This window comes from Ornithinimicrobium carbonis, from assembly GCF_050703245.1.
Lineage (GTDB): Bacteria > Actinomycetota > Actinomycetes > Actinomycetales > Dermatophilaceae > Ornithinicoccus.
This window is the reverse complement of the sequence record NZ_CP192647.1, coordinates 1,920,351-1,974,034: the sequence shown is the minus strand read 5'-3', so window position 1 is coordinate 1,974,034 and position 53,684 is coordinate 1,920,351. Positions and strand designations below refer to the sequence as shown.

The following is a 53,684-nucleotide window of genomic DNA, read 5'->3' as shown; positions in this document are numbered from 1 at the left end:
CGGTGCACCAGCGGGTCAAGCGGCTCGAGGAGCGGGGGATCATCAAGGGCTACCGCGCCGTGGTCGACTACACCGCCGTGGGGCTGCCGCTGACCGCGCTCATGTCGGTGACCCCCTTCGACCCGGCCGCCGACGACGACATCCCCGAGCGGCTCGCGGACATCGACGAGATCGTCGCCTGCTGGTCGGTGGCGGGCGACGAGAACTACATCCTGCTGATCCGGGTCCAGCGTCCCCAAGAGCTCGAGGAGCTGCTGGCACGCATCCGCCAGCAGGGATCCTGCTCCACCAACACCACGATCGTCCTCTCCACGCCGTGGGAGGACCGCCTGGGACGGCTGCCGACGAACCCGGTCGTCTGAACCCGCCCCGGATGGACCACGCCCCGCCCGCCGCCCGCCCCCGATCCCTGTCCACCGCCTGGACCGTGGCCCTGGCGCTGGGCCTGCTCGCCCTGGGCGCGACCTTCCTGGGGAACCTGCTGATCACCACGAGGTTCGCCGACGCGGTGCGCCCCGACGACCTGCTCTTCGAGCTGTTGCCCCACGTCCGCCCGGCCCGGTGGCTGACCCTGGCCGCCCTGGTCGTGGGGTTCGGGGTCTTCCTGGGCGACCTGGTGCGCTCCGGCCGGACCGCCCTGCTGCCCGCGGTCGGGGCGGTGTTCGCGGTGATGTACCTCCTGCGGGCCGGGATCATGGTGCTGACCCCGCTGGCGCCGGCGCAGGGGGACGGCCCGTTCCTGTTCTCCCTCCAGCAGTACGGCATGTTCCCCTCCGGGCACGTGGCCGCGGTGACGCTGCTGGCCATGCTCACCGCGGCCGACCGGCCACGCCTGCGGATGCTGCAGCGCACGCTGGTGGTCGTCATGGCGGCCGCGCTCGTCCTGGCCCACGGCCACTACTCCATCGACGTCGTCGGTGGACTGCTGCTGGCCTTCTTCGTCGTCCGGTCCTGGGGGCCGGAGGGGATGTTCGCGCCCCTCGCGCGGGTCACCGGCCCCGGGCCGCCCACGCGCCGTAGGCTCGGACCGGGCCAGGCACCGTGCGGGTGCGACGGCCCCTAGGAGGCACCATGTTCCTGCGCGGGCACCGGCCGGTCCGCGGCCGTCGGGACGCCCGACCGGTCGCCGACCTCCCGGCCCTGCGGCGGGTCGTGCCCCACCTGATGCCGACCCGGCTGGAGTCCACCGTCTACTACCGCCAGCACCTCGAGGTGGAGCGCCTGACGGCCTGGTTGGAGGAGGTCAACCAGGGACGGGCGGAGGAGGACCGGATCCGCTTCTTCCACGTCTTCCTGACCGCCTGGGCCCGGCTGTTCCGGCTCCGTCCAGAGCTCAACCGCTTCGTCTCCGCCAGGCGGACCTGGGAGCACCGGGACATCACCTTCGCCTTCACGGTCAAGCAGGCGATGACCGACGAGGCCGAGGAGGCGCAGGCACTGGTCCCGTTCACCGGCACCGAGACGGTCGAGCAGGTGCGGGCGCGGGTGGACCAGGTCCTCGACCGTGCCCGGCGCGGCGGGCACACCGGCAACGACCGCCTCGTCGAGACCCTTGTCCGCCTGCCCCGGCCGGTGGTCGCCGGGGTGGCCAGGGCAATCTGGGCCCTGGACGCGGTCGACCTGCTGCCGCGCGCCCTCGAGGACGCGATCCCGGTCTATGCCAGCTCCTACCTGGTCAACCTCGGGTCGCTGCACGCGGAGGCGCCCTTCCACCACCTGTACCAGCGGGGCACCGCCAGCACGTTCGTCTCGATCGGCACCATCCGGCCCGAACCGGTCGTCGACGACGCGGGAGCCGTCGTCGCGCGCCGCCGGGTCGACGTGGTCTACACCATCGACGAGCGGGCCACCGACGGGTTCTACCTGGTCCGCAGCTCCCAGGTCCTGCAGCAGCTCATCGACGACCCGGCCTCCCTGATGCTCCCGCCGGTCGACGGACCACCGGGCGCGCCCGGCCCGGTCACCGGCACCCCCTGAGCGCCGCGGAACCCCCTGACCCACGGCATACCCTGGGCGTGTGGGACGCAGGAGGACGGGAGCGGGCACCCCCGCGACGGTGATGCTGGACCGGGCGGGCGTGGACTACGAGGTGCGCCGCTACGAGCACGACCCGGCGGCCGACAGCTACGGCCTGGAGGCCGCCGTCGCCCTGGGGGTGGAACCGGCGCGGGTGTTCAAGACGCTCCTCGTCGAGGCCGACGGCGCGCTCGCCGTCGGGATCGTGCCGGTCGACACGCTGCTCGACCTGAAGGCGGTGGCCGCCGCGCTGGGGGCCAAGAAGGCGGTCATGGCGCAACCGGCCGACGCCGAGCGGGTCACGGGCTACGTGGTCGGCGGCATCAGCCCCGTGGGTCAGCGCCGCCGGCTGCCGACGGTCCTGGACGCCTCCGCCCTGGACCACCCCACCATCCTCGTCAGCGGCGGCCGGCGCGGTCTGGACCTGGAGCTGGCGCCCCACGACCTGCTGGCCGTCGTCGCCGGCAGCACCGCCCAGGTCGCCCGCCGCGCCTGAGCGGACGCGCCCGGGGACGGTGCCCGGGGCCGGTGCCGGGGAGCAGCGGCCTCAGACCAGCTGGTCCACCGACGCCCGACGGGACGCGGCCGCCTGCTGCGCGGCCGCCTCGGCGTCGACCTCGGCCGTCGGGGCGGCGTGCTGGCGCCACCACTCCTGGCCGCTGGGCGGCAGGGTGTCGATCGGGTCGTAATAGACGTACTCGGTGCTGGTGACGTCGACGTCCTCGGCCTCGATCGAGGTCCGGTAGTTCTTGCGCCAGTAGGAGATGCCGCGCTCGGTGTCGTAGGTGTCGACCTGGTGCACCCAGCGCTTGCCGACGAACGGCACGTCGCAGACGATCCGAGGCGTGGCGAAGCCGGGCAGGTAGCCCAGGATCGCGTGCTGCAGGTGCTGGGCGTGGGCGAGGGAGACCCGCCAGTGCTCGGCGTGCGGGATCATGTCGCACATGTAGAAGTAGTAGGGCGTGATCATGGCGTCGTCGGAGAGGGCGAAGCACAGGTCGAGCAGCTGCTGGCTGGTGTCGTTGACCCCGCGCATGAGCACGCCCTGGTTGCGCACGTCGCGCACCCCCGCGTCCAGCATCGCCCGGGAGGCCTGCGCCACCGCCGGGGTGACCGACTGGGCGGCGTTGACGTGGGTGTGGATCGCCAGGCCGACGCCGCGCTCGCGGGCCTTGCCCGCCACCCGGGCCACCCCCTCGACGGTGTCGGGGGCAAGCCAGTGCTGCGGCATGCCCATCAGCGCCTTGGTCGCCAGCCGCACGTCCCGGATGCTCTCGATCTCCAGCAGCTGGTCCAGCCACGCCTCGAGGTTCTTCCACGGCATGTTGGCCACGTCGCCGCCGGAGACGACCACGTCGCGCACCCCGGGGTTGGCCCGCAGGTAGTCCAGCATCTCCGCGTGCCGGTCCACCGGCTTGCCGGCGAGCTTGATCTTGGTGATCGTCGGGGTGGAGTTGCCGACCAGGTCCATCCGGGTGCAGTGCCCGCAGTACTGCGGGCAGGTGGGCAGCATCTCGGCCAGCACCTTGGTGGGGTAGCGGTGGGTCAGCCCCTCGGCCACCCACATGTCGTGCTCGTGCAGCGAGTCGCGCGCGGCGTGCGGGTGGGAGGGCCAGTCGGTGCGGCGGTCGGAGAAGACCGGCAGCATGTAGCGGCGCACGGAGTCGGCGTAGAACGCCGCAGTGTACTCCTCGCCGGCCGCCGGCATCCGCCCGTCCGCCCAGGTCTGCTCGCTGACGATGGTGTTGAGCATCTGCGGCGTGAGGAGCATGGACATCGTGGCGCGCTCGGTCTGGTCGCGCTCGAGGTCGGCGTAGAAGTCGTCGGTGAGCAGGTCGCCCATGACCGTCCGCAGCTGACGCACGTTCTTGACGCAGCTCACCCGCTGCCACTGCACGTCGGCCCACTGCTCGGCGGTGACGTGCTTCCAGCCCGGCAGGCGGGTCCAGTCCGGCTCGACCAGCTCACGGCGCCGGTAGGAGTAGGGCTGCTCGATCTGAGTGCTCATGACGTGGCATGCTACGGGACAACGTCCTGTGTGCGGAAGAACACACCGGAAGATTTCTTGTCAGATTGCGATTTGGGAGGACAGATGACGGTCTCGACCGGGCATTCACCGTTCGGGCTGCACAGGGTCGTCGATCCCTCGGGCGAGGCGGTGACCCTGCCGCAGGCCGCCCGCCGGCTGGACACCTCCCCGGAGCTCGCGCCGGACGAGGTGCGGATCGACGTCGAGGTGCTCAACCTGGACGCCGCCTCCTACCGCCAGCTGCGCGAGAAGCACACCGGCCCCACCGGCCACGTGCACGGGCACGGCATCCGCAGCGACGTCCTGGAGATCGTCGAGGACCGCGGCAAGATGCAGAACCCGGTCACCGGGTCCGGAGGCATGCTCATCGGCACCGTGGCCGAGGTCGGGCCGCACAGCCCGCTGGGCCTGGTGGTCGGCGACCGGGTCGCCACCCTCGTGTCCCTGTCCCTGACCCCGTTGCACATCAGCGACCGGCTGGCGCGCTGGGACGGGATGTCCGAGCGCGTGCCGACGGCCGGCCACGCCATCCTCTTCGGCCGGTCGGTCGCGGCGCGGCTGCCCGAGGACCTCCACCCCGACCTCGCCCTGATGGTCATGGACGTCTGCGGCGCCCCCGCCCTGGTCACCAAGGTGGTGCAGGGGTATGCCGCCCGCGGGCCGGCCCCCACCGTCGCCGTGCTCGGCGGCGCGGGCAAGTCGGGCAGCCTGTCCCTGGCCGCCGCCCGGGAGGCCGGCGCGGGCCGCCGGATCGCCGTGGTCCCCGTGGAGGCCGAGGCCGCGATGCTGCGCGGCACCGACCTCGTCGACGAGGTCGTCGTCGCCGACGCCCGGTCGCCGATCGCCCTGGAGTGGTCCGTGCGCGAGGCGGGCGGACCGGCCGACGTCACCGTCGTCTGCGTGGACGTCCCGGGCTGCGAGCAGCCGGCGATCATGGCCACCGCCCAGGGCGGCACGGTCGTGTACTTCTCGATGGCGACCAGCTTCGCCGCGGCCGCCCTCGGGGCCGAGGGGCTGGCGGCCGACGTGACCATGCTGGTGGGCAACGGCTACAGCCCGGGCCACGCGGACCTGGCCCTGTCCCTGGTCCGCGGGGACGACACGGTGCGCCGCCTGTTCGAGTCCAGGCTGCACACCCACCACACTGGGCAGACGTGAGCACCCTTCAGCCCCAGCCCCAGCCCGAACGGGCCCGGTCCTCCTCCGCCCCTGGCGGGCGCGTCCTGCTGCACGGCGGCGTCCTCGCGGGCGCGACGTCCGACGACGACGTGTCCGGCGCCGCCCCCACCGCGCTCGTGCTCGACGGGTCCACCGTCGCCTGGGTCGGGGACGAGGCCGGGGCCTCCGCGTGGCACGACCGTGTCGACCGCGTCGTGGACCTGGACGGCGCCCTGGTCACGCCCGGGTTCGCGGACGCCCACGTCCACCTGACCATGACCGGCCAGGGGCTCGACGGGGTCGACCTGTCGCGGACCCGCTCTGTCCGCGAGGCGCTCGACCTGGTCGAGCAGGCGGTCCGCCGCCGCCGGGGCCGTCCCGTCTACGCGCACTCGTGGGACGAGACCCGCTGGGCGGAGGGACGGCCAGTGACCTCGGCCGAGCTGGACCGCGCGTCCTACGGCGGGGTGGTGTACATGCCCCGCGTGGACGCCCACTCGGCCAGCCTGTCCACCGCGATGGCCACGATCGCCCGGGTCCGGGAGATCGACGGCTGGGACGGCACCGGCGTGGTGCGACGGGACGCCTTCGCGGCCGCGACCAACGCCTTCACCACCACCCTCACGCCCGCCGACCGGGAGCACCACGTCTCCCTGGCGCTGCGGGCGGCGGCCGCGGCGGGGATCACCCTCCTGCACGAGATGGGCGCGGCGCACCTGACCGGTCACGACGACATCCGCGCGGTGCTGGCCCACGGCGAGGCGCCGGGCGTGCCGGACGTGGTCACGTACTGGGGCGAGCTCGTGGACGACGCCGACGCGGCCGCCGAGCTGGCCGGGTTCCTCGGCGTGCTCGGCCTGGCGGGCGACCTGTGCGCGGACGGGTCGTTCGGGTCCTTCACCGCCCACGTGGAGCAGCCCTACCTCGGTGCCCCGTCGGGGGCGGGGGAGGAGGGCCACCACGTCGGTTTCGGCTACCTCGGCGTGGACGAGGTCCGCGACCACGTCCTGGCGTGCACCCGCGCCGGGCTGCAGGCCGGCGGGCACGTCATCGGCGACGCCGCCCTGCGCACGATGGCCACCGGCTTCCGGGCCGCCGCGGAGGAGCTGGGGGTCGAGGCGGTGCGTGCCGCCCGGCACCGCTGGGAGCACGTGGAGCTGCCCTCGCCCCAGGTGCTGGCCACCATGGCCGAGCTGGGCGTCTGGGCCAGCGTGCAACCCGTCTTCGACGCCCTCTGGGGCGGGTCCGAGGGCATGTATGCCGCCCGGCTGGGTCCGGAGCGCGCCCTCTCGGCGCTGCCGCTGCGGGACATGGTCGACGCCGGGATCCGCGTGGCGCTGGGGTCCGACAGCCCGGTCACCCCGCGGGACCGTGGGCGGCGGTGCGTGCGGCCGTCCTGCACCACAACCCCGGGCAGCGGCTCACGCCCGCCGAGGCCTTCACCGCCCACACGGTCGCCGGCCACGAGCTGGCCGGGCGGGCCGGAGGCCACCTGCGCGCCGGCGCCCCCGCCACCTACGTCGTCTGGGACGACGGTGCCGGGACGCCCGTCCCCACCGACCCGGGCACGGGCCTGCCCGTCCTCGACGACCCCGACCAGTCCCTGCCCGTCGCGCGGATCACCGTCGTGTCCGGCCAGGTCGCCCACGACCGTGAAGGAGCCTGAGTGAGCCCCCGCACCGGGACGAAGACCCCGCCCCGCACGCCGGTCCGCGCCGTCGCGCCGCCGCCCCCCCCTCGACCTGGACCCGAAGGTGGTGCGCCGGGCCCGCACCCTGGCGCGCCGGCTCGGCGAGCCCGTCGTGGAGATGACCCGCACCCGCACGACCGTGTCCGTGGAGCGGGCGACGCTCCGGCTCGCCGGCCTGGCCGGGGCCGACCACGAGCGCGTGCCGTGGGTCAACCACCTCGTCGACGCGGTCCGGGACCAGGTGGGCCTCGAGCACGGCGTGACCACCCCGGTCTGGGACGCCCTGCGCCGGGAGGAGGCGCCCGACCTGCTCACCCTCGCCCAGAAGGCGTCCGCAGGGGCGGTGGCCTTCCGGCTGCCCGACCGGCGTCGCGAGCTCACGGCGGCCCGCCGGGCCGCCCGCGCGGCCGTCCGCCCGGGCCTGCGCCGCATCGACCGGCAGCGGGCCACCAGGGAACGCCTGGTCTCCCGGCTGGGCGACCCGCCGCAGCGACCGTGGGTCTACCTCATCGTGGCCACCGGCGACATCTACGAGGACATCCCGCAGGCGCAGTCGGCGGCCCGGGCGGGGGCCGACGTCATCGCGGTCATCCGCTCCACCGGCCAGTCGCTGCTGGACTACGTCCCCGAGGGTGCCACCCGCGAGGGCTTCGCCGGCACCTACGCCACCCAGGAGAACTTCCGGCTCATGCGGGAGGCGCTGGACGAGGTGGGCGCCGAGCTGGGCCGCTACGTGCGCCTGACCAACTACGCCTCCGGGCTGTGCATGCCCGAGATCGCCACCCTGGCCGGCCTGGAGCGGCTGGACATGATGCTCAACGACTCGATGTACGGCATCCTCTTCCGCGACATCAACCCGGTCCGCACCTTCGTCGACCAGCGCTTCTCCCGGCAGATCCACGCCCGGGCCGGCATCATCATCAACACCGGCGAGGACAACTACCTCACCACCGCCGACGCCGTCGAGGCCGCCCACACCGTCACCGTGTCGCAGCTGCTGAACGAGTACTTCGGCACCGAGGCGGGCCTGCAGGACTGGCAGCTGGGCCTGGGCCACGCCTTCGAGATCGACCCCGACCTGCCGGAGTCGTTCCGGATGGAGCTGGCGCACGCCCTGCTGGCCCGCCAGCTCTTCCCGGACGCGCCGCTGAAGTGGATGCCGCCGACCAAGCACATGACCGGCGACGTCTTCAAGGGTCACCTGCTCGACGGGTTCTTCAACCTCGCGGGGGTGCTGACCGGCCAGTCCATCCTGCTCGTGGGGATGATGACCGAGGCCGTGGTGACGCCGTGGCTGTCCGACCGGGACCTGGCCCTGCAGAACGTGCGCTACGTGCTGGGGGCGGCCGGCGGACTGACCGAGGACTTCCGACCGCCGCCGGAGGGGTTCATCCAGACCCGGGCGCGCCAGGTCCTCACCGAGGCCGTGGACCTGCTGGAGCGGATCACCCGGGACGAGGGCGCGAGCGGCACCGCATCGATCCCCCTGCTGGAGGCCATCGGCGACGGCACCTTCGGCCTGATGAAGCGGCCGGCGGACCGCGGCAAGGGCCTGGACGGAGTGGTCGTGCGGGCCGACGACTACGACAACCCGGCCATCACGATGCTCGAGGAGGGGTCGCAGTGACCGCGACGACCGGGACGACCGGGACGACCACGGAGACGCAGGTGGACGCGACGACGCAGGTGGACGCGAGCACGCAGCCGACCGTGGTCCGCCCCTACGGCGACACCACCGGCGACGGCATGGTGCAGGTCTCCTTCACCCTGCCCGTGCCGCACGACAAGCGGGCCGAGGGCGCAGCCTTGCAGCTCGCCGGGAAGATGGGCCTGGCCCCGGCTCTCCTCGTGCACGCCAAGGCCGTGGGACCACGCCACACCTTCTTCATCGTCTACGGCAGCGTGAGCCACCTCGTGGACCTCTCCCAGGTGCAGGTCGTCGAGCGCGACCACCCGCTGCTGACCCCCAAGGAGGTCAACGCCGCCATCCGGGAGCGCCTGCGCCGGCCCCTCGTCGTCGTCGGCGCCTGCATCGGGACCGACGCGCACACGGTGGGCATCGACGCGATCCTCAACATCAAGGGGTTCGCGGGGGAGAAGGGGCTGGAGTACTACTCCGAGATCACCGTCGTCAACCTCGGCGCGCAGGTGCTCGTCCCGGAGCTGGTGGAGAGCGCCCGGGAGGCGGGGGCCGACGCGGTCCTGGTCTCCCAGGTCGTCACCCAGCGCGACGCGCACATCTCCAACACCACCCAGATGGCGGCCGCCTTCAGGGAGGCCTACCCGGCCGGGGAGGTGCCGCTGCTCGTCGTCGGCGGCCCCCGGTTCGAGGAGGGCTCAGCCGGCCAGCTGGGCGTGGACCGGATCTTCGGCCGGGGGACCACCCCCGGCGAGGTCGCGTCATACCTTGTCCATGCCCTCGTCGAGAACGGAAGGTCACGCCCATGACCACGCACGAGCCCGCCGCCAGCCCCGCCACCGTCGGGATGGGCGTGACCCATGCCCGCTACGTCCCCTACTCCCACGCCCACTACGCGGGGAACCTCGTGGACGGTGCCTACAGCCTCGCCCTGTTCGGGGACGTGGCCACCGAGCTGTGCATCCGCACCGACGGCGACGAGGGGCTCTTCGCCTCCTACAGCGACGTGCAGTTCCTGGCCCCGGTGCGGGCCGGCGACTGCCTGGAGGTCAGCGCCACCCTGGTGCGGGTGGGCAGCCGCAGCCGGGAGATGGACCTCGAGGTCCGCGTCGTCGCCCGGGGCGAGGCCTCCCGGGGGGTCTCGGCCGCCGCGGTGCTGGAGCCGGCCCTGGTGGCCACCCGGGCCCGCGGCACCGTCGTGGTCCCTCCTCAGGCCTGAAGCAGCCCGCGGAGAGCACCGTGCGGCGTGTCCAGCGCGACACGCCGGGGACAGGTGGTCGGAGGCCAGGATCACTCCGTCGGCCGGGGTGCTCGTGACCTGCGAGTATGCGCCATCGTCGCAGGTCAGCGCCCTGTTGACAGCCGTGCGGCAGGCGACCTACGTTCATCTGGTCCCCACGAACGCGACGCAAGTCGTCGGGGAGCCACGGCCCCGTGCACCGAGTAGACAACGGTTGCGGGACGGTCACCAGCCGTCCCGTGGTCGGCCCCAAAGGTGCCGGGGCCGGGCCGCGTCCTGAGGGGCTTTTCCGACGGCGGCGAGGGGCACCTACCCTGGGGGGGTGCTGCCCGTCCGCCTCCTGCTCGCCGTCCTGGGCGGGGTGGCCGTCTGGCTGGCCTTCCCCGGGTTCGACGTCTGGCCGCTGGCCTTCCTCGGGACCGGTGCCCTCGCGCTGGCCACCGCCGGCACGCGGTGGTGGGTCGGTGCGCTGGCCGGCCTCGGCCTGGGGCTGACCTGGTTCGCCCCGATGTTCACCTGGGCGAGCACCTACGCCGGGACCGCGCCGTGGGCGGCCATGAGCGTGGCGTCGGCGCTGTACCCCGCCGCGCTGGGAGCTGTCCTGGCCCTCCTCCAGCGCGACGGCCGCGTCCGCCCGTTCGTCGGGGCCGCCGCGTGGGTCGTCATGGAGCAGGCCCGCGCCGTCACGCCGTTCGGCGGCTTCCCGTGGGCGCGCCTGGGCTTCAGCCAGGCCGACTCGCCCCTGCTGGGTGCGGTGGCCCTCGTCGGGGTCCCGGGCCTGGGTCTGCTCGTCGCCCTCGTCGGCGGGCTGCTGGCGCTGGGGGTGCAGCGCCTGGCCCGCGCGCGACCTGCCCCGCGCCGGAGCACGGCCTGGGTGCCGGTCCTGGCCGCCGCCGGCCTCGTCCTGGTGCCGCTGCTGGTGCCCCGGCCCACGGCCGGGGACCCCGTCACGGTCGCCGCCGTCCAGGGAGACATCCCGGAGGGCTTCACCCGCACCCTGACCGCCGAGCGCGGCACGATGCTGCAGCGCTACACCGAGCAGACCACCGGGCTGGCCGAGGACGTGGCCGCGGGGCGACAGGAGGCGCCGGACCTGGTCCTGTGGCCCGAGGGGGCGAGCGACCTCGACCCGCTGCACCCCGTGCGGGGCGCGGAGACGACCGGGCGGATCATGGAGGCGGTGGACGCCGTGGACGCCCCGGTCGTGCTCGGGGGCATCTCCCGGCAGGGTGGCGAGGACCCCTACAACACGATGTTCAGCTACCTGCCGGGCGAGGGCCTGGACCAGGTGTACAGCAAGGTCTACCTCGCACCTTTCGGCGAGTTCGTGCCGCTGCGTCCCCTCCTGCGCCACCTGAGCCCGTGGGTCGACCGGATCTCCGACCTGTCGGCCGGGACCGAGCCGGGCACCATGCCGGTGCCGCTGCCCGACGGCCGCACGGTCGACCTGGGCCTGGGGATCTGCTTTGAGGTGGTCGTGGACCCGGCCGTCCGGGACGTGGTGCGTGAGGGGGCCGACCTGCTCGTCGTCCCGACCAGCAACGCCTGGTTCGGGGAGGGGCACCAGTCGGTGCAGCACATCGCCGCCTCCCGCGTCCGGGCGGTCGAGCACGGCCGCTCGGTCGTGCACATCAGCAACGTCGGGGTCTCCGGGCTGATCACCCCCGACGGTCGGGTGCACGAGCCGACGGACCTGTACACCCGCGCGACCCTCGTGGGGGACCTGCCCCTGCGCTCGGCCACCACGCCCGCCCTCCACGTCGGCCCCTGGGTGGCCCCCGTCGCCGCCGTCGTGCTCGCCGGCGCCCTGCTCCGGACCTTGCTGCAGGCCGCCCGCGCGTCCGCGTCGGCTCGGGGTGACCGTACGCCCGCGGTTAGGCTGCCCCGGTGACGACGAGCCCTCGGCCGGTGATCCGGCGCGTCTGCGTGTGCGTGCCCACCTACGACGAGGCCGGCAACGTCGAGATGATCGTGCGGCGGATCCGGGCGGCGGTGCCGCAGGCGGACGTGCTGGTGCTCGACGACGCCAGCCCCGACGGGACCGGGGAGATCGCCGACCGGCTCGCCGCCGAGGACGGGCGTGTGCACGTGCTGCACCGACCCGGCAAGCAGGGCCTGGGCCCGGCGTACCTGGCCGGTTTCGCCTGGGCCCTGGAGCGGGACCACGACGCCGTCGTGCAGATCGACGCCGACGGGTCCCACCAGCCCGAGCAGCTCCCCGACCTGCTGGCGGCGGCCGCGGACGCCGACGTGGTCGTGGGGTCGCGCTACGTCCCCGGCGGTACGGTGCACAACTGGCCCGCGCACCGGCGGGCACTGTCGGTGGGCGCCAACACCTACGCCCGGCTGCTGCTGGGCATCCCGGTGCACGACGCGACGGCCGGCTTCCGGGTCTACCGCGCGTCGGCCCTGCGGGCGATGGACACCGCGGCCGTGGCCTCCCAGGGCTACTGCTTCCAGGTCGACCTCACGCTGCGGGCCCTGGACGAGGGGCTGCGCGTGGTGGAGGTCCCCGTCGCGTTCGTGGAGCGGGAGGTCGGCACCTCCAAGATGGACGACGCGATCGTGCGCGAGGCCGCCCTCCGCGTGGGGGTATGGGGTGCCCGTCGCCGCTGGCGTCAGGTCCGCGGCCACCTGGCGCGGGGGACGGGGGCCCGGGAACGCGCCGGCGCCGCGGGGCGTTCTCCCCGGTGGCACCACCTCGAGGAGGACGTCCCGTGACCGCACACCCCACCCCGCCGCCCCGTCGGCGCTCCGGCCTGCGCTGGCTGCTGGCGGGCCTGGTCGCCCTGCCGCTCCTGGAGCTGGTCGTCCTCGTCCTCGTGGGCCAGCAGATCGGGTTCTGGTGGACCCTGGCCCTCGTCGTCGGGGTCGGCCTGGTCGGAGCCTGGCTGGGCCGCCGTGAGTCGGGCCGCACCTACCGCGCCATGCAGGACGCCGTCCGCTCGGGCAGGGCTCCCACCGACGAGGTCACCGACGCCATCCTCGTCATGGTCGGTGCCTTCCTGCTCGTGCTCCCGGGCTTCGTCAGCGACCTGCTCGGGCTGGTGGCCGTGCTGCCGTTCACCCGGCCGTGGGCCCGGCGGCTGTTCCAGCTGCTCGTCGCCCGCCAGGCGGTCAGGGCCTCCGCCGGGGTGGTCGGGGGACCCGGGTGGCCGCAGACGTCGTGGCGCCCCGGGTCGGGACCCGGGTCCCGGCGGGGCGGGGGAGAGGTCATCGAGGGCGAGGTCGTGGAGGAGACCCCGCCCCCGGGGAGCACCGCCCCCGGTCGGCCACGGCTGGAGGAGTAGGTCTCGCCGCCGCGGTGGGCCAGCCACCGCGCTGTGCCAACCGGGGCCTGACCAGCACGACTGGCCCGGCGCACCAGCCTCCGCTACGATGGAACGTCCCCCTGCAAGCGTGCCGGTGCCTCCGGGTGCACCGCCGTGCGGCAGCGGCGGGGAACACGGTGACCGTGGCGGGCGTTGTCCCCTCAGGAGTCACACGACCGACCCGATCCTAATCACGTGTCCTGGACACGAGGGGAGTGCACATGGCTGAGAGGTCCCTGCGCGGAACCAACCTGAGCTGGTTGTCGTTCGAGAGCGACGAGGGCGTCACGTTCAGTGAGCGCCAGATCACGCGGTACGTCTGCCCCGACGGGCACATCAGCGAGCTGCCGTTCTCGGTGGAGGCCGAGATCCCGTCGCTGTGGGAGTGCCGCTGCGGGCTGGACGCCAAGCTCGTCGACGGCCCCGAGCCGGAGGCCAAGACGACCAAGCACCAGCGCACCCACTGGGACATGCTGCTCGAGCGCCGGTCCATCCCCGAGCTGGAGGAGCTGCTGGAGGAGCGTCTGGACCTGCTGCGCACGCAGCGTGGCGAGAAGCCCCGGCGCCGCAGCGCCTGAGGCGCCCCGACCTCATACCCCTCGACGGCCCCGGACCCCACGGTCCGGGGTCGTCGTGCGTGCGGGCGAGGGCTCAGACGATGCGCGGCTGCTCGTTGCCGGCCATCGCGATGCCCTCGCGCACCCGCACCCTCGTGAGGATCAGGCCTCCGACGACGAAGAAGGCGATGGTCACCAGGATCGCCGGTCGGTAGGACCCGGTGAGCTGGTAGGTCAGGCCGAACGCCAGGGTCCCGAACCAGCTCGTCCCGCGCTCCATGGCCTGGTAGAAGCTGAAGAACTCCGACTCCCGCCCCTGCGGGACCAGCTGGGAGTACAGCGACCGGGAGAGGGCCTGGGTGCCGCCCATCACCGTGCCGATCAGCACGGCGCAGACCATCCACACCCCGAAGGCGCCGGCCGGACGAAGTAGGCGAAGGCCACGACGAGGGTCCACATGAGGATGCCGCCCAGGACCGTCCGTTTCGCCCCTGCCCGGCCGGCGACGACCCCGAAGGCCAGGGCCCCGCCGAAGGCGACGAACTGCACGACGAGGATGGTGATGATCATCTGGCTGGTGTCGAACCCCAGCGCCTCGGTGCCGTAGAGGCTGGCCGACGTGATGACCGTCTGGATGCCGTCGTTGAAGAACAGGTAGGCCAGCAGGAAGGTGAGGGTGTGCGGGTAGGAGCGCAGCTCACCGAAGGTGTGCCGCAGCTGGGTGAACGTGCCGCCCAGCACGCCGGCGGCGCGGTCGACCGGGGGAGCGGTGGTCCCGCGGATGCGGCGCAGGCCGACCACCGGGATGAGGGTGAAGACCGCCCACCACAGTCCGGCGGAGAGCAGGGAGATCCGGATCGCCATCTCGTAGCTCAGCCCCAGGCTCTCGTGCACCTGCATCAGGCCCAGGTTGAGCGCGAGGAGCAGACCTCCGCCGAGGTAGCCCAGGGCCCAGGCCCGGGAGGACACCTTGTCGCGGTCGTCCGGATGGGCCACCCGGTTGAGCAGGGCGTCGTAGACGACCGTGGAGGCCCCCAGGCACAGGTTGGCCACCACGACGAGCAGCACGCCGAGCTGCCAGCTGCTGCCCTGCAGGAAGAACATCGCCGAGGCGGCCGCGGCGCCCGACCAGGCCAGACCGCCCAGCAGGTGGGTCGGCCGGGGGTGGCGGTCGGCGACGGCGCCGACGAAGAGGAGCACGACGGCCGAGACGAGGGTGGCGACCGTGATCGTGTACGGCGCGAGCGACCCGACCGCCACGGGCAGACCCAGGATCGAGAGCCGCTCGTCGCAGACCTGCCCCGCCACGAGGTCCGGGCACGCGTCCGCGCGGGCCAGCGCGGTCAGGTAGGGACTGATCAGGACCGTGCCGGTGGTGGTGACGTAGGCCGAGTTGGCCCAGTCGTACCAGCCCCAGGCGCGCTGGTGGGCCCGGGTCCGCTCGAGCTCGGGATCGGCGCGCAGCAATCCGGTGGCTGAGGTCATGGGGCGAGCGTGCCACACGGGCGCGACGGGAAGAGCGCAGGCACGGCTCGAGTTGCGCCGTGCCCGGGATGAGGCAGGGTAGGCAGCGTACGTTCCGTCCAACGAAAGGAGTCGTCATGGGACTGGGTGACAAGATCTCGAACGCGGCCGAGGATGCCAAGGGCAAGGCCAAGGAGGGCGTCGGCGACGCCACCGACAACGAGCAGATGCAGGCTGAGGGCAAGGGCGAGCAGCTGTCCGCCAGCGCCAAGAAGGCAGGCGAGAACGTGAAGGACGGCTTCAACGACGCCACCCGCTGACACCCGGCCGCCGACCTGAGGTCGGCGCGCCGTCGGCCGACGAGGACCCACCGCCCCGTGCGGGGTGGTGGGTCCTCCGCGTGCGACGGACGTCCGGGGGCCGGCTCAGGTCGCCGAGGGGTCCGGGCCGTCCTCGCGCGGGGCAGGAGCGTCCCGCTTCCCAGGCCGGGTGGCCCGTGTCGCCCCTCTCGGGCGCCGTCGGGGGAGCCGGGGTCGGCTGCGCCCCCCGCGCACCACCTGCTGGATCGTGCGCTCCTCCTGCTCGTGCTCCTCGGCGGCCCGCGCACGGAAGAGCGGTGCCTCGTGCTCGGCGCGGGCCGCAGCCACCGCCCCCTCGGGAGTGGTCACCGCCAGGTCGTCGGCGGTCAGGTCGCCGGTGCGCAGGTCGACCTGCTCGCTGAGGTAGCGCAGGAGCACCACCACCGACGCGGCCACCGGCACGGCGAGGAAGGCACCGATGATGCCGAAGAGCGTCCCGCCCCCCGCCACCGCCAGCAGGATGATGCCGGGGTGCATCTGCATGCTGCGGCCCTGCAGGGCCGGCTGAAGGACGTTGCCCTCGATCTGCTGGACCGCCAGCACGAGGACGAGGACCCAGACCGCGGTGGTGAAGCCCTGGGTGACCAGCGCGACCAGGACGGCGAGGCCCCCGGCGATGAGGGCCCCGACGATGGGGATGAAACCGCCGGCGAAGGTCAGGACGGCCAGGGCCAGGGCCAGCGGCACCTGCAGGATGAGCAGACCCGCCCCGATGAGCACCGCGTCGGCGGCGCTGACGATCGCCTGGGTGCGGATGAACCCGCCGAGCGTGTTCCACACCCGGGTCAGGGCCTCGGTGAGGTGGCGTCCCGCGGAGCGTCCCATGGTCCGTCGCAACCACGGCAGGAACTCCGGACCGTCCTTGAGGAAGAAGAAGGTCAGGACCAGCACCATCGCCAGCGTCACCAGTGCCGACCCCACGGCACCCACCCCGGTCGCCAGGTAGCTGGCGGCCTGGGTGCTCTGGTCCTGCAACCAGTCGACGGCGGTGCCGACGTACTGGTCGACCTGGGTCTGCTCCAGGTTCAGCGGGGGACCGTTGAGCCAGTCGCTGACCTGCCCGATGCCGTCCGAGGCCTGCTCGAAGATCTCCTGGGACTGGCTGGCCACCGAGGGCGCCAGCGCGGTGAGCACGCCGCCGACCAGGCCGAAGGCCAGCAGCAGGGTCAGCACGGTGGCCAGCGCCGGGGCGAGTTTGCGGCGCAGGAGGTTGACCACGGGCCACAGCACGGTGGAGACGATGAGGGCCAGGATGATGGGCAGGACACCGACCCAGACCTTGCCCAGGATCCACCACAGGACCCACAGGGCGGCGGCGACGAAGAGGAAGCGCAGGCTCCAGTCCGCCACGGCCTTCATCCCCACCCCGATGACCCGACCCCGGTCGACCCCGACGTTGGTCGTCTCCTCGGGACGGCCCAGGGGGGGCTGCTGGCTGCCCGGGACGGTCGGCGGGCGGTGGCCCACGTCCTCCGCGGCCTCCTCCACCGGCACGTTGGCCGAGGTGACCTCGCGCGTCTCCCTCTGCAGGTCGGATTCAGGCATCCCCACTCCTGGTCGCTCGTCGGTCGGCGGTCGCCGACGCCCTAGTCTCGCATCACCCACGTCGTGGACCGTGCCCAGAACCTGCCCGGGAGATCACCCGGGGTCGTCGGCGAGGGTGGTCGGGACGACGCGAACGCCGATCCGGGCCGTCGCCCCGGCGGCGACCACGAGTGCACGGTCCCCGCGCGCGACCGTCTCGACGCACACGAACCGCAGCCACTCCTCGTCACCCAGGTCCTCGAGTCCGGCGGCCTTGTCCTGCCAGGGGTTCCACACCACGGTCTGCGCAGCGCCGCGGGGGAGGACGTGCAGGGCACGCAGGGAGGCCCGGTCCTCGACGACCACGGGGCCGCTGCGGTCGTAGACGCGGTCCGTCTCGCCGGCGAGCTGCAGGGGACCGTCCTGGACCTCGTGCCGACCCGTGACCTTGTCCAGGTAGGGGGCCTCCTCCAGACCCAGGACGGCGATCTCCCGGACGTCTCCCACGTGCAGGTAGGTGTGCAGGGCCACCTCGACGACCTGGTCCTCGGTGGTGGGGTTGTGCACGCGCAACGACAGGTCCATGACCGGACCGGGCTCGCCGTCGGCGAGCGACACGGCATACCGGAGGTCGAAGTCGCCGGGCACGTGCTCCGCACCGGGGGAGCCGAGCACGTCCTGGCCCCCGACCGCCCAGGCCCACACCTCGTCAGGCTCCGGGTCGACGGGCGACCAGGTGCTCGTGCGGACCACGCCGTGGCTGGGGCTGAGACCTCCGTCGGGACCGTCGGCGAACCACGGGTAGCAGACCGGCACACCGCCCCTGATCGGCCTGGACCCGTCCAGGACGGCCGCCTCGCTGAGCCAGACGACGGGCAGACCGTCGACTGTCCACTCGGCGAGGTGGGCGCCGAAGTCGTAGGCGACGAGGCGCGAGGGCCCCTCGACATGGATCCGTGGGGTCAGGGTCATGGAGCCAGCCTAGGCGTCACCCCCGGTCTGACCCGGCGCACCGCCGTCGCCTCCACCTCGTAGCGGGAGGACCGTCCGGCGGCGCTGCCGAAGAAGCGTCGCCGAAGGCTTCCATGCACCTCCACCACCTGCCCGTCCGGGAGCCGACCGGCGGTCCTGCGTGTCCGCGCGGTCCAGCACGCCACCTCCAGGGTGTCCACCTGCCGGCGTCCGCCGGGCTCCCCGCGGCCCGGCCTGGGCACCACGACCCGGAACTGGACGAGCTGGTCGCCGCTGGGCATCTCCCGGGTCACCGGTGCACCGCTGACCCGGCCCACGAGGTGGACCTCGTTGACCGCTGCCTCCTCCCCGCTCCCCGTGCTGGCCCGTCCGTGGTCGACCGCCGGGACCACTGGTTCCTTCGTGCTGGTCATGCTGCCAGCGTCCCCGCCGCTCGACCGTCGTGCCAGGCCCGGCGTCGTGGATGTGGACGAGGCGGACCCTGGCGGCGGGGATGTGCAGGACGTGACCGGCTACGGTGCCCGGATGGAGGCGGACCGTTGTGGCACCCGTGCGTGGCCGGCGCCCGTGCGCTACGACGGGGAGCTGCGCGACCGGGTGGTGGTGAACCTGGCCGGTCATGCTCGGCGCGAGGCAGCCCTGGACGGGCGCCGCCACGCGGCCGTCGCGATCGTGCTCGTGCAGTCCGTCGCCGGTGGTGCCCGCACGGAGGCGCGCCGTGCCGACGGCACACCGGTCCACGACCCGGCCCTGCTGGGGCAGGGACTGGACCGTGCCGACGGGGGAGCGGCCTTCCTGCTGTGCCGGCGGCCACCGGGGCTGCGCCGTCACGGGGGGCAGTACGCCCTGCCCGGTGGCCGGCTGGACCCCGGTGAGGACCCCGTGACCGCGGCCCTGCGGGAGACCGAGGAGGAGGTGGGGCTGCGGCTGGGGGAGGAGGACGTGCTCGGCCTCATGGACGACTACGGGACGCGGTCGGGGTTCGTCATGACACCGGTGGTGCTGTGGGCCGGGGGAGCGGGGGACCTGCGCCCGGACCCCGCTGAGGTGCAGGCCGTCTTCCGCGTGGGTCTGCACCACCTGCTGCGTCAGGACTCGCCCCGCTTCACGCGCATCCCGCAGAGCGAGCGGCCGGTCGTGGAGCTCGTGCTGGGGGAGGAGGTGGTGCACGCGCCGACGGCAGCGGTGGTGCTGCAGCTCGGGTGGCTGGGGCTGCAGGGGCGCACCGACCCGGTCCACCACTTCGAGCAGCCCGTCTTCGCCTGGCGCTAGACGACCGTCCGGCGCCCGGTGGACCCCCGGTAGTGTGCTGGCCCATGGGCGTCCAGCACCGTCTCGACGAGGCCATCCAGGACTTCTACGGCGGGCCGTTCGACGAGGACGCACGGACGGGGTCGTCGGTCGACGGCCAGGTGGAGCTCGAGCGCACCCGCCGCATCGTCACCGGTCTGCTGGCACCGGGGTCCAGGGTCCTGGACGTCGGTGGTGCGACCGGGGTGCACAGCCGCTGGCTGGCCGGGGCCGGGCACGAGGTGACCCTCGTGGACCCGGTGCCCTCCCAGGTGGCTCGCGCCGCGCAGGCGGGGACCTTCACCGCGCTGGTCGGGGACGCCCGTGCGCTGCCCGCCGCGGACGGCTCGGTCGACGCGGTCCTGCTGCTGGGTCCGCTGTACCACCTCGTCACCGTCGTCGACCGGGCCACCGCCCTCGCCGAGGCCCGCCGGGTCCTCCGGCCGGGCGGGACCCTGTTCGCGCAGGGGATCGGTCGGCTCGCGGCGTTCACCGAGGCGGTGACCACCCGTGGATTCCCCGACCTGGGCCGGGCCGACCTGGAGATCCTTCGGACAGGTGTCTGGTTCAGCACGCACGGCGGGTTCCCCGGGGGACACCTGCACTCGGTGGCCCAGCTGCGTCAGGAGGTCAGGACCGCCGGGTTCACCGACGTCGTCGTGCACGGCGTCGAGGGACCCGGTGTGGGTGCGCTGGGGCTGGCGGCCGGGGACGAGCGGCTCGTGGCGCTCGCGGTGGAGCTGGTCGAGCGCCTGGAGGAGGGGCTGGCCGGACGCCCGGGTTCGCTCGACGCCCTGGCGGAGCGCAGTCCGCACCTGCTGGCGGTCGGCCGTCGACCACGCTGACCGGCCGGCGGCCGCCTACGTCGTGGCCCCGGCCCGAGGCCGTCGGGCCCAGTGCTTCAGGGCGAGCACCACCGCGATCAGCCCGCTGAGCCAGACAGCACGAGCACCGCGGCCGCGGTGACCAGCCCCGCGGCCAGCACCCCGTCGATGCCCACGGGCTGGTCTCGACGCTGGGTGTCGGGCCGCACGGCACCACCGTAGCGGCCGCCGCTCGTCGCGGTCCGGCGCAGGATCGGTCTTGCCAGGGCCGCTGCCGCGCTGGCACGGTGAAGCATGAGCGTCCGAGCCTGCCTCGTGTCCGATCTGCCCGTCGACGGTGCGCCGTGGCTGGAGCCCGACGCCGACCTCGGTGAGAGCCGCAGTCTCGTCGAGGAGGTCCACGGCGAGGTGGTCGCCTCCGGCCTGCGCCGTCGCGGCGGTCCGGACGCCGACGTCGACCTGGTCGAGCTGGCCTGCCAGCCGGGGCGAGGTGCCGACCTGCTGAGGGCACTGGTCGCCGAGGACGAACGACCGGTGATGCTGCGTGTCGTGCCTGGCACCCCGAAGGCGGAGGCGGTCGCCGTGGTCGGCCACGTGGAGGTGATGCAGAGTCTGCCCCCCGGAGCGATCCGCACCAGCCACCCCGACGTGCTCGCCTGGTCGCAGGAACGTCTCGCGAAGGCCGAGCGGGAGCGCCTGGCCCTGGCCCCCGGCACCGACTTCACGCTGGAGGAGCTGCTCGACCTGTGGATGGTCGCCTACGTGCCGGCGCACCAGGGTTTCCTGCCCGTGAAGGACGTGGAGGCGACCCGCGAGGCGTTCCGCACGTGGTTCGCCGGGTCCTTGGACCGGGAGGCCAGCTTCGTCGCGCGTGCCGGCGATGGTCGTGCCGTCGCCGCGACCATGATGACCGCGGTGATCGACGGCATTCTCGTGCCGAACATGGTCGACGTCTCGCCCGGGCACCCGGCGTCCCAGACCGCCGCGGCCGCGTGCGTGGCCGCCACGATCCTGGCGGTCAGCCCGCGGCCCGTGGAGTTCGAGGGGCACGTCGACCAGGCCCTCTACATGAGCGTCATGGACATGGTCCCGCACCGGTCCGCCGGTGTGCTCACACCGATGGACATGGTCCGGATCCAGGGAGTCGAGGGCACACCGGTGCCGCGTGCTGGCCGAGACGTCTCGTAACGCCGATAAGCGACATTATGTAAAGTCACAGCAGGTGACCTCCGCCGAGGAGGCGACGACCGTCCGCTCGCGGCCGGTGGAGGATGCTGACATGGACGAGAACAAGCCCGTGCTGCAGCTCCGTGTCGTCGTCGAGGCCGAGGACTTCGACGCTGCGGTGCGGTTCTACCGCGACGTGCTCGGCCTGCCGGAGCGGATCGCCTACGCCCAGGGCGCCGACGACCGGGTGTCGATCCTCGAGGCAGGCCGGGCGACGCTGGAGATCGCCTCCCCCGGCCACAAGAAGGCCATCGACCAGAAATCGAGGCAGGCGGCCAGGAGAGCCGGCGCATCCGCCTGGCCTTCGAGGTCACCGACTCCGAGGGGATGACCCGTCGTCTGGAGTCCGCGGGCGCACGCGTCGTCGCCGAGCCGGTGCTGACGCCGTGGCGGTCGCTGAACTCCCGGCTCGACGCGCCCGGCGAACTCCAGATCACGCTGTTCCAGGAGACGATGGCGGAAGAGCAGCTGCCGCATCTCGAGGGCTTCGCCACCGACGCAGAGCGCGACTGAGACCTCCCTCGCCCAGCAGGCCGGATGTCACCACGAAGCGGCGGATCGGGCGCGCGGCGACTCCAGGGGCGGGACCGGTCAGGGCCTAGAGCTGTGGGCCGCAACGTGGCGGACGCAGGCCCGCGCTGTCGGCCTGGCGTCCAGTCGCCTCGGGTCCATGGGTTGGTCGCAGACGTCGCAGATGCCGAACGTCCCCTTCGCCACCCGCTGCAACGCCGCGTCGATCTCCTCGAGGTGCCTGCGGGCCTGGTCGGTCACGGCGGACAGTTGAGCGCGCTCGAAGGCGATCGTCTGGCCCTCCGGGTCGTGCTCGTCGTCGGCATTCGAGTCCCGCGAGGCCTCGAAGAACGAGGCCATGTCTTCCGTCAGCTGTGCGACCCGGGCGGCGAGCGCGGCACGCTCCTCCAGCAGCCGGGTGCCGACGTCGACGGAGGCCGGGTGAGGGTCCTGGTCCGGAGAGATGGACGGCATGGTTCGAGTATCGACCTCGTGGTGGGCCTCGACCATTCCGCGCCGCAGGGACGAGGTGCGAGGCGCTCAGGGAACCACTGCGGACACCGCCGCACAAGCGGTAGAATTCGTGATGCAGCAGCGCCGTCACCTCGCCGTGCGGGTTGCCGTCCGCCGCTGGCGCCCGCACCGTGAGGAGCGCCGCATGGGCAGCATCGGCATCACCTCGTGTCCACTCCGCGACCGGGTGGACCCGCGCGCCCTCCGATTCAGCGCCGCCGCAACGGCGAGCGTGCTGGTCGTCGTGCTGCTGACCGTGGGTCCCGCTCGGCCGCTCGCTCTCGGGCTGCTGGCCTCGCAGGTCGCCGTGTTCGGACTCACCGCCTTCGTCAGCGTGCACTGGTCCGTGTGGGCGCAGATCTTCGCCCGGTACATCTGGCCGCGGATCGGAGCGGCGACCGAGCTGCAGGATGCTCACCCGGCCCGTTTTGCCCAGTTCCTCGGCTTCGTGCTGACCGCATCGGCGCTGCTCGGCTTCCTCTTCGGCGTCGATGGTGTCGGCTATGGCTTGACCGCCGTCGCCCTCGTCGGGGCCGCCATCAACGCCGCCACTGGAGTCTGTCCCGGTTGCAGGATCTACCTGATGACTCGTCGGCTGCAGCGCGTCCGAGCATGATCGCTGCGCCGGACGAGGACGACCCGTCTCACGCGGTCCGCCTGACCTCGCCGACCGCCGCCAGGCATGCGTCCAGCGTAGGAGCCGGCCGCCCCGCGTGGGACCATGGCGGGACCGTCGTCCGAGAGGTGCCATGTCCGACCTGCTCTCCCGCCCCCGCCGCCTCTACGGCCTCCTGGCTGCCGCCGAGATGGTCACCTGGGCGTTCCTGCTGGCCGGAATGACCGCGACCTACCTGCTCGACGCCGGCCACCTGCCGGTCCGGGTCGGCGGCAGCCTGCACGGCTTCGTCTTCCTCGCCTACGCCCTCGTCACCCTCGTCGTCGGGGTCGACCAGCGCTGGTCGGGGCGGGACCTCGTGCTGGGCCTGGCCTCGGCGGTGGTCCCCTTCGTCACGGTGCCGTTCGAGCGCAGCGCCGCGCGGCGCGGCCTGCTCGGAGAGCGGTGGCAGCTGCGGGACGCGGGCCGCTCCCCGTCCGGTCCGGTCGAGGGTCTTGTCGCGGCGGCCGTCGGCCGTCCCGCCCTGGCCGGCCTCCTGGGCGTGGTCGGCGTCGGAGCCACCTTCGCGGTGCTGCTCGCCCTCGGTCCGCCGACGCAGTGGTTCGCCTGAGGGACCGGGGCGCTCCCCCGCGACCGGGTCCGCGGATTGGTGCACAGCATACCCCTGGGGGTATAGTGTGGGTATGGCGACCACTGACCTGACCGTGTCCTCCTTCGAGTCCACCATCACCGCGGACGGCATCGTCCTCGTCGACTTCTGGGCCGACTGGTGCGGCCCGTGCAAGCAGTTCGCGCCCGTGTACGAGGCCGCGTCCGAGCAGCACCCCGACATCACCTTCGGCAAGGTCGACACCGAGGAGGAGCGCGAGCTGGCCGCGGCCGCGGGCATCACCTCCATCCCCACCCTCATGGCCTTCCGCGACGGGATCGCGGTCTTCGCGCAGGCGGGGGCCCTGCCCCCCGCCGCGCTGGAGCAGGTCGTGCAGGCCGTGCGCGACCTCGACATGGACGACGTGCGCGCCCAGGTCGAGGCGCAGCAGGCGATGGCGGACTCGCCGGTGGAGATCTCCGCGGAGGACTTCGCCCGTCGCCACGCCGAGCGTGACGTCACCCTGGTCGACGTGCGCGAGCCCGCGGAGTACCGCGCCGGCCACCTCCCCGGTGCCGAGCTCGTGCCGATGCGCTCGGTCGCCGACAAGGCCGACGAGCTGCCCCGCGACGAGCCGGTCTACGTCATCTGCGCCACCGGCAACCGCAGCCGCTCGATGACCGAGGTGCTGCGCCGTGCCGGGGTCGAGGCCTACTCGGTGGCCGGCGGCACCCAGGCCTGGGCAGCAGGCGGGCCCGGTCGCGAGCTGGTGGCCGGTCCCCGCGCCACCGCGCAGGTCTGACCCCGGGCACGACCGCCGGCGGGCGGCCCCGACATGCGCGGGCCGCCCGCCGCCCCTACGGTCGGGGCATGGACGACATCCTCAGCACCCACCCGGCCAAGGACACCTTCGACCTGCCGCAGCTGCGCGCCGCCATCGACGCCGCGAGCCGCTGCGCCTCCACCTGCGGAACCTGCGCCGACGCCTGTCTGCACGGCGACCACGTCGAGGGCATGGTCCGGTGCATCGACCTGTGCACCCAGTGCGCCGCCGTGTGCCGCACGACCGCGGAGATCCTCTCCCGCCCCGGCCCCAACGGCGACTCCTGGCGCTCGGTGGTCCAGGCCTGCATCGCCGTCTGCCGCGAGTGCGCCGAGGAGTGCTCGAGCCACGACCACGACCACTGCCAGCAGTGCGCGCAGGCCTGCCGCGACTGCGCCGACGCCTGCCAGGCCCTCCTCGGCGTGGCCGACTGACCCTGGGGCCGCGGACGGCCCTGCTGCCGGCCGGTCTTCACCGGATCTGCACACCTCGTCCCCCCGGCCCCCACGGTTCCGGGGCTAGCGTCGGAGCATGAGCACCTCCTCCCGCGCCGGCCTCGTGGTCGCCGCGACGACCACGCTCCTGCTCCTCTTCGGCGTGGGCGCCCTCGGCGTCGTCGGCCCCGGCGGGCCGGTCGACCTGCTCTACGTGGCGGCACCGGTGGTCGCGGTCGTGGGTGCGGCGCTCGTCCGCCTGCGGCCGAGGGGTATGACGTACGCGTTCGCCGCGGCCTCGGGGGCCGTCGTGCTGGCCACGGCCGCGGTTCTCGCCCTGGGGCTGCACCGCTCCCCCGGCGTCTCGCTCGTAGACCTGCTCGGCCTGACCGTGCTCTTCGCGGGGGGCTACGCGCTGGCCGCCTGGTCCTGCTCCCGCGGCCCGTCGCTGCGTCCCGCGCCCCGCCCCTCGCACTAGGCTGGCGGCCCATGGCGACCCTCTTCACCGCGATCATCGACGGGCAGGTCCCCGCACAGCTGGTGTGGCGGGACCCGGTCTGCGCAGCCTTCCTCGACATCGAGCCGCTCACGCCGGGCCACGCGCTGGTGGTGCCGCGGGTCGAGGTCGACCACTGGGTCGACCTGCCCGGCGAGGTCCTGGCCCACCTGACCGACGTCGCCGCCCGGATCGGGCGGGCCCAGCAGGCCGCCTTCGACGCCCCCCGCGTCGGGGTGATCGTGCAGGGGTTCGAGGTGCCGCACGCCCACCTGCACGTCTTCCCCGCCCGGACGGCCGACGACTTCGACCTGGCCCGCAAGCGCCCGCGCCCCTCCGACCAGCTCGCGAAGGATGCGCAGACCCTGCGTCGGACCCTGCGCGAGCAGGGATGGTCCGACGAGGTCCCGGCCGAGGACTGAGGACCACCATGCCGTCCGAGCTCCGGGAGGACCCCGGGCCCGAGGACTACCACCACGACGTGCACGACGACTGGGAGGACCTGGACGGGTCCCCCGCCCCGGAGGTGCACTCCCGCAGCCTGGACCTGGGTCTGCTCCTCCTGCGGCTGGGCGCCCTGCTGCTGGTGACCCGCGGCCTGGACAAGGCCGTCGACCTGCAGACCTGGATCGGCGCGGTCGACGACCACGTCCTCGGCGCCCAGGCCCCCGAGCTGGTCGCCTGGCTCGTGCTGCTGGGCCAGCTGGTCCTTCCGCTGCTGCTGGTGGTCGGCCTGTTCACCCGGCCGGCGGCGTTCCTGCTCGCGGCCCTGATGGCCGCCCCCTGGGTGCTGACGGTCTACCCGCGGCTGGACTACACGGTCCTCGGCGAGGGCGGGGCGGTGACCGGGGAGCCGACGCTGCTCTACCTCGCGCTGACGCTGCCGCTGGTCTTCACCGGGGCGGGACGCTGGTCGCTGGACGCGATGCGCTCGACCGGCCGTCCCTGACGCCCCGACCGCCGCACCCGGCGCCTGCCGTCCGTACCCTGGGCGGGTGCAGTGCGACTACTTCGACGCCGGCGCGTGCCGCTCGTGCACGCTCATGGGCACGGAGTATGCCGTGCAGCTGGCGGACAAGCAGGCGCGGGTCGCGCAGACCCTGGCCGGGCTGGTCGCGCCGCAGGCGTGGGACGCGCCGCAGGAGAACCAGGAGTCCGGCTTCCGCAACAAGGCCAAGCTCGTCGTCGGGGGCCGTCGCGGTGCACCGACCGTGGGCATCCTCGACGCCCGGGGGCGCGGCGTGGACCTGCGCGGGTGCGGTCTGTACGAGCCCGGGCTCTCCCGCGGCGGTCCGGCTGCTGCCGGAGCTGCTCGCCGGGTCCGGGCTGACCCCCTACGACGTGCCCGGCCGTCAGGGCGAGCTCAAGCACGTCCTCCTGACCCGCTCCCCCGACGACGAGCTCATGGTGCGCTTCGTCCTGCGCTCCCCGGGTCAGCGCCGCCGCGTGCAGGAGCTGCTGCCGGTGCTCCGGCACCGGCTGCCGGGCACCCGGGTGGTCAGCGTCAACCTCCAGCCCGGGCACCGGGCCGTGCTCGAGGGGCCGGAGGAGGAGGTGCTCACCGCGGACCCCACGCTCCCGATGCGCGTCGACGACCTGGTGCTGCACCTGCGCCCGCGCAGCTTCTTCCAGACGAGCACGCCCATGGCCGCGGCGCTCTACCGGCAGGCCCGTGCCTGGATCCAGGAGCTCTCGCCCGCGGTGGTCTGGGACCTGTTCTGCGGCGTCGGGGGGTTCGCGCTGAACGCGGCCGCCCCGGGACGTTCGGTGCTGGGGGTGGAGCTGTCCGAGGAGGCCGTGCTCAGCGCGAGGACCAGCGCCGCCGCCCTCGCCGGCACGGGCCCGGTGCGCTTCGAGGCGGGGGACGCGACGGCATACCTCTCCCCCGGTCACGGGTCCACGGAGGCGGCACCACCCGACCTGGTGGTCGTCAACCCGCCCCGCCGGGGCATCGGCCCGCTGGCGGCGGCCCTGCAGGCCTCGGGCGTCCCGCACGTCCTGTACTCCTCCTGCTCGGCCGACAGCCTGGCGCGGGACCTGGCGGGCATGCCCGGCTACCGGGTCCGGCGTGCGCGGCTGTTCGACATGTTCCCCCAGACCACCCACGCCGAGATCCTGGTGGAGCTGGTGCGGCGCTGACCTTCCCCGGTGCGCCCGCCCGGGGCGGGTCGGTGCCCGTCGGGCGGGGGCTGGTGCGATGATGGCGGTCCTGGACCTGGACGACAAGGAAGTTGGTGCCACCGATGCCGAACACGTTCGACGCCGTGCCCGAGGGCGCGCACGAGCGCAGCACCGCGTTCCTCGCGGTCGACACGCCGCAGGAACGTCTCGAGCAGGTCATGGACGAGGCCGGGCTGCACCGTGGGTCGCTGCGCGAGCAGGACGGCTACACGATCCCCTTCCGCGAGGGCGGCGTGCTGCGCATCCGCGTGGTCGAGGGCGACGACCGGGGCCGGACCGGGCTGGCGTTCACCGCCGACGGTCCCACGGTCGAGCGGCTCGAGCACATCCAGCAGGTCGCCGGCGAGGAGGTCGGGGCCAGCCTCGGCCGCAGCGAGGCGCTGACCTGGGAGCCGATGGGCTGACCAGGCCCCTCCGGCCGACGACGAGGGCGCCGGCACCCGCGCGGGTGCCGGCGCCTTCGCGCGTCCTCGGCCCTCAGGACCTGGTGGAGGCTCCCTCCAGCGGGAGCCCGACCGTCCCGGCCTGCTCGTCGTAGGAGTCGTCGATCGCGACCACCTGCCGGCCGTGGGCGGCCAGGTAGGACGCGCCGATCCGATCGAGGAGCGGTAGCCGCTGGCGCAGTGCACCCAGACCTCCCCCTCCGGCGCCTCCTCCAGCCGCGTGGGCAGCTGGCCCAGCGGGATGTTGACCGAGCCCACGACGTGGGAGTCGGCGTGCTCCTTGGGGTTGCGCACGTCGAGCACGGCGACCTGCCGGTGGTGGCGGACCTGGGCCAGGTCGGCGAAGGTGGCGGTCGCCAGGGTGCCCAGCTCCCCGTCGGTCCAGTCCCGTGGTCCGCCGGTGGCGGCGCCGGTCAGCTCGTCGATGCCGATGCGCGCCAGCTCGCGCTGGGCCTCGGCGACCTGCTCCTCGCTCTCGCCGAGCAGCGTCACCGGGCTCCCCCACGGGATCATCCACCCGAGCCAGGTGGAGAACTGACCGTCGAGGCCGACGTTGTAGGTGCCCGGCACGTGGCCGGCCGCGAACGCCTGCCGGGTGCGCAGGTCCACGACCCACTCCCCCGCCGTCAGCCGCTCGCGCAGCACCTCCTTGTCGACCGGCCGCGGCGGCTCCAGGTCGGCCGCGCCGGGGCCGGCGGCGTTGGCCGGGCCCATGTGGGCGTAGTAGGCCGGGTAGAGGTCGAGGCCGTCCAGCGTCTCGCGGACGAACTCCTCGACGTCCTTGAGCAGGGCCGGGTTGGTCTGCTTCTCCTTGGCCAGCGTGGACTCGTCACCCTCGGTCTGGGTGGCCGAGCAGAACGAGCCGAAGCCGTGGGTGGGCATGACCTCGGTGCTCTCGTCCAGCTCGCTCACCAGCCGGTGGGCCGACCCGTGCTGCAGCCGGGCGAGCTCCTCGGCGTGGTCCTGACCGAGCAGGTCCGGCCGGCCGGTGGAGCCGAAGAGCAGCGACCCGCCGGTGAAGACGTAGGGGCGCTCGCCCTCCAGGGCGTAGGACAGGTGCGTGAAGGTGTGCCCCGGCGTGGAGATCGCGCGCACCCGCAGGGTGTCGGAGACCTCGACCACGTCGCCGTCGCGGATCGCGTCCCGCTCGAAGGCGACGTCGTCCTCGGCGTTGACGTGGTAGGCGGCCCCGGTCCGCCGGGCCAGGGCGTAACCGCCGGTCACGTAGTCGTTGTGGATGTGCGTCTCGAACACGTGGGTGATCCGCACACCCTCGCGCTCGGCGAGCTGCAGCACCCGGTCCAGGTCCCGCTGGGGATCGACGACGAGGGCGACGTCGCCGTCGTGGACGAGGTAGCTGCGGTCACCGAGCGAGGAGGTCTCGATGGTCAGCACGGTGGGGGCGGTCATGGGTCCTCCTGCGGTCGGTGGGTGGCCACTTGGCGTCCGGTGCGGGACACGATACCCTAGGGGGTATGACGGTAGCGAGTGCGCGGGTAGGTAACCTTGGGTTCGTGGAACTGTCCCCGGAGTCCGTCAAGCCCGCCACCACCCGTCTGCGTCGTGCCCACGGGCAGCTGGCGGCGGTCATCCGGATGCTGGAGGAGGGCCGCGACTGCGAGGACGTGGTCACCCAGCTCGCGGCGGTGAGCAAGGCCATCGACCGGGCCGGCTACGCGATCATCGCCGAGGGGCTGCGCCAGTGCATGGCCAGCGAGGACGGCGACGTCGACGTCAAGAAGATGGAGAAGCTCTTCCTCAGCCTGGCCTGAGGACCTCCCCCGGAGCAGGACGCCGCTCACGTGAACGGCGCCGGGTCTCCGGCACCCACCCGCACGACCTCGGCATACCCCTGGGACAGGTCGACCACCGTCGTCGGCTCGCACCCGCCCATGTCCCCGTCGACGACGACGTCGAGGACGTGGTCGAGCCGCTCCTTGACCTCCCAGCCGTGGGTCATCGGGTCCTCCTCCCCCGGCATCAGCAGCGTGCTCGTCAGCAGCGGTTCGCCCATCTCGGCGAGCAGCGCCTGGCAGATGCGATGGTCGGGCATGCGCACGCCGACGGTCCGCTTCTTGGGGTGCAGCACCCGGCGGGGCACCTCCGGGGTGGCCGGCAGGATGAAGGTGTAGCAGCCGGGGGTCACGGCCTTGACGGCGCGGAAGACGGCGTTGTCCAGGTGGACGAAGTGCCCCAGCTGGGCGAAGTCGGCGCACATGAGCGTGAAGTGGTGGCGCTCGTCGAGGTGGCGGATCTCGATGATCCGTCGCCGGGCACCGGGATCACCGAGCCGGGCCGCCAGGGTGAAGCAGGCGTCCGTCGGCAGCGCCGCCAGCCCGCCGCCCCTGAGCACGTCGGCCACCTGCGCCACCAGCCTGGGCTGGGGGTCCACCGGGTGGATGTCCACGAAGCGGGCCATGGGCCACACTGTAGGACAGCCGGTGCCCCGTCGCAGGTCAGGGGGCGAGGAAGCGGCGCAGCGTGGCGGTGAAGACCTCCGGCTTCTGCGAGTGCACCCAGTGGGTGGCGTCCTTGATCGTCACCCGTCGCGTCTGCGGGAACAGCTCGCGCATCCCGGGCACGTTCTCCTCCCGGATGTAGTCCGAGTCCGAGCCTCCCACCCACAGCACCGGCCCGTCGAAGGTGCGCCCCTCGTGCGGCACGTCGGAGGTGATCGTGGGCAGGTCGCGGCGCAGCATGGCCAGGTTCGGCTGCCAGCCGAGCCGCCCGGTGCCGGGGTCCTGGCGCAGGTTCTGCAGCAGGAACCCCCGCAGCGAGCGCTGCGGCACGTCCGCGGCGAGCTGCTCGTCCGCGTCGCGCAGGCTCTCCACCGTCTCCAGGTCGATGCGGGCCAGGGCGTCCAGCAGGTGCTCGAACTCCCCCGCCGCGCCGGAGCCGACCGGGCTGACGTCGACAACGACGAGGTGGTCGACCAGCTCGGGGTGGGCCAGCGCCGTGGTCATCGCGATCTTGCCGCCCATGCTGTGGCCCACGACGTGGACGGGACCCTCGGCGGCGACCGTGGCCCGCAGGTGCTCGGCCACCAGGTCGGCCGCGACCGCGTAGTCGAAGCGCTCGGTCCACCGTGACGAGCCGTGGTCGGGCATGTCCACGAGCAGGCTGCGGTAGTCGGGCTCCAGGGCCCGGGCGATGGCGCCGAAGTTGCGCCCCCGGCCGAAGAGCCCGTGGCAGAACGCCACGACCGGGCCCTGCTCGCCGACCGTCGTGCTGTGCAGCCCGGCGGGGCCGTCGGACCGGGAAGGGTATGGCGTGCTCACCCGGGCGAGCCTACTGGGCGCGCTCAGAGAGGCAGCGGCCGCCGCATCGCCACGGTCCGGAGCTTGCGGGTGAACCCCACCCGCTCGTAGAGCCGGGTCGCGCCGGTGGGGCTGTCGGAGTCCACGTCCAGCTCGATGACGTCGTAGCTCCCGGCCCCCGCGGCCTCCCGGACCGTGCGGACCAGGCAGGCGGCCGCCAGACCCCGTCCGCGCGCCTCCGGCACGGTGCCGACGAGGTTGACGTAGGCGTGCCGCTCGACCCACTCGCCGACCAGGACGTAGCTGAGGACGCGGCCGTCCTCGTCCAGGGCCAGGGTGGACAGGGCCGGTCGGGCCGAACGACCCACCCAGCGCTCGTGCCACGGCTCGGGCGCCGCCGGACCGGACCCCCAGTGGTCCTTGAACGCCAGGTTGTGGGCCTCGCGCACGGCCTCCTCGTGCTCGGGCGCCGGGCTGACCAGCCGCACACCCGCGGTCCCGGCCGGTGCGGGAGGTACGTCGTCGAGGGGCCGGGCGAGCATGTCGAACCAGCGGACGTCGGCGTACCCGCGCCGGTGCAGCATCGCCTGGGCCGACGACCCGACGAGGCCGGCCCCGACGGAGAGGTGGGCCGGACGGCCGGGGTGCCGTTCGGCGACCAGCTCGGCGGCCCTGGCCTCGGCGGCGTCCATCAGGGCGCGACCCAGCCCGCGCCCCCGGTGGTCGGGGTGCACGCCCCCCTCCAGGTGGGCCCGGCCGGACCCCTCGTGGTCCGGGGTGGGCGGGCAGCCGACCGCGGTCCAGGCGACCAGCTCCTCCCCCGCCCAGACGGCCCAGGTGTCGCGGGCAGGGTCGACGCCGTGGCCGCTCAGCTCCTCGGCGAGGTCCTCCGGCTGGTAGAACTCCTCGGTGCCGTCGGCCTCGGCCAGGTGGTTGACCAGCCCGGACCAGGCCCCGACGTCGTCCAGGGCCAGACGTCCCCAGCGATAGGTGGGGGCCGGCTCCGCGGTCCTGCTGCTGCGGGTGCTCGTCGTCTCGTGCATGGGGCCAGTCTGGGCCGCCCCGCGGCGGGGCGCCACCGGTTTAGGCCCGCCTGCACCGGCCCAGGTCGTCGAGGTGCCACGATGGGCTGCCATGAGCACGGACCTGTGGTACTACCTGGGCATCACGCCCGCCGGCGCGCTGGCCGTCCTGATCAGCACGGTGACGGTCTACTTCGTCTTCGGCGCCGTCCTGCGGCTGTGGGGGCAGCGGCTGTGGTCCAGCCCGCGCTCGCTGGACCTGGCCGTGGTCACCGTGCTGGGTGCCATCGTCGGGCGGGCCACCATGGGGCACGTCCCGACGCTGGCCGGCGGGCTGGTCGCCCTCGGGACGCTGGCGGGCCTGGAGCTGGTCTTCCGCGGCCTGCGGCGGCTGCCGCTGCCGCCGCTGCCCCAGCTGCCCGGCGGCCAGCGCGGGCGGGCCGTCGTGCTGGCGGTCGACGGCCGGGTGCGCACCGACAGCCTGGCGCACTACGGCCTGACGATGCCGATGCTGTGGAGCTCCATGCGGCAGGCCGGGATCAGCCACCCGTCCCAGGTGGCGCTGGCGGTGCTGGAGCCGAACGGGCGGATCTCGGTGCTGCGCGCCGGTCAGCCGATCCACCCGCGGGCGCTCATGGGCATCAAGGGCGCGCACGTGGTCCAGGAGCAGCTGCGCGAGTCGGGGCACCTGCACACGGCGCCGCTTCACCCCGACGACACCGGCCCGTCCGGCGGCAGCGCGCCGGTCGCCTCGACCGCCCAGGAGGCGACGACGGAGTGACTAGGGGCCGGTCGCCGGGTCCGGGGGAACGACGAACCCGACCGGGGTGGGCAGCTGCACCGTGCGGGAGACGGTGCACAGACGGTCCCGGGACCGGGCCACGGCGTCGGGCAGGCGCGCGCGGGCGGCGTCGCCCGCCTCCCCCGGCGGGAAGCTCACCTGCACGGTCACGGTGACCGGACCCAGGTGGTTGCCCTGCTCGTCGCGGACCTTCTCGGCAGCGGCGGAGACCGTGAAGGACTGCGGCTCGGCCAGGCGCGAGGTCAGCAGGTCGATGTCGATCCCGGAGCATCCGGCCACCCCGACGAGGAGGAGCTCGACGGGGCTGAAGTCGGTGCTCCCGCTGCTGCCGGCCCCGACCGGGATGGTGCCGCCGCGGGAGTTGGTGGCCTCGAAGGTGGTGGGCCCGGTCCGGGTGAGGGAGACCGAGCGCAGGGCGTCCTCACCCACGGGGCCGTGCGTCCTGCGGCAGCGGGGCCGGCTCGGGCAGGGGCCACGTGTGCACGGGAGCGTTCTCCTCCGAGTGGTCCATGTAGTGCCGGAACATCTCGCGCAGCGCGTCCGCACGCTCGTAGCCGGCCGCCTCGTAGGACTCGGTGACCGCGACCTGCCAGCTGGCCCCGTTGGTCCGGGTCCGGCACCGGCCCTCGATGACCGAGAGGTAGTGGCTGCGCACCTCCCGCCGCAGACCCAGGGCCGCCAGACCGTCGTCGGCGACGCCGAGCAGGTGGTCGGCGACGAGCTCGGTGACGGGCATCCTGCCCAGCCCGGGCCAGGTGTGCACCGACTCGATGCCGTGCTTGGCGGCGTCGACGAAGTTCTTCTCGGCCGTGCGGAAGGCCATCTTGGTCCAGATCGGCCGACCGCTGGTGGTGGCCGCCTCGAGCAGGCCGTAGTAGAAGCAGGCGTTGGCCACCGTGTCCACGACCGACGGCCCGGCCGGGAGCACCCGGTTCTCCACCCGCAGGTGCGGAACCCCCTGGCTGGTGTCGTAGATCGGCCGGTTCCACCGCCACACCGTGCCGTTGTGCAGCTTGAGGTCCTTCAGCTCCGGGACCCCGCCGCCCTCGAGCACGGCCATGCAGTCCTCGTCCGAGCTCTCGGGCAGCAGGGCGGGGAAGGAACGGACGTTCTCCTCGAAGAGGTCGAAGATCGAGGTGATCCAGTTGTTGCCGAAGTAGGCCCGCGGACGGACGCCCTGGTACTTCAGCTCCACCGACCGGGTGTCCACCATCTGGGTGAACAGCGGGATGCGCGTCTCGGCCCACAGCCGGCGCCCGAACAGGTAGGGCGAGTTGGCCCCCATGGCGACCTGGAGGCTGGAGATGACCGAGGCGGCGTTCCAGTAGACCGGGAAGTCCTGCGGGGTGACCTGCTGGTGCAGCTGGACCGAGGTGCACCCCGACAGCGGCCCGATCGTGTCGTGGTAGCTGGACACGCGCTCGCCCGTTGGGCCCTCGATGTCCAGCTCCATGCCCTCGCCGCGCTCGCGCAGGAGCGAGTCGTTGAGCGCCTGGTAGCGCACCCCGTCGGAGAGCCACGGGTCCTCGAACAGCTCGGCGGTCAGGGTGGGCACGATCCCCACCTCGGCCACCCGCGCGCCGTGTCCCCTTGCGGCGTCACCGGCGCGGCGCAGGGACTGGCCCAGGAACCGGTCCAGGCGCACGGCCTGGTCGCCGGCCATCGGCCGCGGGGGGACGTTCATCTCGATGTTGTAGCGCCCGACCTCGGTCTGGAAGTCCTCCTCGCCCAGGTCGGCGAGCACCTCCCGGTTGAGCAGGGCCGGGGCCAGCGTCTCGCCGTCGACGAGGTTGAGCTCGATCTCCAGCCCCATGAGCGGGCGGGTGAAGTCGAACCGGCTGCCCTCGAGCATCCGCTCGAAGGCGACGAGGTCGGTGAGCACCTTCTCGCGGAACCGCAGGCGCTGCTCGCGGGTGAACTCCGCCTGACTCACTTCCTGGCCCATGCGCCGATCCAAGCACACCGCAGGGGTGTTGGCGAGGGGCGGGCGCACATCCCTGGTGCCCGTGACCTGCGGCCACGGGCACCGGGGCTTCAGTCGGCGCTCTCCTCCGCCCGAGGCCAGGAGCTGACGAGGTTGCGGTCCCCGTACACCCCGTCGATGCGACGCACCGGCGGCCAGTACTTGCGGCTGGGGTCGACCCCGGCCGGGAAGGCCGCCGCCATGCGGTCGTAGGGGTGCTCCCACTCCCCCGCCAGGGAGAGCGCGGTGTGCGGGGCCTGGCGCAGCACGCTGTCCTCGACGCCGTCCCGGGCCGCCTCGTCCATCTCCCGGCGGATCGCCACCATCGCCTCGACGAAGCGGTCCAGCTCCTCCTTGTCCTCGGACTCGGTCGGCTCGACCATGAGCGTGCCGGAGACCGGGAAGGACATCGTCGGGGCGTGGAACCCGTAGTCGATGAGCCGCTTGGCGACGTCGTCGACCGTCACGCCGGTCTCCTTGGTCAGGCCCCGCAGGTCGAGGATGCACTCGTGCGCGACCAGTCCTTCCGCACCGGTGTAGAGGACCGGGTAGTGCTCGCGCAGGCGGGCCGCGACGTAGTTGGCGTTGAGCACCGCGACCTGGGAGGACCGGGTCAGTCCCGCTCCGCCGACCAGGCGGATGTAGGCCCAGGAGATCGGCAGGATGCTGGCCGACCCGTACGGGGCGGCCGAGATGGGCCCCACGCCGCTCTCCGGCCCGGCGTCGGCGACGACCGGGTGGTTGGGCAGGTAGGGCGCCAGGTGGGAGCGGACGCCGATCGGGCCCACCCCGGGTCCACCACCGCCGTGGGGGATGGTGAACGTCTTGTGCAGGTTCAGGTGCGACACGTCGCTGCCGAACTCGCCCGGCCTGGCGATGCCCATCATGGCGTTGAGGTTGGCCCCGTCGAGGTAGACCTGCCCGCCCGCGGCGTGCACCAGCTCGCACAGCTCGGTGATCGTGTCCTCGTAGACGCCGTGCGTCGAGGGGTAGGTCACCATGACCGCGGCGACCTCGTCGCCGTGCTTGTCGATCTTGCTGCGCAGGTCCTCCAGGTCGACCTCGCCCTCGGCCGTGCTGCGGACCACGACCACCGTCAGCCCCGCCATGACCGCGCTCGCGGCGTTGGTGCCGTGGGCGCTGGAAGGGATCAGGCAGATCCGGCGCTGGTCGTCCCCGTTGGCCTGGTGGTAGCGCCGGATCGCCAGCAGACCGGCGAACTCGCCCTGGGACCCGGCGTTGGGCTGCAGGGAGATCTCGTCGTAGCCGGTGATCTCGCACAGCCACTCCGAGAGCTGGCGGACCACCTCACGGGTCCCCTCGCTCTGGTCGGCGGGCGCGAACGGGTGCAGCGCGCCGAACTCGGGCCAGGTGACGGGCTCCATCTCCGTGGTGGCGTTCAGCTTCATCGTGCAGGAACCGAGCGGGATCATGCCGCGGTCCAGCGCGAAGTCCTTGTCGGAGAGGCTGCGGATGTAGCGCAGCATCGAGGTCTCGCTGCGGTAGGAGGTGAACACCGGGTGGGTGAGGTAGCTCTGCTCCTGCGACCGCGACAGCTCCCCCCACGCGGGCGCGTCCACGGCGGCGACCTCCGCGGGCGGCTCGACGTCGAAGGCCTCGGCGACGGCCTGCAGGTCCGCCAGCGTGGTCAGCTCGTCGGTGGAGAGCAGGACGGTGTCCTCGTCGACCTGCCACAGGTTGATCCCGCGCTCCAGGGCGGCGGCCAGCACCTCGGCGGCCCGTCCCGGGGCCCGGACGGTGAGCGTGTCGAAGTAGCGCTCGACCCCCAGCTCGAGCCCGCCGGCGGTCAGGGCCTCGGCCAGGGACCGTGCCTTGGCGTGCGTCTCCAGCGCGATCCGGCGCAGACCGTCCGGCCCGTGCCACACGGCATACATCCCGGCCATGACGGCCAGGAGGACCTGGGCGGTGGTGATGTTGGAGGTGGCCTTCTCCCGGCGGATGTGCTGCTCGCGGGTCTGCAGGGCCAGCCGGTAGGCCGGGTTGCCGTCGGCGTCCCTGCTCACGCCGACGAGCCGACCGGGCAGGGAGCGCTCCAGGCCCCCTCGGATGCTCAGGTAGCCGGCGTGCGGACCGCCGAACCCCATCGGCACGCCGAAGCGCTGGGTGGTGCCGACGGCGACGTCGGCCCCCCAGGCGCCGGGCGGGACCATGAGGGTCAGGGCCAGCAGGTCGGCGGCCACGGTGAGCAGGGCCCCCGCCTCGTGCACGGCGTCCGCGAGCCTGCCCCAGTCACGGATCTGACCGTCGGCACCGGGGTACTGGACGACGACCCCGAAGACCTCCCGGTCCCCGCAGACCGCCCGCAGGGCGGCCGCGTCGGCCACGTCCTCCAGGTCGGCCGGGACGACGTCGATGCCCAGCGGGGTGGCCCGGGTGGTGAGCACCCCGAGCGTCTGCGGCAGCAGGTGCTGGTCGACGACGAGCACCGCGTCCTGGGCCGCCTTGCTGTTGCGCCGCATCAGCGCCATCGCCTCCGCTGCCGCCGTGCCCTCGTCGAGCAGGGAGGCACCGGCGATGTCCAGACCGGTCAGGTCGGCGACCATGGTCTGGAAGGTGAGCAGGGCCTCGAGCCTCCCCTGGGAGATCTCCGGCTGGTAGGGCGTGTACGCGGTGTACCAGGCCGGGTTCTCCAGGACGTTGCGCTTGACCACCGGCGGCGTCTGGGTGCCGTAGTAGCCCAGGCCGATCATCGAGGTGAGCACGCTGTTGCGCGAGGCGATGTCCCGCAGCTCGGCGAGGACGGCCTGCTCGCTGGGCGCGGCCTGCACGGACAGCGGCTCGGTGGACCGGATCGCCGGGGGGACGGCCGCGTCGACCAGCGCCTCGAGGCTGTCGTAGCCGAGCACCTCCAGCATCTGGTCGACCTCGCCGGGACGGGGTCCCACGTGCCGGGACACGAAGTCCGACAGCGTGTCCGGCCCCAGCAGGCCGGCGTCGTCGGTCGTAACGGTGTCGGACGGTGAGGTCGGGGCGTCCGAGGTGGGGGTGGTGTCGGTGGTCATCGTCGTGCTCCTCGTGGCAGGGGGGCAGGGGCCCTCCCCCTCTGTCCGCCCGCGACGGCGCGCGCGTTCCAGAGTTGCCTGGTCCGCGCGGTCCTGGCGCCTGAGAGCTTGTCGGGGAGATTGCCCCTTCGGCGCCCCACGACCATGTGCGTGGGGACTCTCCCGCGCGGCGTCGACGGCACCGCCAATCTAGCAGCAACCGGCCGGTCCGCACGTCCGTGCGGTTCGGGGGTGCGCCGCAGGAGGTGCGGCTCAGGAGGTGAGGCGGGCCCGCCGGCGGGCGGACAGCTCGTCGCCGGGGTGGCTGACCACCGGGTCGTCCGCACGCTCGCCGGGGAGTTGGGACAGCTGTCCCTCGACCTCGCGCCAGACGCTGCCGACGGCGATGCCGAAGACGCCCTGGCCGCCGCGCACCAGGTCGATCACCTCGTCGTCGCTGGTGCACTCGTAGACGCTGGCGCCGTCGCTCATCAGCGTGATCCGGGCCAGGTCCTCCACCCCGCGCTCCCGCAGCGCCGTGACGGCCACGCGGATCTGCTGCAGCGAGACACCGGTGTCCAGCAGCCGCTTGATGATCTTCAGCACCAGGATGTCCCAAAAGCTGTAGAGGCGCTGGGTGCCCGATCCGCTGGGGTTGCGCACCGACGGCTCGAGCAGGCCCGTCCGGGCCCAGTAGTCCAGCTGGCGGTAGGTGACGCCGGCCGCCCCGCAGGCCGTGGGGCCCCGGAAACCGATGGTCTCGTCGAGGGCGGGGATGTCCTCGGTGAACAGCACGCCCTGGGCGGGGCGGACGTCCCGACCGGTCCCAGCCTGGCTGCCGGGGTCTGCGCCAGCGATCACCGGTCCTCCTCGAACGTGTGAATGGTGTGACTGATGTGCACCGTGTGCACACCCTGACCGTAGGTGGCCCGGACGGCCCGGTCAACGACCGACGCGCCGGGGACGTGCTCTGTGCCGGTGCACGGCGTGGCCGGCCTCACTCCTCGAAGTCCTCGGCGGAGACGTTGTCGAGGAACTCGCGGAAACGTTCGACCTCGTCCTCCTCCTCGACCGCCATGATGATCCCCACCTCGTCGAGCAGCTCCTCGGGCGCCAGGATGGAGGTCGCCGTCCGCAGGGCCAGCGCGATGGCGTCGGAGGGGCGGGCGGAGACGACCGTTCCCCCGTCGAAGTGCAGCTCGGCGTAGAAGGTGCCCTTCTCCACCGCGGTGACGTGCACCTGCTCCAGCCGTCGCCCGAGGGCCTCGACGACGTCCACCATCAGGTCGTGGGTGAGCGGGCGGGGGGGCTCCACGCCCTGCTGGGCGTACGCGATGGCGGTCGCCTCGGGGGCTCCGATCCAGATCGGCACGTACCGTTGGCCGTCGCGCTCCCGCAGCAGCACGATGGGGCTGTTGGTGGGCATCTCCACCCGCACTCCGAGGACGTCGAGCTCCTTCACCCTGCCCACGGTACTCCGGTGCAGGTCCGCCCGCCGCCCTCAGTGCCCGCGGGCGAGGCCGGAACGCACGAGCGCGACGTGCAGGGCAAGCATCGTGGAGAGCAGCTCGGCCTCCGCCTGGGCCGGGTCCGGGCCCTCGGCGCCCCGGGCACGGCGACGCCGCAACGGCTCCAGGATCTGGGCGGCCAGGCCGATCTCCCGGTCGGCACCCACCCGGAAGGCGCGCAGGTGCCTGGCCTCCAGCCCGTAGCGCGCCAGCGACGCGGCCGCGGCCGCCACGTCGAGGTCGTCGGCGTGGTGCCGCCCGGAGCCGTCGGTGCGCAGGAGCCCGAAGGCCACCAGGTGACCGTAGGCCCCCCGGTCCAGACCGGTGCGCTCGCGCAGCTCCAGCGGGGTGAGGCGCACGGCCCGGCGGCGACGCAGGGCGGCGGCGCTGAGGTCGGCGACGGGCGGTCCGGACCGCTCCTCCTCCTGGCTCCCCCCGGCCTCCTGGCTCCCGAGGGCCGGCCCGTCGGGCGCCGCCCCGTCGGTCAGTCCGGGGACGTCCATCCCCTGGTCCAGACGGTCCAGCGCGTCCTTGATGACCCGCAGCGGCCAGAACCGGTCCCGCTGGGCGGTGAGGATGAACCGCAGCCTGGCCACGTCCGCCGGGGCGAAGAGCCGGTAGCCCGAGGCGCGCCGGTCCGGGGAGATGAGCCCCTCAGTCTCCAGGTAGCGGATCTTGGAGATCGTCAGGTCGGGGAAGTCCGGCTGCAGCTCGCGCAGGACCGCCCCGATCGAGACGCCCTCGGGAGTCCCCTCGGCCCGTGCCGCCGACGTCACGAGCGGCTGCGGTAGTAGACCAGCCGGAACTTGCCGATCTGGACCTCGTCCCCCTGGTGCAGGACCGCCTCGTCGATGCGCTCGCGGTTGACGTAGGTGCCGTTGAGCGATCCCACGTCGCGCACCAGGTAGCCCTCCCCCTCCCGGCGAAGACCGCGTGGCGGCGGGAGACCGTCACGTCGTCGAGGAAGATGTCGCTGTTGGGGTGGCGGCCCGAACTGACCTCGTCGGCGTCGAGGAGGAAGCGGGCTCCGGCGTTGGGCCCGCGGAGCACGATCAGCAGGGCGGTACCGGGGCGCAGCGCGTCGACGGTGCGCTGGTCCTCCGGGGAGAGCCGGGGCGCCTCGTCGTCGAAGGTGTAGTCCGCCGCGGGCAGCTCCGCCCCCCCGGGCAGGCGCGCCGTGGCGGGGTCGGTGCCGAAGTCGTGGTGCTCACGGTCGCGGTCGCTCACGGTGCTGACCTTCCTGGTGGTGCGCGGTGGTCCGGGGACGAGAGGGACCGGTGCCCGACATGGTCGGCCACCGGTCACCCACTCTAGTGCAGGGCGCCGACAGCGCCCGGGGCGGCTCAGTCGAGGGTGGCCTGGTACGCGGAGGCGTCCAGCAGGCTCTCCAGGACGGCCGGGTCCTCCACCTTCACCTCGTACATCCAGCCCTCGCCGTACGTGTCGGTGTTCAGCAGCTCGGGCGTGCCGTCGAGGGCGTCGTTGGTGCCCGTGATCTCTCCCGCGACGGGCGCGTAGATGTCGCTGACGGACTTGGTCGACTCCACCTCTCCCACGGCGTCGCCCACCGCCACGGTGTCGCCGACCGTGGGAAGGGAGACGTAGACGACGTCTCCGAGCGCGTCCTGGGCGTAGGCGGTGATGCCGATCCGGACCACGCCGTCACCCAGTTCGCGGACCCACTCGTGGTCGGTGGTGTACCGAAGGTCGTCGGGGTACTGCAAGGTGCTCATGGCTCTCCTCGGTGTGGGGCGGCCCGGCGCTGCGCCTGCCGGTGGTGTGTGTCCTTTTCTACCCTACGAGGAGGGGGTCGCGGGGACCGGCTCGGCCCACCGGGGGTCCGGAGCCGGTCGGACGGCGTCCACGAGCACCTGCTCGTCCTCGACGACCTGGGCGGAGGCCCCGGCCCCCCGCAGGCTGTCCAGGAAGCCTCCGGGGATGGCCAGGCCGCCGGCGAGCGTGTGCGCCTCCCCGACGGCCACGATGCGGAACGGCGGGACGAGCACCGCCCCGTCGAGGGTGACCGTGCCGGCCGCCGCTCCCCCCGCCACGCCGACGTGGCTGGAGGCGACGACCCGCACGTTCCCGACCTGGATCGCCTCCGCACCGGCGTCGCGCAGCTCCTGCACGGCGTCGAGGAGCATCGTCTGCGTCATCACCCCGTCCGGGTCGTCGACGACGACGGTGATCCCCGGTCCCTCCACCGGCACCGTGCCGGCGAGGATGGCGTACGACTCGAGCCGCTGCCGGGCGGCGTCCGCGGCGGCCACGTCCCCCTGCTGGCCCTGGAGCTGGCGACGGTCCGCCTCCAGCTCGACCACCTCCCGCTGGAGCGCGTCGACCCGTCCGGAGACGTCGTCGAGCAGGGCCACCAGCTCGCTCTCGCGCAGCTGGCTCAGGCCGGCCTCGTCCTGGGCCCTCACCTGGGCGACCAGGGCGATGCCCAGCAGGGCGGTGATGACGGCGGCCACCACCTGGCCGGGGGCCATCCGCAGCGAGGTGATCGCGCGCAGGCGGCGCCGGGCCTGCGCCGGGGTGGGGTCCGACTCGGGTCGTCGCCGGATCCGGGCCAGCGGCCCGCGGGGCCGGGGTGTGGCACCCATCAGGCCCCCAGGAGGTGCCGTCGGATCGCGGCGACGTTGGAGAAGATGCGCAGCCCCAGGACCACGACGACCCCGGTGGAGAGCTGGGCCCCCACACCGAGCTGGTTGCCGAGGAAGACGATGAGGGCGGCGACCACCACGTTGGACAGGATCGAGATGACGAAGACGCGGTCGTTGAAGATCCCCTCGAGCGCGGCGCGGGTGGCGCCGAAGACGGCGTCGAGCGCCGCGATCACGGCGATGGGCAGGTAGGGCTGCAGCCAGAGGGGGACCTCGGGGCTGACGACCAGCCCCAGGAGCACGCCCAGGGCCAGCCCGATGAGCGGGATCATGCGTCCTCCTCGGTGGTGGGTGGTGCGGGGACCCGCCCCACCCGGGTGGTCAGTCGCTCCGCCGGGTCGACGACGACCTCCTGGGGCGCCGTGACCTCCGAGCGGATCCCGAGCTGGGCGCGCAGCTGACCCAGGTAGGTGCCGGTGACCCCCGTGCTCGTCTCGGCCAGCAGAGCGGTCGGATCGCCGATGGCCCGGATCTCGTAGGGGGGTGCCAGGCTGCGGAAGTCCACGACGACCGCCTCGCCGGCGTAGCGGATCGCCGACATCGAGGTGAGGCGGTGCCCGTTGACCGAGACCGCCTCCGCCCCCGCGGCCCACAGGCCGTTGACGACGAGCTGGATGTCCCGGGCGTTGACCCGTTCGGGATCGACGTCCTCCCCCGGGGCGGCGTCGACCCCGGCGGTGGCGTCCTCGAGCAGGACGACCACGCCCGGCCCGCGGACGGCCGTGGCCCCCACCGCCGTGCCGGCGGCCGCGACCTCGGCACCGGCATCCGGGCCCTCGTCCGCGCTGGCCCGCTGCTGCTCCAGCTCCAGGATGTCGGCCCGCAGCTGCTCGACCAGGGCCCGCTGCTCGTCGCCGATCTCCTGCGTCGCCTCGATGCGCTCGATGAGCGAGGTCCGCGTCTGGGCGGCCGCCGGGTCCGGGGCGCGCAGCGCGCCGGCGGAGACCGTGACGAGCAGGCCCAGCAGGAGCGAGGTCACCAGGAGCAGCCAGGTCCGGTAGCCCGAGGAGGGTGGCAGACCGGCCTGCTCGCGCCGCTCGGCGGCGGAATGGTACCCCGGGCCGAGCGGGGGGTCCAGGACCTCGTCGAGCAGCGCCATCGAGGCGGCCGGGTTGGGGTCGGGACGTGCCTGCCCCCGGTGCGGGATCCTCATACCCTCGCCTCCAGCGTGCGCCGCTGGGCGAGCATGCCACGGACCTGGCCGGCGTACACGAGGCCGGTGACCCAGTACAGCCCCACGCCCCACCAGGCCAGGGCCCACCCGGTGGCCAGGGCCGGCACGCTCCACCACCCGGGCACGTGGCCCAGCAGCAGCAGCGGGAACGCGCCCAGGAGGTTGAAGGTCGCCGCCTTGCCGACGAAGTCCACGGCCGGGATCGGCAGGTGGTGGCGGCGCACGAGCGGGTACATGGCCGCGATGAAGACGTCCCGGGCGACGAGGACGGCGACCAGCCACCAGCCCACGACGCCCGTCGCCGCGAGGCTGAGCAGCGTGGTGGCGATGTAGAGCCGGTCGGCGATCGGGTCGAGCAGCTGGCCCAGCCGGGTCACCACCCCGTAGTGCCGGGCGATCTTGCCGTCGAGGTAGTCGGTGAACCCCGAGGCCACGAGGACGGCGGCGGCCCAGACGAGGTGGCCCGTGACCAGCAGCCAGATGAAGACCGGCAGCCCCAGGAGCCGCACGATGCTGAGCACGTTGGGCACGGTGAGCAGCCGGTCGCTCACCGGCAGGACCCGCTGGTCCTCCCGGGGCCGCGTCCCGTCCCCCGATGGCGCACTCATGGGAGCAGTCTAGGGCGGGGCGGCGGTGAGTTCGGCGGACCGCCACGGTCTCCCTCCTGGACGGCACCGCCACGGGACGGGGCGCCCCGAGGAGGAGGAGCAGCCCGGGACCTGCCAGCTCTCCGACGAGCGGGCCGAGACCGACCGCCGCTCGCAGGACAGAGCTCCGAGCACCCCGCCGGGACACGCGTCAGGGGCGGTCCCGGATGGTTCCGGGACCGCCCCTGACGTGCTGCTTCTCGGTCGGGCTGACAGGATTTGAACCTGCGACCCCTTGACCCCCAGTCAAGTGCGCTACCAAGCTGCGCCACAGCCCGAGGCCCGTGCGGGCGAGGATCACCTTAGCCCATCCCCGGCCCCGCCCACGAATCCGCGACGGCGGTGGTCAGGAGCCTCCGCGACGGGCTCAGCGGCGGCTGCGCCGCTCCCGGACGCGCACCGAGATCTGGATCGGGGTGCCCTCGAAGCCGAACTCCTCCCGCAGGCGCCGCTCCAGGAAACGCCGGTAGCCGTGCTCGATGAACCCGGAGGAGAAGAGCACGAAGGTCGGCGGCCGGGTCGAGGCCTGGGTGGCGAACAGGATGCGGGGCTGCTTGCCGCTGCGGACGGGGTGGGGGTGTGCCGCCACGACCTCGCCGAAGAAGGCGTTGAGGCGGGCCGTGGGCACCCGGCGGTCCCACGAGTCCAGCGCCGTCTCCAGCGCGGGCACCAGCCTGGCCACGTTCCGGCCCGTCGAGGCGGACAGGTTCACCCGCGGCGCCCACTGGATCTGGACCAGTTCGCGCTCGATCTCCCGCTCCAGGTAGTGCCGGCGCTCGTCGTCGAGGATGTCCCACTTGTTGTAACCGATGACGAGGGCGCGGCCGGAGTCCACGACCTGCTGGACCACGCGGATGTCCTGCTCGGCGATCGGCTCGGAGACGTCGATCAGGACGACGGCCACCTCGGCCTTCTCCAGGGCCGTCTGCGTGCGCAGCGAGGCGTAGAAGTCAGCGCCCCTGGTCTGGTGCACCCGCCGGCGGATGCCCGCGGTGTCCACGAAGCGCCAGACCTTGCCGCCGAGCTCGACGAGCTCGTCCACGGGGTCGCGGGTGGTCCCCGCGACCGCGTCGACCACCACGCGCTCGGTGCCGGCGAGCCGGTTGAGCAGCGAGGACTTGCCGACGTTCGGCCGGCCGAGCAGGGCCACCCGGCGGGGGCCGCCCCGCGGGTAGGCCCCGGCGACCGAGGTCTCGTCCGGCAGGACGTCCAGGAGCGCGTCCAGGACGTCGCCCGAGCCGCGTCCGTGCAGGGCCGAGACCGGCCAGGGCTGGCCCAGACCCAGCGACCACAGGGTGGCGGCGTCCGCCTCCTGGCGCAGGTCGTCGACCTTGTTGGCCACCAGGACGACCGGCTTGCCCGACCGGCGGAGCAGGCGGACGACCTGCTCGTCGGTGTCGGTGGCGCCCACGGTGGCGTCCACGACGAACAGGACCGCGTCGGCCAGCTCCACGGCCACCTCCGCCTGCTCGGCGACCCGCAGGTGGATGCCGCTGGCGTCCACCTCCCAGCCACCGGTGTCGACGACGGTGAACCGGCGCCCCGACCAGTCCGCGTCGTAGGCGACCCGGTCCCGGGTCACCCCGGGGACGTCCTCCACGACGGCCTCGCGGCGGCCCAGGATCCGGTTGACCAGGCTGGACTTGCCCACGTTGGGGCGGCCCACCACGGCCACGACGGGCCGCAGGGCCTCGTCGTCCTCGTCCTCGCCGGGGCCCTGCGACTCCACCAGCGACAGGTCCTCGTCGGTGAGCTCGAAGTCCTCCAGGCCGGCGCGGAGGGCGTCCGCCATCCGCCCCGTGCCGTCCGGGCCGGAGGGGTCGTCAGCGGGCTCCTCGTCGGAGGCGTCGGGGTCGGCTCCCCCGGTCCACTCGATCTCGACCTGGTCGGCGCCCTCGTCGGTGCCGGGGCTGCTCATGCGCCACCCCCGACGGTCAGGGCCTGGCTGCGCAGGCGCACCTGCCGCTTGATGCGGCTGAGCATCCCGACCATCCCGCGCATGCGCAGCGGGGAGACGGCCTCGGCGAGGCCGAACCGGTAGGGCGCGTCGTCGGGCACGTCGAGGACCTCCTCGGCGGGCAGTCCGTCCAGCCCCTCGTGCAGGATCCCGGCGAACCCCCGGGTGGTCGGCGCCTCGGCCGGGGCGTCGAAGAACAGGTGCACGGTGCGGTCGGCGTCGTCCTCGACCTCCACGGCCAGGAAGAGCGGCGACTGGCACTCGTCCACGCGCTCCATCGTGTCCAGCTTCCCGGCGTAGCGCTCCGGCAGCCCGGGGAGCTCCTGGCTCAGCTCGAGCAGCAGCTGCAGGCGTTCCCGCTGGGTGACCGCGTGGAAGTCCTCGGCCAGCTCGGCCATCGCGCGCGGCAGGTCGGCGCGCTCGTCCGCCGGTGCCATCAGCGCTCCACCGGCACACCGACGGAGTTGCCCCACTCGGTCCAGCTGCCGTCGTAGTTGCGGACCTTCTCGAACCCGAGCAGGTGGGTCAGCACGAACCAGGTGTGGCTGGAGCGCTCGCCGATGCGGCAGTAGGCCACGGTCTCCTCGGCGGGGTCCAGGCCCTGCTCGGCGAGGTAGATCGCCTCCAGCTCCTCACGGGCCTTGAACGTCCCGTCCTCGTTGGCCGCCCGGGCCCACGGCACCGACCGGGCACCGGGGATGTGCCCCCCGCGCATCGCGCCCTCCTGCGGGTAGTCGGGCATGTGCAGCAGCTCGCCGGAGTACTCCCCCGGGCTGCGCACGTCGACGAGCGGACCGCCCAGGTGGGCGAGCACGTCGTCCCGGAAGGCGCGCACGCGGGTGTCGTCGCGCTCGACCACCGGGTAGTCGGCCGGCTCGACCTGCGGGACCTCGGTGGTGAGCTCACGACCCTCGTCGATCCAGGCCGCGCGGCCCCCGTCCAGCAGGCGCACGTCCTCGTGGCCGAACAGGGTCATCACCCACAGCGCGTAGGAGGCCCACCAGTTGGACTTGTCGCCGTAGATCACCACGGTGGTGTCCCGGCCGACGCCGCGCTCGCCCATGACCTGGGCGAAGTGCTCGCCGTCGACGTAGTCGCGGGTCAGCGGGTCGTTGAGGTCGGTGTGCCAGTCGAGCTTGAGGGCGCCGGGGACGTGGCCCGTGTCGTAGAGCAGGACGTCCTCGTCGGACTCGAGCACCACCAGCCCGTCGTCGCCGAGGTGCTCGGCGAGCCAGGACGTGGTCACCAGCCGCTCGGGGTGGGCGTAGGCGGCGAGCTTGTCGCTGGGGTCTGCAGGAAGGCTCATGTCGGTCTCTCCTCCGGGATTCAGGGGGTATGGGGTGTGCCGGCGTGCGCGTCCGGGCGCACCTCGCCACGGGCCAGGGCCAGCAGGGCGGCCACGACCTCCTCGAAGGTCAGGGTCGAGGTGTCGAGGGTGATCACGCCGTCGGAGGCCTCGAGGAAGGCGGACACCGTCGAGTCCTGCCGGTCGCGCCGCAGGACCAGGTCCCGGGTCGCGGCCAGCGTGACCTCGTCGGCCGCCCCGTGGCGCTCGGTGGCCCGACGGGCCAGGCGGGCCTCCTCGGAGGCGGTGAGCAGCACCCGCAGGTCGGCGTCCGGAGCCACGACGGTGGTGATGTCCCGGCCCTCCGCGACGACCCCGCCGGTGCTCGCGCGCAGCTCGTCGATGATCGCCCGCTGGCGGCGCCGCAGCTCGGCGCGCACGTCGAGGTTGGTGGCCACCGCCGAGACCTCGGCGGTGACGCGGTCCTCCCGGACGGCCCGGGTGACGTCGACCTCCCCGACGCGCACGTGCTCGGCGTCGGGGTCGGTGGAGATCGTCAGGGGCAGCTGGGTGGCCGCCCGGGCCACCGACGGGGCGTCGGCCGGGTCGACCTGCTGCTCCAGGCACCACCACGCCAGCGCCCGGTACATGGCGCCGGTGTCCAGGTAGCCCAGGCCGAGCTCGCGAGCCACGGCCCGGGAGACCGAGGACTTGCCGGACCCGCTGGGTCCGTCGACGGCGATCGTCATGGGGGTCTGGGGCACCCGTCCAGCCTAACGGCTGTCGGGGTGTTCCTCCCCGGCCCCGGGCGGGTGCAGCGGCACACTGGCACCGTGACGGTGCTGCTCGGCGTGCTCGGCTGGTCCCTGGTCCTCCTCGTGGTGTGGGACGCCTTCGTGACGATCCTGCGGATCGACGGTCCCGGTCCCCTGACCCGGGGGTGGTCCGAGCCCGGGTGGCGGCTTCTGCTGGTCGTCCACCACCGGCGTCGGATCCACCGGGTGCTGGCCGCCGCGGGTCCGGCGATGACCCTGGCGACCATCGTCGTGTGGTTCCTGGGGCTGGCCCTGGGGACGTGGCTGCTGCTGCGCGCGGCTCCCGGGTCGGTCGTGCTCGCCACCGGCCGGGTGCCCGCCGGCCCGCTGGACCTGGCGTACTACGTCCCGGTCGCCCTCACCGGCCTGGGCTACGGCGACTACGTCCCCGACGGGCCTCCCTGGACCTTCGTCACGGGAGCCCTGACGTTCGTGGCCACCACGCTGCTGACGCTCGCGGTCTCCTACGTCGTCTCCGTGATCTCGGCGGCCCTGAAGCGTCGCACCACCGCCTCCGCGGTCTTCGCCCTGGGGGACGACCCGGCGACGGTGGCCCGTCGTCTGGCCGAGGACCCCGGTGCCTGGGCCGGCCCCTACCTGGCGGGGCTGGCCGGCGACGTCTCGGAGGTGGCGGCCCAGCAACGGGCCTTCCCGGTGCTGCGCTACTTCCACAGCGCCGACCCGCACCGCTCGCCGGCCCTGGCCACGCTGCTGCTGGCCGACGCGGTGCTGCTGCTGCGCAGCCGCCCCGGGCAGGGTCTGCCCGAGGGGCTGGCCGCCGTCGTGGACTCGGCGGTGTCCGAGCTGGTGGACGTCAAGGCCGGTCGGCCGGTCGACCGGGACCACGATGCGGAGGAGCGGGACCTGGTGGCGGCGGCCGGGCGGCTGGACATCCCCACCGCCGCCGGCTCGGCGTTCCGCGACCGCTGGCCCACGCACGCCGAGGTGCGGGACGGCCTCGTCCGGGCCGTCGCCGACGACGGCTGGTGGTCTCAGAGCCCGGCGGAGCGGTAGAGCTGGGCGACCTCCTCGGCCGACAGCGCCCGGTAGCGACCGGGCCGCAGCTCGGCCAGGCGCACGGGCCCCACCTGGACCCGGGAGAGCATCTCGACCGGGTAGCCGACGGACTCCATCATCCGACGGACGATGTGCTTGCGCCCCTCGTGCAGGACGATCTCGATGATCGAGTGACCGGGCACGTTGTCCACGAGCCGGAAGGAGTCCGCGCGGGCCAGGCCGTCCTCGAGCTGGACGCCCTCCCGCAGCTGGCGGCCGACGTCCTTGGCCACGAGTCCGTGGACCTGCGCCACGTAGGTCTTGGGCACCCCGTAGGCAGGGTGCTGGAGCCGGTGGGCCAGGTCGCCGTCGTTGGTCAGCAGCAGCAGCCCCTCGGTGTCGACGTCGAGCCGGCCGACGTGGAAGAGCCGGGCGGAGAGGTGGCCGACGTAGTCGGCCAGGCAGGGCCGTCCCTCCTCGTCGTGCATCGTGGAGACCACGCCAGCGGGCTTGTTGAACGCCAGGTAGACCTTGTCGGTGTCCAGCACGACGCGGTCGCCGTCCACGTGGACGACCTGCGTGGCCGGGGAGACCCGCACCCCCAGCTCGGTCACCACCTGGCCGTCGACGACGACCCGGCCCTGCTCGATGAGCTTCTCGCAGGCACGCCTGCTCCCGAAGCCGGCCGCGGCCAGCAGCTTCTGCAGCCGCACGCCCTGCGGGTCGTGGACGTCCACGTCCGGACGGTCCGACCGCGGCGGCTGGGGGCGCCGGCCGCGCGGTGGTCGCGGACCACCGGCCTGCCGGGGACCGGCGTTGCCACCGCCGCCGCGCCGCGGCCCTCCGCCCGGTCCGCCGCGACCGCCCTGCCGGCCGCCGCTGCGGCCCTTCCTGTCGTCGTTCATGCCAGTCCTTCCGCAGCCAGCTCCTCGAGCACCTCTGCCGACGGCAGGTAGGGCGCGAGGGCCGGCAGGTCGTCGAGGGAGTCCAGTCCCATCCTCTGCAGGAACAGGTCGGTCGTGCCGTAGAGCACCGCGCCCGCGCTGGGGTCCTGCCCCACCTCGGTCACCATGCCCCTGGCGAGAAGCGTACGCACCACCCCGTCCACGTTCACGCCGCGGATGGCGCCGATGCGTGCCCGGCTGACGGGCTGGCGGTAGGCGACCACCGCGAGCGTCTCCAGGGCCGCCTGGGTCAGGCGGGCCTGCTGACCCCCCAGGAGGAAGCCCTCGACCACCGGAGCCAGGTCGGCCCGGGTGTAGAGACGCCAGCCGCCCCCCAGGCGGCGCAGGACGAACCCGCGCTCGTGCACGGCATACTCCTGCGCCAGCGCGTCCAGGAGGCCGCCGACCTCCTCGACCGTGCGGCGCAGGGCGGTGGCCAGCGCCTCCTCCGTCACCGGCTCGTCCAGCACCATGAGGACGGCCTCGAGGGCCGCCCTGGCCCCGCCGGGCAGGTCCGCCACGTCAGGAACCGCCTCGGCGGGGGCGTCCCCGGCGGGGGCGTCCCCGAGGGTCTCCACCACGCTGTCGTCCTCGGCGGCGTCGGTGCCCCGCGGTGGGGGGGTGTCGCTCACGGGTGCGCCTCCTCGTCGGTCGGGTCGTCGAACTCGTCGCTCACGTCGACCGTACCGGCGTCCGGCCCGGTCCAGCGCACGACGATCTCCCCGAGGGCCTCCTCCTGCTCCAGCGCGACCACGGTGTCCCGGAACAGCTCCAGCAGGGCCAGGAACCGGGCCACCACCACCAGGGTCGAGCCGGCGTCGGCCACGAGCTCACGGAAGGTGGCCCGTCCGCGCTCGCGCAGGCGGGCCACGACGATCGAGGCCTGCTCGCGCACGGAGACCGTGGGCGCGTGCAGGTGCCCCACCCCCACGGCGGGCGGCGGTCGCGGGATCATCGCCCGCCCGGCGATCATCGCCAGCTGCTCCGGGGTGACGGAGAGCACCACCTCGGGGAGCAGGGTGGCGAACCGGTCCTCCAGCCCCACGTCCCGCGGGTAGATCCGGCCGGCCCCGGCCATCCGCAGGCGCAGCTCGTCGGCCACCTGCTTGAAGGCGCGGTACTGCAGGAGCGGGCGAAGAGCAGGTCGCGGGCCTCGATGAGGGCCAGGTCCTCCTCGTCGTCCTCCCGGGCACCCGGGAGGAGCCGCGCGGCCTTGAGGTCCAGCAGCGTCGCGGCGATGACGACGAACTCGCTGGCCTGCGACAGGTCCCACTCCTGCTGGGCCTCCCGCGAGGTGCGCAGGTGGGCGACGAACTCGTCGGTCACCGACGCCAGGGCGATCTCGGTGACGTCCAGCCGGTGCTTGCTGATCAGGCCCAGCAGCAGCTCGAAGGGTCCGGAGAAGACGTCGAGGTGGACCTCGAAGCTGCCCCGGGAACCGCTCAGCACCCCACCGGGGGTGGTTCCGGCCGGTGGAACCTGGGACACCGGGCTCAGGGAGCGCCGCCGCGGGCCACGAGCTCGCGGGCCAGCTGACGGTAGGCCTCCGCGCCCGAGTGGGTGCTGGCGTAGGAGGTGATCGGCTCGGCCGCCAGCGTGGCGTCGGGGAACTTCACGGTGCGGCTGATGACGGTGTGGAAGACGGTGTCCTGGAAGTGGTCGACGACGCTGCGGACGACCTCGCGGGAGTGCAGCGTGCGGCCGTCGTACATCGTGGCCAGGATGCCGTCGACCTCCAGCCGGGGGTTGAGCCGGTCGGTGATCTTCTCGATGGTCTCGATGAGCAGGGCAACGCCTCGCATGGCGAAGAACTCGCACTCCAGGGGGATGACGACCCCGTGCGCCGCCGTGAGGGCGTTGACCGTGAGCAGCCCCAGCGAGGGCTGGCAGTCGATGAGGACGACGTCGTAGTCGTCCACGACCGGCCGCAGCACGCGCGCCAGGATCTGCTCGCGCGCCACCTCGCCGACGAGCTGGACCTCGGCCGCCGACAGGTCGATGTTGGCCGGCAGCAGGTCGACGTCGGGCACGTGGGTGGACTGGATGACGTCGCGCACGTCGTGCCCGCGCTCGACCAGGAGGTTGTAGACGGTCACGTCCAGGTCGTGGGTGCGCACGCCGAGACCGACGGACAGCGCTCCCTGGGGGTCGAAGTCGACGAGGAGGACCCGGCGGCCGTACTCGGCCAGCGCGGCACCCAGGTTGATGGTCGTCGTGGTCTTGCCGACGCCGCCCTTCTGGTTGCACATCGCGATGATCCGGGCCGGGCCGTGATCGGCCAGAGGGGGTGGGACCGGGAAGTCCGGCAGGGGTCGCCCGGTGGGACCGTCCTGCCCCACCCCCGTGGACTCGGTCCCGGGCAGGCGGTCGTAGGTGGCGTGTGCCTCGCGGTTCACGGTGTGTGGTCTCCAGCCTCGCTCGCTTCGGGTCGGCTCCCGCCGATCATGCCCGACCCTAACGGAGCGGGCGACCCGGGTATGGCGCGGTGAACCTCGACCTGAGGTCGAGACTCGGGGGTCAGGGGCCGACGACGGGGGCCCGCGCCCGGGGGTGCGCCTGGGCGTAGACCTCGCGCAGGCGCTGGGTGGAGACGTGCGTGTAGATCTGGGTGGTCGTCACCGACGCGTGACCGAGGAGCTCCTGGACGACCCGGACGTCGGCTCCTCCGTCGAGCAGGTGGGTGGCGAAAGAGTGGCGCAGCGTGTGCGGGCTGACCGTCGAGCTCAGGCCGGCCCGCTCGGCGGCGCCCTTGATCGCGGTCCACGCCGACTGGCGCGACAGGCGGCCACCGCGGACGTTGACGAACACGGCGGGGGTCCCCCGTCCGGTCCGCACCAGCTCGGGCCGGCCACGGACCAGCCAGGCGTCCAGGGCTGCCCGGGCGTGCCGGCCCATCGGGACGACGCGCTCCTTGCGGCCCTTGCCGAAGAGCCGCACCACCCCCCCGGTGCCGTCCTCGGTCCGGCCCAGCTCCAGGTCGTCCAGGTCGAGGGCGATCGCCTCGCTGACCCGGGCCCCGCAGCCGTAGAGGACCTCCAGCAGGGCGCGGTCGCGCAGCGCCGACGGCGTGTCCCCCACGGCCGCCGCCTGGAGCAGCCGTTCCACCTGGTCGAGGGGCAGCGCCGTCGGCAGCCGTCGCGGCGGGGTGGGCGGCGACACCTCCCGGGCCGGGTCGTCGGGGCTCTCCCCCTCCAGCGCCAGGAAGGTGTGCAGGCCCCGGACGGCGACCACCGCGCGGGCGGCCGAGGTGGCCGCCAGCGGGGCGTGCTCCTCGTCCCCCGCCCGCAGGTGGGCGAGGAACTCGGTGACGTGCCGCTCCCGCACCTCGGCGGGCGAGGTGACCTCCTGGGCGGCGAGGAAGTCGAGGTAGCGGCCCAGGTCCCGCCGGTAGGCGCGCAGCGTGTGCTCCGAGCGGCCCCGCTCCACCCGCAGGTGGTCCAGCCACCCGTCGGCCGCGAGCCTCAGGGCCGTCGCGTTCACGGCTGCTCACCGGGCCCCGGCCGCCGCCGGGCCCGCTTGACGGAGGCGCGGTGCTCCTTGCCCCGCAGCCGGCGCTCGACGGACCCCCGGGTGGGCCGGGTCGGTCGGCGGCGGCGCGCGGGGGCCGCGGTCGCCTCCCGGAGCAGCTGGGCGAGCCGGCGCCGGGCCTCCCGGCGGTTGTCCAGCTGACGCCGGTGCTCGGAGGCGACGACGGTCAGGACGCCGTCGACGAGGCGGGCGCCCAGCCGGGAGACCGCCCGGTCG

61 protein-coding genes, 1 tRNA gene, 3 pseudogenes and 1 riboswitch (2 of these 66 cut by a window edge) are annotated in these 53,684 nt (G+C 73.6%); of the genes and pseudogenes, 31 read left to right on the top strand and 34 right to left on the bottom strand.

All coding sequences use genetic code 11. From position 1 onward, the window contains the following. The 4 genes in view from ACQ95T_RS09920 to ybaK are tightly spaced (at most 40 nt apart) and all read left to right on the top strand, a layout consistent with a single transcriptional unit that may run on beyond the window. Positions 1–362, top strand: the 3' portion of a protein-coding gene (locus ACQ95T_RS09920; RefSeq protein ID WP_425942578.1) for an Lrp/AsnC family transcriptional regulator. It extends 97 nt beyond the left edge of the window; 362 of the gene's 459 nt are visible here — the last part of the coding sequence; the start codon falls outside the window, past its left edge; it ends in the stop codon at positions 360–362. An 11-nt stretch (positions 363–373) separates the two neighbouring features. Next, a complete protein-coding gene (locus ACQ95T_RS09915; RefSeq protein ID WP_425942579.1) occupies positions 374–1,063 on the top strand; it encodes a phosphatase PAP2-related protein in 690 nt (229 codons plus the stop codon). Between the two features lie 8 nt (positions 1,064–1,071). Further along, positions 1,072–1,977, top strand: coding sequence for a 2-oxo acid dehydrogenase subunit E2 (locus ACQ95T_RS09910; protein ID WP_425942580.1), 906 nt, complete (start codon positions 1,072–1,074; stop codon positions 1,975–1,977). A 40-nt stretch (positions 1,978–2,017) separates the two neighbouring features. After that, entirely contained in the window at positions 2,018–2,512 is a 495-nt protein-coding gene (gene ybaK / locus ACQ95T_RS09905) for a Cys-tRNA(Pro) deacylase (protein ID WP_425942581.1), read from the top strand. Positions 2,513–2,563: 51 nt separating this feature from the next. Here the strand turns inward: ybaK and ACQ95T_RS09900 are convergent, their stop codons facing one another. After that, positions 2,564–4,024, bottom strand: a complete 1,461-nt coding sequence (locus ACQ95T_RS09900; protein WP_425942582.1) for a KamA family radical SAM protein — start codon at positions 4,022–4,024, stop codon at positions 2,564–2,566. Positions 4,025–4,108: 84 nt separating this feature from the next. Here ACQ95T_RS09900 and ACQ95T_RS09895 point away from each other — a divergent pair, with 84 nt between their 5' ends. The 9 genes from ACQ95T_RS09895 to ACQ95T_RS09855 all read left to right on the top strand — a co-directional run bounded on the left by ACQ95T_RS09895 (position 4,109) and on the right by ACQ95T_RS09855 (position 13,661). After that, the gene (locus ACQ95T_RS09895; protein ID WP_425942583.1) at positions 4,109–5,203 is read left to right on the top strand and encodes an L-erythro-3,5-diaminohexanoate dehydrogenase; all 1,095 of its coding nucleotides are present in this window, start codon (positions 4,109–4,111) and stop codon (positions 5,201–5,203) included. Continuing rightward, positions 5,200–6,873 carry an amidohydrolase gene (locus ACQ95T_RS09890; protein WP_431472879.1) on the top strand — a complete coding sequence of 558 codons (1,674 nt, stop codon included), beginning with the start codon at positions 5,200–5,202 and terminating at the stop codon, positions 6,871–6,873. Before ACQ95T_RS09895 ends, ACQ95T_RS09890 begins: the two co-directional genes overlap by 4 nt. Before the next feature lie 87 nt (positions 6,874–6,960). Further along, on the top strand, positions 6,961–8,520 hold the full coding sequence (locus tag ACQ95T_RS09885; protein WP_431472878.1) for a lysine 5,6-aminomutase subunit alpha: 1,560 nt from the start codon (positions 6,961–6,963) through the stop codon (positions 8,518–8,520). After that, entirely contained in the window at positions 8,517–9,341 is an 825-nt protein-coding gene (locus ACQ95T_RS09880; RefSeq protein WP_425942586.1) for an OAM dimerization domain-containing protein, read from the top strand. The genes ACQ95T_RS09885 and ACQ95T_RS09880 overlap by 4 nt, the downstream gene beginning before the upstream one ends. Continuing rightward, positions 9,338–9,751 carry a hotdog domain-containing protein gene (locus tag ACQ95T_RS09875; RefSeq protein ID WP_425942587.1) on the top strand — a complete coding sequence of 138 codons (414 nt, stop codon included), beginning with the start codon at positions 9,338–9,340 and terminating at the stop codon, positions 9,749–9,751. The genes ACQ95T_RS09880 and ACQ95T_RS09875 overlap by 4 nt, the downstream gene beginning before the upstream one ends. 343 nt (positions 9,752–10,094) lie before the next feature. Next, positions 10,095–11,663, top strand: coding sequence for an apolipoprotein N-acyltransferase (lnt, locus tag ACQ95T_RS09870; protein ID WP_425942588.1), 1,569 nt, complete (start codon positions 10,095–10,097; stop codon positions 11,661–11,663). After that, complete coding sequence (locus ACQ95T_RS09865) at positions 11,660–12,493, top strand: polyprenol monophosphomannose synthase (protein ID WP_425942589.1); 834 nt, start codon at positions 11,660–11,662, stop codon at positions 12,491–12,493. The genes lnt and ACQ95T_RS09865 overlap by 4 nt, the downstream gene beginning before the upstream one ends. Further along, on the top strand, positions 12,490–13,062 hold the full coding sequence (locus ACQ95T_RS09860; protein ID WP_425942590.1) for an FxsA family protein: 573 nt from the start codon (positions 12,490–12,492) through the stop codon (positions 13,060–13,062). The genes ACQ95T_RS09865 and ACQ95T_RS09860 overlap by 4 nt, the downstream gene beginning before the upstream one ends. Positions 13,063–13,304: 242 nt before the next feature. Then, positions 13,305–13,661, top strand: coding sequence for an RNA polymerase-binding protein RbpA (locus tag ACQ95T_RS09855; RefSeq protein ID WP_425942591.1), 357 nt, complete (start codon positions 13,305–13,307; stop codon positions 13,659–13,661). A 73-nt stretch (positions 13,662–13,734) separates the two neighbouring features. Here ACQ95T_RS09855 and ACQ95T_RS09850 read toward each other — a convergent pair whose 3' ends face one another. After that, positions 13,735–14,028 (bottom strand): MFS transporter, encoded by a 294-nt coding sequence (locus ACQ95T_RS09850; RefSeq protein WP_431472877.1) that lies wholly within the window; start codon positions 14,026–14,028, stop codon positions 13,735–13,737. Further along, on the bottom strand, positions 14,022–15,125 hold the full coding sequence (locus ACQ95T_RS09845) for an MFS transporter (RefSeq protein WP_431472876.1): 1,104 nt from the start codon (positions 15,123–15,125) through the stop codon (positions 14,022–14,024). The genes ACQ95T_RS09850 and ACQ95T_RS09845 overlap by 7 nt, the downstream gene beginning before the upstream one ends. 116 nt (positions 15,126–15,241) lie before the next feature. Here ACQ95T_RS09845 and ACQ95T_RS09840 point away from each other — a divergent pair, with 116 nt between their 5' ends. Further along, on the top strand, positions 15,242–15,424 hold the full coding sequence (locus ACQ95T_RS09840) for a CsbD family protein (protein WP_425942593.1): 183 nt from the start codon (positions 15,242–15,244) through the stop codon (positions 15,422–15,424). A gap of 105 nt (positions 15,425–15,529) precedes the next feature. Here ACQ95T_RS09840 and ACQ95T_RS09835 read toward each other — a convergent pair whose 3' ends face one another. The 3 genes from ACQ95T_RS09835 to ACQ95T_RS09825 form a co-directional block, all read right to left on the bottom strand. Beyond that, positions 15,530–17,008 carry an AI-2E family transporter gene (locus ACQ95T_RS09835; protein ID WP_425942594.1) on the bottom strand — a complete coding sequence of 493 codons (1,479 nt, stop codon included), beginning with the start codon at positions 17,006–17,008 and terminating at the stop codon, positions 15,530–15,532. 93 nt (positions 17,009–17,101) lie between these two features. Continuing rightward, a complete protein-coding gene (locus ACQ95T_RS09830) occupies positions 17,102–17,959 on the bottom strand; it encodes a D-hexose-6-phosphate mutarotase (RefSeq protein ID WP_425942595.1) in 858 nt (285 codons plus the stop codon). After that, entirely contained in the window at positions 17,956–18,372 is a 417-nt protein-coding gene (locus tag ACQ95T_RS09825; protein WP_425942596.1) for a single-stranded DNA-binding protein, read from the bottom strand. The genes ACQ95T_RS09830 and ACQ95T_RS09825 overlap by 4 nt, the downstream gene beginning before the upstream one ends. 91 nt (positions 18,373–18,463) lie before the next feature. Here ACQ95T_RS09825 and ACQ95T_RS09820 point away from each other — a divergent pair, with 91 nt between their 5' ends. The 5 genes from ACQ95T_RS09820 (at position 18,464) to ACQ95T_RS09800 (ending at position 21,813) form a co-directional block, all read left to right on the top strand. Continuing rightward, the gene (locus tag ACQ95T_RS09820; RefSeq protein WP_425942597.1) at positions 18,464–19,231 is read left to right on the top strand and encodes an NUDIX hydrolase; all 768 of its coding nucleotides are present in this window, start codon (positions 18,464–18,466) and stop codon (positions 19,229–19,231) included. A 44-nt stretch (positions 19,232–19,275) separates the two neighbouring features. Continuing rightward, positions 19,276–20,094 (top strand): class I SAM-dependent methyltransferase, encoded by an 819-nt coding sequence (locus ACQ95T_RS09815; protein WP_425942598.1) that lies wholly within the window; start codon positions 19,276–19,278, stop codon positions 20,092–20,094. 273 nt (positions 20,095–20,367) lie between these two features. Then, positions 20,368–21,261 carry a hypothetical protein gene (locus ACQ95T_RS09810; protein WP_425942599.1) on the top strand — a complete coding sequence of 298 codons (894 nt, stop codon included), beginning with the start codon at positions 20,368–20,370 and terminating at the stop codon, positions 21,259–21,261. Between the two features lie 34 nt (positions 21,262–21,295). Beyond that, positions 21,296–21,631, top strand: a complete 336-nt coding sequence (locus tag ACQ95T_RS09805) for a hypothetical protein (protein WP_431472875.1) — start codon at positions 21,296–21,298, stop codon at positions 21,629–21,631. Then, positions 21,628–21,813 (top strand): hypothetical protein, encoded by a 186-nt coding sequence (locus tag ACQ95T_RS09800; RefSeq protein ID WP_431472874.1) that lies wholly within the window; start codon positions 21,628–21,630, stop codon positions 21,811–21,813. The genes ACQ95T_RS09805 and ACQ95T_RS09800 overlap by 4 nt, the downstream gene beginning before the upstream one ends. Before the next feature lie 78 nt (positions 21,814–21,891). Here ACQ95T_RS09800 and ACQ95T_RS09795 read toward each other — a convergent pair whose 3' ends face one another. Beyond that, positions 21,892–22,284 (bottom strand): TraR/DksA family transcriptional regulator, encoded by a 393-nt coding sequence (locus ACQ95T_RS09795; RefSeq protein ID WP_425942601.1) that lies wholly within the window; start codon positions 22,282–22,284, stop codon positions 21,892–21,894. Here ACQ95T_RS09795 and ACQ95T_RS09790 point away from each other — a divergent pair. The 9 genes and pseudogenes from ACQ95T_RS09790 (at position 22,274) to ACQ95T_RS09750 (ending at position 27,420) form a co-directional block, all read left to right on the top strand. Further along, a complete protein-coding gene (locus ACQ95T_RS09790) occupies positions 22,274–22,939 on the top strand; it encodes a DUF4395 domain-containing protein (RefSeq protein ID WP_431472873.1) in 666 nt (221 codons plus the stop codon). The genes ACQ95T_RS09795 and ACQ95T_RS09790 overlap by 11 nt on opposite strands. A 133-nt stretch (positions 22,940–23,072) precedes the next feature. Beyond that, positions 23,073–23,549, top strand: a complete 477-nt coding sequence (locus tag ACQ95T_RS09785) for a DUF3817 domain-containing protein (RefSeq protein ID WP_425942603.1) — start codon at positions 23,073–23,075, stop codon at positions 23,547–23,549. Between the two features lie 73 nt (positions 23,550–23,622). Next, positions 23,623–23,997, top strand: a pseudogene (gene trxA, locus ACQ95T_RS09780) (thioredoxin); the annotation flags it as partial. Continuing rightward, positions 23,983–24,330 carry a rhodanese-like domain-containing protein gene (locus ACQ95T_RS09775; protein ID WP_431473815.1) on the top strand — a complete coding sequence of 116 codons (348 nt, stop codon included), beginning with the start codon at positions 23,983–23,985 and terminating at the stop codon, positions 24,328–24,330. The pseudogene trxA and the gene ACQ95T_RS09775, both read left to right, overlap by 15 nt. A gap of 68 nt (positions 24,331–24,398) precedes the next feature. Continuing rightward, complete coding sequence (locus ACQ95T_RS09770; RefSeq protein ID WP_425942605.1) at positions 24,399–24,785, top strand: four-helix bundle copper-binding protein; 387 nt, start codon at positions 24,399–24,401, stop codon at positions 24,783–24,785. A gap of 97 nt (positions 24,786–24,882) precedes the next feature. Continuing rightward, on the top strand, positions 24,883–25,263 hold the full coding sequence (locus ACQ95T_RS09765; protein ID WP_425942606.1) for a hypothetical protein: 381 nt from the start codon (positions 24,883–24,885) through the stop codon (positions 25,261–25,263). An 11-nt stretch (positions 25,264–25,274) separates the two neighbouring features. After that, positions 25,275–25,703: an HIT family protein gene (locus ACQ95T_RS09760; RefSeq protein ID WP_425942607.1), complete on the top strand. Its 429-nt coding sequence runs from the start codon at positions 25,275–25,277 to the stop codon at positions 25,701–25,703. Between the two features lie 8 nt (positions 25,704–25,711). Continuing rightward, entirely contained in the window at positions 25,712–26,230 is a 519-nt protein-coding gene (locus ACQ95T_RS09755; RefSeq protein ID WP_431472872.1) for a DoxX family membrane protein, read from the top strand. 251 nt (positions 26,231–26,481) lie between these two features. Next, the gene (locus ACQ95T_RS09750; RefSeq protein ID WP_431472871.1) at positions 26,482–27,420 is read left to right on the top strand and encodes a 23S rRNA (uracil(747)-C(5))-methyltransferase; all 939 of its coding nucleotides are present in this window, start codon (positions 26,482–26,484) and stop codon (positions 27,418–27,420) included. Here the strand turns inward: ACQ95T_RS09750 and ACQ95T_RS09745 are convergent. Next, complete coding sequence (locus ACQ95T_RS09745) at positions 27,336–29,315, bottom strand: MBL fold metallo-hydrolase (RefSeq protein WP_431472870.1); 1,980 nt, start codon at positions 29,313–29,315, stop codon at positions 27,336–27,338. The genes ACQ95T_RS09750 and ACQ95T_RS09745 overlap by 85 nt on opposite strands. 104 nt (positions 29,316–29,419) lie before the next feature. Between ACQ95T_RS09745 and ACQ95T_RS09740 the strand changes: the two genes are divergently transcribed. After that, positions 29,420–29,677 (top strand): metal-sensitive transcriptional regulator, encoded by a 258-nt coding sequence (locus tag ACQ95T_RS09740; RefSeq protein WP_425942612.1) that lies wholly within the window; start codon positions 29,420–29,422, stop codon positions 29,675–29,677. A 26-nt stretch (positions 29,678–29,703) separates the two neighbouring features. Here the strand turns inward: ACQ95T_RS09740 and ACQ95T_RS09735 are convergent, their stop codons facing one another. The 3 genes from ACQ95T_RS09735 to ACQ95T_RS09725 are packed head-to-tail and all read right to left on the bottom strand — an operon-like array spanning position 29,704 to position 32,205. After that, positions 29,704–30,324 carry an L-threonylcarbamoyladenylate synthase gene (locus ACQ95T_RS09735; protein WP_425942613.1) on the bottom strand — a complete coding sequence of 207 codons (621 nt, stop codon included), beginning with the start codon at positions 30,322–30,324 and terminating at the stop codon, positions 29,704–29,706. Between the two features lie 37 nt (positions 30,325–30,361). Next, complete coding sequence (locus tag ACQ95T_RS09730; RefSeq protein ID WP_425942614.1) at positions 30,362–31,183, bottom strand: alpha/beta fold hydrolase; 822 nt, start codon at positions 31,181–31,183, stop codon at positions 30,362–30,364. Between the two features lie 23 nt (positions 31,184–31,206). Further along, positions 31,207–32,205, bottom strand: a complete 999-nt coding sequence (locus tag ACQ95T_RS09725; protein WP_425942615.1) for a GNAT family N-acetyltransferase — start codon at positions 32,203–32,205, stop codon at positions 31,207–31,209. A 91-nt stretch (positions 32,206–32,296) separates the two neighbouring features. Between ACQ95T_RS09725 and ACQ95T_RS09720 the strand changes: the two genes are divergently transcribed. Then, a complete protein-coding gene (locus ACQ95T_RS09720; protein WP_425942616.1) occupies positions 32,297–32,965 on the top strand; it encodes a DUF421 domain-containing protein in 669 nt (222 codons plus the stop codon). Here the strand turns inward: ACQ95T_RS09720 and ACQ95T_RS09715 are convergent, their stop codons facing one another. The 17 genes and pseudogenes from ACQ95T_RS09715 to cmk form a co-directional block, all read right to left on the bottom strand. Continuing rightward, the gene (locus ACQ95T_RS09715; RefSeq protein ID WP_425942617.1) at positions 32,966–33,415 is read right to left on the bottom strand and encodes an OsmC family protein; all 450 of its coding nucleotides are present in this window, start codon (positions 33,413–33,415) and stop codon (positions 32,966–32,968) included. It lies immediately after the preceding gene. Then, positions 33,408–34,931: a glutamate--cysteine ligase gene (locus tag ACQ95T_RS09710; protein ID WP_425942618.1), complete on the bottom strand. Its 1,524-nt coding sequence runs from the start codon at positions 34,929–34,931 to the stop codon at positions 33,408–33,410. Before ACQ95T_RS09710 ends, ACQ95T_RS09715 begins: the two co-directional genes overlap by 8 nt. A gap of 89 nt (positions 34,932–35,020) precedes the next feature. Continuing rightward, positions 35,021–37,972 (bottom strand): aminomethyl-transferring glycine dehydrogenase, encoded by a 2,952-nt coding sequence (gene gcvP / locus ACQ95T_RS09705; RefSeq protein ID WP_425942619.1) that lies wholly within the window; start codon positions 37,970–37,972, stop codon positions 35,021–35,023. Between the two features lie 78 nt (positions 37,973–38,050). After that, positions 38,051–38,147, bottom strand: a riboswitch (glycine riboswitch). Positions 38,148–38,224: 77 nt separating this feature from the next. Next, entirely contained in the window at positions 38,225–38,812 is a 588-nt protein-coding gene (locus ACQ95T_RS09700) for a MerR family transcriptional regulator (protein ID WP_431472869.1), read from the bottom strand. A 136-nt stretch (positions 38,813–38,948) separates the two neighbouring features. Further along, positions 38,949–39,413 carry a bifunctional nuclease family protein gene (locus ACQ95T_RS09695; protein WP_425942621.1) on the bottom strand — a complete coding sequence of 155 codons (465 nt, stop codon included), beginning with the start codon at positions 39,411–39,413 and terminating at the stop codon, positions 38,949–38,951. Positions 39,414–39,452: 39 nt separating this feature from the next. Then, complete coding sequence (gene ftsR, locus ACQ95T_RS09690) at positions 39,453–40,235, bottom strand: transcriptional regulator FtsR (RefSeq protein WP_425942622.1); 783 nt, start codon at positions 40,233–40,235, stop codon at positions 39,453–39,455. Then, positions 40,232–40,629: pseudogene (locus ACQ95T_RS09685) on the bottom strand (FHA domain-containing protein). Before ACQ95T_RS09685 ends, ftsR begins: the two are co-directional and overlap by 4 nt. 173 nt (positions 40,630–40,802) lie before the next feature. Further along, entirely contained in the window at positions 40,803–41,192 is a 390-nt protein-coding gene (gene gcvH / locus ACQ95T_RS09680; protein ID WP_425942624.1) for a glycine cleavage system protein GcvH, read from the bottom strand. 63 nt (positions 41,193–41,255) lie between these two features. After that, on the bottom strand, positions 41,256–42,062 hold the full coding sequence (locus tag ACQ95T_RS09675) for a DUF881 domain-containing protein (protein WP_425942625.1): 807 nt from the start codon (positions 42,060–42,062) through the stop codon (positions 41,256–41,258). Beyond that, on the bottom strand, positions 42,062–42,394 hold the full coding sequence (locus tag ACQ95T_RS09670; protein ID WP_425942626.1) for a small basic family protein: 333 nt from the start codon (positions 42,392–42,394) through the stop codon (positions 42,062–42,064). The genes ACQ95T_RS09675 and ACQ95T_RS09670 overlap by 1 nt, the downstream gene beginning before the upstream one ends. Then, positions 42,391–43,275 (bottom strand): DUF881 domain-containing protein, encoded by an 885-nt coding sequence (locus tag ACQ95T_RS09665; protein ID WP_425942627.1) that lies wholly within the window; start codon positions 43,273–43,275, stop codon positions 42,391–42,393. Before ACQ95T_RS09665 ends, ACQ95T_RS09670 begins: the two co-directional genes overlap by 4 nt. After that, positions 43,272–43,904, bottom strand: a complete 633-nt coding sequence (locus ACQ95T_RS09660) for a CDP-alcohol phosphatidyltransferase family protein (protein ID WP_425942628.1) — start codon at positions 43,902–43,904, stop codon at positions 43,272–43,274. Before ACQ95T_RS09660 ends, ACQ95T_RS09665 begins: the two co-directional genes overlap by 4 nt. Before the next feature lie 243 nt (positions 43,905–44,147). Next, positions 44,148–44,221, bottom strand: a tRNA-Pro gene (locus tag ACQ95T_RS09655). Between the two features lie 89 nt (positions 44,222–44,310). Continuing rightward, positions 44,311–45,861 (bottom strand): ribosome biogenesis GTPase Der, encoded by a 1,551-nt coding sequence (der, locus tag ACQ95T_RS09650; RefSeq protein ID WP_425942629.1) that lies wholly within the window; start codon positions 45,859–45,861, stop codon positions 44,311–44,313. Then, positions 45,858–46,337, bottom strand: coding sequence for a SufE family protein (locus tag ACQ95T_RS09645; RefSeq protein WP_425942630.1), 480 nt, complete (start codon positions 46,335–46,337; stop codon positions 45,858–45,860). Before ACQ95T_RS09645 ends, der begins: the two co-directional genes overlap by 4 nt. After that, positions 46,337–47,206: a sulfurtransferase gene (locus ACQ95T_RS09640; protein WP_425942631.1), complete on the bottom strand. Its 870-nt coding sequence runs from the start codon at positions 47,204–47,206 to the stop codon at positions 46,337–46,339. The genes ACQ95T_RS09645 and ACQ95T_RS09640 overlap by 1 nt, the downstream gene beginning before the upstream one ends. Positions 47,207–47,226: 20 nt before the next feature. Next, entirely contained in the window at positions 47,227–47,949 is a 723-nt protein-coding gene (gene cmk / locus ACQ95T_RS09635; protein WP_425942632.1) for a (d)CMP kinase, read from the bottom strand. A gap of 69 nt (positions 47,950–48,018) precedes the next feature. On the opposite strand from cmk, the gene ACQ95T_RS09630 reads away from it, so the two are divergent. Continuing rightward, the gene (locus ACQ95T_RS09630; protein ID WP_425942633.1) at positions 48,019–49,014 is read left to right on the top strand and encodes a hypothetical protein; all 996 of its coding nucleotides are present in this window, start codon (positions 48,019–48,021) and stop codon (positions 49,012–49,014) included. On the opposite strand, the gene ACQ95T_RS09625 is transcribed toward ACQ95T_RS09630, so the two are convergent. From ACQ95T_RS09625 to arfB, 6 genes and pseudogenes are all read right to left on the bottom strand, one after another. Next, on the bottom strand, positions 48,993–49,901 hold the full coding sequence (locus ACQ95T_RS09625) for a pseudouridine synthase (protein ID WP_425942634.1): 909 nt from the start codon (positions 49,899–49,901) through the stop codon (positions 48,993–48,995). The two genes, ACQ95T_RS09630 and ACQ95T_RS09625, sit on opposite strands and share 22 nt — an antisense overlap. After that, entirely contained in the window at positions 49,898–50,572 is a 675-nt protein-coding gene (scpB, locus tag ACQ95T_RS09620) for an SMC-Scp complex subunit ScpB (RefSeq protein WP_425942635.1), read from the bottom strand. Before scpB ends, ACQ95T_RS09625 begins: the two co-directional genes overlap by 4 nt. Beyond that, positions 50,569–51,428: pseudogene (locus tag ACQ95T_RS09615) on the bottom strand (segregation and condensation protein A). Before ACQ95T_RS09615 ends, scpB begins: the two are co-directional and overlap by 4 nt. Positions 51,429–51,433: 5 nt before the next feature. Continuing rightward, positions 51,434–52,336, bottom strand: coding sequence for a ParA family protein (locus ACQ95T_RS09610; protein ID WP_425942637.1), 903 nt, complete (start codon positions 52,334–52,336; stop codon positions 51,434–51,436). Positions 52,337–52,457: 121 nt separating this feature from the next. Next, positions 52,458–53,420, bottom strand: a complete 963-nt coding sequence (gene xerD, locus ACQ95T_RS09605; protein ID WP_425942638.1) for a site-specific tyrosine recombinase XerD — start codon at positions 53,418–53,420, stop codon at positions 52,458–52,460. Next, on the bottom strand, positions 53,417–53,684 hold the 3' portion of the coding sequence (arfB, locus tag ACQ95T_RS09600; RefSeq protein WP_425942639.1) for an alternative ribosome rescue aminoacyl-tRNA hydrolase ArfB. Its footprint extends 188 nt past the window's final position; only the last 268 of its 456 coding nucleotides appear in the window; its start codon lies off the right edge, out of view — the gene reads right to left on this strand; it ends in the stop codon at positions 53,417–53,419. Before arfB ends, xerD begins: the two co-directional genes overlap by 4 nt.

Bases quoted from the DNA above. Each gene is read 5' to 3' on its own strand.
- ACQ95T_RS09915 (WP_425942579.1), top strand. From the start codon at position 374: ATGGACCACGCCCCGCCCGCCGCCCGCCCCCGATCCCTGTCCACCGCC.
- ACQ95T_RS09910 (WP_425942580.1), top strand. From the start codon at position 1,072: ATGTTCCTGCGCGGGCACCGGCCGGTCCGCGGCCGTCGGGACGCCCGA.
- ACQ95T_RS09900 (WP_425942582.1), bottom strand. From the start codon at position 4,024: ATGAGCACTCAGATCGAGCAGCCCTACTCCTACCGGCGCCGTGAGCTG.
- ACQ95T_RS09895 (WP_425942583.1), top strand. From the start codon at position 4,109: ATGACGGTCTCGACCGGGCATTCACCGTTCGGGCTGCACAGGGTCGTC.
- ACQ95T_RS09875 (WP_425942587.1), top strand. From the start codon at position 9,338: ATGACCACGCACGAGCCCGCCGCCAGCCCCGCCACCGTCGGGATGGGC.
- ACQ95T_RS09855 (WP_425942591.1), top strand. From the start codon at position 13,305: ATGGCTGAGAGGTCCCTGCGCGGAACCAACCTGAGCTGGTTGTCGTTC.
- ACQ95T_RS09845 (WP_431472876.1), bottom strand. From the start codon at position 15,125: ATGACCTCAGCCACCGGATTGCTGCGCGCCGATCCCGAGCTCGAGCGG.
- ACQ95T_RS09840 (WP_425942593.1), top strand. From the start codon at position 15,242: ATGGGACTGGGTGACAAGATCTCGAACGCGGCCGAGGATGCCAAGGGC.
- ACQ95T_RS09835 (WP_425942594.1), bottom strand. From the start codon at position 17,008: ATGCCTGAATCCGACCTGCAGAGGGAGACGCGCGAGGTCACCTCGGCC.
- ACQ95T_RS09830 (WP_425942595.1), bottom strand. From the start codon at position 17,959: ATGACCCTGACCCCACGGATCCATGTCGAGGGGCCCTCGCGCCTCGTC.
- ACQ95T_RS09825 (WP_425942596.1), bottom strand. From the start codon at position 18,372: ATGACCAGCACGAAGGAACCAGTGGTCCCGGCGGTCGACCACGGACGG.
- ACQ95T_RS09815 (WP_425942598.1), top strand. From the start codon at position 19,276: ATGGGCGTCCAGCACCGTCTCGACGAGGCCATCCAGGACTTCTACGGC.
- ACQ95T_RS09810 (WP_425942599.1), top strand. From the start codon at position 20,368: ATGAGCGTCCGAGCCTGCCTCGTGTCCGATCTGCCCGTCGACGGTGCG.
- ACQ95T_RS09800 (WP_431472874.1), top strand. From the start codon at position 21,628: ATGACCCGTCGTCTGGAGTCCGCGGGCGCACGCGTCGTCGCCGAGCCG.
- ACQ95T_RS09790 (WP_431472873.1), top strand. From the start codon at position 22,274: ATGGACGGCATGGTTCGAGTATCGACCTCGTGGTGGGCCTCGACCATT.
- ACQ95T_RS09795 (WP_425942601.1), bottom strand. From the start codon at position 22,284: ATGCCGTCCATCTCTCCGGACCAGGACCCTCACCCGGCCTCCGTCGAC.
- ACQ95T_RS09785 (WP_425942603.1), top strand. From the start codon at position 23,073: ATGTCCGACCTGCTCTCCCGCCCCCGCCGCCTCTACGGCCTCCTGGCT.
- ACQ95T_RS09775 (WP_431473815.1), top strand. From the start codon at position 23,983: ATGGCGGACTCGCCGGTGGAGATCTCCGCGGAGGACTTCGCCCGTCGC.
- ACQ95T_RS09770 (WP_425942605.1), top strand. From the start codon at position 24,399: ATGGACGACATCCTCAGCACCCACCCGGCCAAGGACACCTTCGACCTG.
- ACQ95T_RS09765 (WP_425942606.1), top strand. From the start codon at position 24,883: ATGAGCACCTCCTCCCGCGCCGGCCTCGTGGTCGCCGCGACGACCACG.
- ACQ95T_RS09760 (WP_425942607.1), top strand. From the start codon at position 25,275: ATGGCGACCCTCTTCACCGCGATCATCGACGGGCAGGTCCCCGCACAG.
- ACQ95T_RS09755 (WP_431472872.1), top strand. From the start codon at position 25,712: ATGCCGTCCGAGCTCCGGGAGGACCCCGGGCCCGAGGACTACCACCAC.
- ACQ95T_RS09745 (WP_431472870.1), bottom strand. From the start codon at position 29,315: ATGACCGCCCCCACCGTGCTGACCATCGAGACCTCCTCGCTCGGTGAC.
- ACQ95T_RS09735 (WP_425942613.1), bottom strand. From the start codon at position 30,324: ATGGCCCGCTTCGTGGACATCCACCCGGTGGACCCCCAGCCCAGGCTG.
- ACQ95T_RS09725 (WP_425942615.1), bottom strand. From the start codon at position 32,205: ATGCACGAGACGACGAGCACCCGCAGCAGCAGGACCGCGGAGCCGGCC.
- ACQ95T_RS09720 (WP_425942616.1), top strand. From the start codon at position 32,297: ATGAGCACGGACCTGTGGTACTACCTGGGCATCACGCCCGCCGGCGCG.
- ACQ95T_RS09710 (WP_425942618.1), bottom strand. From the start codon at position 34,931: ATGGGCCAGGAAGTGAGTCAGGCGGAGTTCACCCGCGAGCAGCGCCTG.
- gcvP (WP_425942619.1), bottom strand. From the start codon at position 37,972: ATGACCACCGACACCACCCCCACCTCGGACGCCCCGACCTCACCGTCC.
- gcvH (WP_425942624.1), bottom strand. From the start codon at position 41,192: ATGAGCACCTTGCAGTACCCCGACGACCTTCGGTACACCACCGACCAC.
- ACQ95T_RS09675 (WP_425942625.1), bottom strand. From the start codon at position 42,062: ATGGGTGCCACACCCCGGCCCCGCGGGCCGCTGGCCCGGATCCGGCGA.
- ACQ95T_RS09670 (WP_425942626.1), bottom strand. From the start codon at position 42,394: ATGATCCCGCTCATCGGGCTGGCCCTGGGCGTGCTCCTGGGGCTGGTC.
- ACQ95T_RS09665 (WP_425942627.1), bottom strand. From the start codon at position 43,275: ATGAGGATCCCGCACCGGGGGCAGGCACGTCCCGACCCCAACCCGGCC.
- ACQ95T_RS09660 (WP_425942628.1), bottom strand. From the start codon at position 43,904: ATGAGTGCGCCATCGGGGGACGGGACGCGGCCCCGGGAGGACCAGCGG.
- der (WP_425942629.1), bottom strand. From the start codon at position 45,861: ATGAGCAGCCCCGGCACCGACGAGGGCGCCGACCAGGTCGAGATCGAG.
- ACQ95T_RS09645 (WP_425942630.1), bottom strand. From the start codon at position 46,337: ATGGCACCGGCGGACGAGCGCGCCGACCTGCCGCGCGCGATGGCCGAG.
- ACQ95T_RS09640 (WP_425942631.1), bottom strand. From the start codon at position 47,206: ATGAGCCTTCCTGCAGACCCCAGCGACAAGCTCGCCGCCTACGCCCAC.
- ACQ95T_RS09625 (WP_425942634.1), bottom strand. From the start codon at position 49,901: ATGAACGACGACAGGAAGGGCCGCAGCGGCGGCCGGCAGGGCGGTCGC.